Source organism: Phytopseudomonas dryadis (assembly GCF_004327355.1).
Lineage (GTDB): Bacteria > Pseudomonadota > Gammaproteobacteria > Pseudomonadales > Pseudomonadaceae > Aquipseudomonas > Aquipseudomonas dryadis.
Map to the genome: position 1 here is coordinate 1 of NZ_QJUM01000016.1, position 56,527 is coordinate 56,527.

Consider the following 56,527-nt stretch of genomic DNA (forward strand, 5'->3'; position numbering starts at 1 on the left):
GTAGTGGTAATGAGGCGGGGGGCCACTCTACAGGCGAGGTCACGCAAGGTGCCTCCAGGAGCGAACGGCCTCCCCGGTAACTGCTTCCGTCATGGTTGTTGACAGATAAGCTCAACATACAAGGAGCCCCGACCTCGGGGCGATAACGATGGCAGCCATGGCGCTGGGGCTTGCCGCTTCTTTCAAGCTACCATGCCGCCATCGCCATGACCCGAGTCGTGCATGTCCAGCCTGCTGTCGCGTTACCGCATCGTCGCCATCGTGCTGCTGGTCGTCCTCGGCCTGGCGGTCAGCCTCTGGCTGGGCGGCCGCTATGCCGAGCAGCGCGCCTGGGCGGAGCGCAGCCACGAAGCCCATGGCCAGTTGCAGCTTTACGCCCAGTCTATCCAGACCCTGGTCGACCGCTACCGCTCGGTGCCGCAGTTGCTGTCCATGGACGGCGATATCCAGTCCCTGCTGCTGGCGCCGGAGGACCCGCAATTGCGCGACAAGCTCAATCGCCGCCTCGAACAGCTCAATGTCGCCGCCGGTTCCAGCGTGCTCTACCTGATCGACCCCCAGGGCGTGACCCTGGCGGCCAGCAACTGGCAGGAGTGGAGCAGTTTCGTCGGCAGCAACTATGGTTTCCGTCCGTATTTCCAGGATGCCCTGCACCGCACTGCCGGCCGCTATTTCGCCGTGGGCGTGACTACCGGCGTGCCGGGCTATTTTCTTTCCCACGCCGTGTACGACGATGACGGCACGGTGATCGGCGTGCTGGTGGTCAAGCTCGAACTGGAGGAGCTGCAGCGCGAGTGGGTCGGCCAGCCCGGCGTGCTGCTGGTGGCCGACAGCTATGGCGTGGTGATTCTCAGCAGCCGCCCGGCCTGGCGTTTCCGCGCCCTGGAAGAGCTCGACGAGCTCGATCACGCCGAACTGGTGGAGGTGCGCAAGTACGCCGAACGCTCGCTGCAGACCTTGCCCAAACAGCCGGGGCGCCACTTCGACGGCGATGCCGACTGGATGCACATCGACGGCCCCGACGGGCGCCAGGCGTACCTGTGGCAGCGCCTGGAACTGCCCAGCGAGGCCTGGACGCTGCATTTGCTGATCGAGGAAAACAGCCTCGGCAGCACCGCGCGCAGCTATCGCCTGGCGGCCGGCGGGGTCTGGCTGACCCTGGTGTTCCTCGTGCTGTTCCTGTTGCAGCGGCACAAGAATCAGCGTTTGCAGGCCAGCATCCGGGAAAATCTGGAGCGTGAGGTGACGCTGCGCACCGCCGAGCTGCGCGAGGCCCAGGAAGGCCTGGTGCATGCGGCGAAGATGGCGGCGCTGGGGCAGATGTCGGCGGCCATGGCCCACGAGATCAACCAGCCGCTGACCGCCATCCAGATGCACCTGGGCAGCCTTGGCCTGCTGCTCGACAGCGGCCGTGAGGATGCCGTGCGCGAAGGCATGCAGCGCATCGACGGACTGTTGCAGCGCATGGCCGGCTTGACCGGGCACCTGAAGACCTTCGCCCGCAAGAGCCCGGGCGGCCTGTGCGAACGTCTGCTGCTCAGCGATGTGCTGGAGCAGGCCTTGCAACTGCTGGCACCGCGTCTGCGCAGCGAGCAGGTCGAACTGCGCCGCGAGATACGCGGCGAAGCCCGGGTCAGCGGTGACGCGATCCGCCTGGAACAGGTGCTGCTCAACTTGTTGAACAATGCCCTGGACGCCATGCTCGACAGCCCCACGCGGGTGCTCGGCGTGCTGATCGAGGTGCAGGGCGACAGTTGCCTGCTGCGGGTCAGCGACAGTGGCGGCGGTATCCCCGAGGAACACCTGGCCCATGTCTTCGAGCCCTTCTTCACCACCAAGCCGGTGGGCGAGGGGCTGGGCCTCGGCCTGGCGATCTCCTATGGCATCGTGCGTGACCTGGGCGGCAGCCTGGAGGCCGCCAACGGTGCCAATGGCGCCGTGTTCACCCTGCGCCTGCCCAGGCTCTGAAAGAGGGGCCCGAGCCCTGGGGCGGCTATGCCGTGGCCCGTTCCTTGCCGGACAGGTGGCGGGCCTGTGCCACCGACTTACCCCGGGAAAACAACCTGACGTTACACTGCGTCGTCGAATCAGGAGGTGGTATGGACGGTCAGGTCATAGTGGTCGATGACGAAGCGGCGATTCGCGAAGCCGTGCAGCAATGGCTGGAGTTGTCCGGTTTCAGCGTGCAGACCTGCGCCAACGCGGCCCAGGCCCTGGCGCTGGTCGAGCGCGACTTTCCCGGCGTGGTGATCAGCGATGTACGCATGCCCGGTACCGACGGCCTGCAACTGCTCGCCAAGCTGATCGAGCGCGATCGCGATCTGCCGGTGATCATGGTCACCGGCCATGGCGATGTGCCCATGGCCGTGCAGGCGCTGAAGCAGGGCGCCTACGACTTCATCGAGAAGCCCTTCACCCCCGATCGTCTGCTCGACACCGTGCGCCGTGCCCTGGAGAAGCGGCGCCTGGTCTGCGAGAACCGCCGGCTGCGGCAACAGTTCGCCCTCAAGGACGATATCGCCGCGCAGCTGCTCGGCGTATCGCGGCCCATGGAGCGTTTGCGCCGGCAGATCCTGGAGCTGGCCGGCACCTCGGTGAACATCCTCATCCGCGGCGAAACCGGTTGTGGCAAGGAGCGCGTGGCGCGTTGCCTGCACGACTTCAGCGAGCGTGCCGACAAACCCTTCGTGGCGCTCAATTGCGCGGCGATCCCCGAGCACCTGTTCGAGAGCGAGCTGTTCGGTCACGAGACCGGCGCCTTCACCGGCGCCCAGAGCAAGCGTATCGGCCGCATCGAGCATGCCGATGGCGGCACCCTGTTTCTCGACGAAGTGGAAAGCCTGCCCCTGGCCCAGCAGGTCAAGCTGCTGCGCGTGCTGCAGGAGAAGACCCTGGAGCGCCTGGGTTCCAACCGCAGCATCCGCGTCGACCTGCGGGTCATCAGCGCGGTCAAGCCGGACCTGCAGGGCGAGGTCAAGGCCGGGCGGTTCCGCGAGGATCTGCTGTATCGGCTGAATGTCGCCACCCTGCAGATACCGCCGCTGCGCGAGCGGCGCGAAGACATCCCGCTGCTGTTCGAGCACTTCGCCCTGGATGCCGCCAGCCGTCACGGACGCGAGCTGACCCCGCTGAGCCCGGCCGAGCTGGCCGGCCTGCTCGGCCATGACTGGCCGGGCAACGTACGCGAGCTGATCAACGCCGCGGAACGGCATGCCCTGGGCCTCGACACCTCGGCCTGGGAAAGCGGCGGCCAGGCGCTGGCGCAGCAGATGGAGGCCTTCGAGGCGCAGTGCCTGCACAACGCCTTGTTGCGCTGCCAGGGCAGCATCCTGCAGACCATGGAGTTGCTGCAGCTGCCGCGACGTACCCTCAACGAGAAGATGCAGCGCCACGGCCTGCAGCGCAGCCATTATCGGCCGGCGGGCAGTCCTGACGACGACTAGGAGATCGGCTTCGCCAACGGGTGTCATGCCCCTCTGGACGGGAGATGCCGCTTGACCTCCATTGCCTCATGCAGCAGGCGAACGATCTCCACCACCTGATCCGCACCGAGTCGATAGAACACGACGTGCCTTGGTCGAGCGATCCTGCCGCCGGCTGCCTTGCCACGGCAGTAGATAAGATGAAGGCTGCGAATACCCTCGGCGAGTTCGTCTCGAGCCAGGCTGCCAATCCGCTCCGGCTGCTCTGCGAACGATCCGAATGCCGTCAGGATCAGGCTCTGGTAGCGGCGTCTGGCTTGCGGGCCGAACTGGACCTGGGTGTAGCCAAGCGCGTCGACGATGTCGTCACGGGCAGCATGGGTGATTCGGTACTGGGCCATGCTCAGGGCCTGTCATCGGCCTGCTGGCCGAGCGCCTCGAGGTACTGCTCCAGGTTCTCGCTGTTGACGAGGTCGAATTGGCCGCTTTCCAGCTGCATGATTGCGCGAGAGGTGGCATTTCTGAGGGCTTCCACCTTGGCGGCTTCTTCAGCCTCTTGCTGCAACAGAAGGCGAAGACCTGCGCGAATCACTTCGCTGGCGTTCTGGTAGCGACCTGCGGTCACCAGGTTCTCGATACCCTGTTCCAGCGGTTCCGGTAGGACGACGTTTCTGGTGGACATCTGCTGTGCTCCAACTCATAGGGCGATGGCATATTATGCCATCAGGCTCATAAAAGACATGGTCCGGTGCACGCCTCGGCCGCTTCTGGCTGCGCCGTTGTCCGCCCGAACCGAGGTCGTAGCCTGGGTCGAGCGCAGCGATACCCAGGTTGCCCTGTCCCGGGTGTCGCTGCGCTCGACCCGAGCTACACGAAAAGGAGGTTCGGCACGGACCCCGTAGCTTGCCATGCTCCGCCTGTGTCGCGATGGCAGTCGCGACATTGCGAGCGCCGCGGCTGAGGCGTTTTCGGAGCGGCTACCGTCCGACTGGGTACGAATAAGCGGAATCTTGCCGGTCGATGCCCCGCCAATCGGCGGTGTTTCGCTGGTTTCAGACCGCTGGAAATGCCCGGGCCGCCCTGGGCAGGGGGTTTCCCGCGCTGGCACGGCATCTGCTATGGAACCCTTGCAACCGTCGCTCGATGCGCCGGTGACCATAAGAAAGACAAGAGGTCGTCCATGAAGCGCCATGCCCCCGCGGGTTCGTCCCGCGCAGCCCACTGCTGTGGGCGATCCCTGTCTTTCTCCGTCATGCCGGGTGTCCTCCTGTCCGAGCGCCCTCTCTGCATAAGAACAATCACGGAGATATCCCATGCGACTGACCAAGCGCTTCAGCCTCTTCGCCGCCGCCGCGGCCTTCACTGCCAGTACCGCGGTGCTCGCCGCGCCGACCTTCATCAACGTGCTCACCGGTGGCACCAGCGGGGTCTATTACCCGATCGGCGTGGCGCTGTCGCAGCTCTACGGCAACGGCATCCCCGGCGCCAAGACCTCGGTACAGGCGACCAAGGCCTCGGTGGAGAACCTCAACCTGCTGCAGGCCGGCCGCGGTGAACTGGCCTTCGCCCTCGGCGATTCGGTGGACGATGCCTGGAACGGCGTCGAGGATGCCGGCTTCAAGGCGCCGCTGAAGAAACTGCGGGCCATCGCCGCCACCTACCCGAACTACATCCAGATCGTCGCCAGCAAGGAGTCCGGGATCAAGACCCTGGAAGACCTCAAGGGCAAGCGCATCTCGGTCGGTGCGCCGAAGTCCGGCACCGAGCTCAACGCGCGGGCGATCTTCAAGGCCGCCGGCCTGACCTACAAGGACATGGGCCGCGTCGAATTCATGCCTTATGCCGAGTCGGTCGAGCTGATCAAGAACCGCCAGCTGGACGCCACCCTGCAGTCCTCGGGCCTGGGCATGGCGGCGATCCGCGACCTGGCCTCGATGGTGCCGATCACCTTCGTGGCGATCCCCGAAGAGGTGGTGGCCAAGATCGGCAGCAGCGCCTACCAGCCGATGGTCATTCCGGCCAACACCTATGACGGTCAGGTCGAGGACGTGCCGACCGCCGCGATCATCAACATCCTGGTCAGCCATGAAGGCGTCGACGACGAAATCGCCTACCAGATGACCAAGCTGATGTTCGACAACCTGCCGCGCCTGGCCAACTCGCACTCGGCGGCCAAGGACATCCAGCTGGAAAACGCCACCGAAGGCCTGCCGATCCCTCTGCACCCCGGTGCCGAGCGCTTCTACAAGGAAGCCGGCGTTCTGCAGTGAATGCCGAACCGTAGGGCGGGTCGGGCCGCGCAGGCTAGCGACGCCGGACGCAGTCATGGCGCGTCGCGTAACCCACCAAGCGCTAGTCGGCGTGGCATCAGTGGTGGGTTACGGCGCAGTCGTGATCGCAGTGTTCGTGCAGCCGGTTACAGGCGCCTGACCCACCCGACGAAACCGTATCCCTCTTGCCTGAGGCACGACCATCATGAGTGAACATCAAGGGCTCAACAGCAGCCCCAACGAATGGCCGCGGACGTTGTTCTACGTCGCCCTGCTGTTCTCGACCTACCAGATCATCACCGCGGCTTTTCACCCGGTCTCCAGCCAGGTGCTGCGCGCCGGGCATATCGGCTTCCTGCTGCTGATGGTCTATCTGTGCTACCCGCTCGCTGGCAAGTCGCGTCCGTGGCAGCCCCTGGCCTGGCTGCTGGGCCTGGCCGGCATGGCCACCTTCGCCTACCAGTGGATCTTCGAGGCCGATCTGGTCCAGCGCTCGGGGGATCTGAGCACGGCCGACATGGTCGTCGGCATCGTCCTGATGGTGCTGATCTTCGAGGCGGCGCGGCGGGTCATGGGCATCGCCCTGCCGATCGTCTGCGGGGCCTTTCTCGCCTATGGCCTGTTCGGCGAATACATGCCCGGCGACCTGGCCCACCGTGGCTACGGCTTCGACCAGATCATCAACCAGCTGGCCTTCGGCACCGAGGGCTTCTACGGCACGCCGACCTATGTCTCGGCCACCTACATCTTCCTGTTCATCCTGTTCGGCGCCTTCCTCGAGCAGGCCGGGATGATCAGGTTGTTCACCGATTTCGCCATGGGCATGTTCGGCCACCGCACCGGCGGCCCGGCCAAGGTCTCGGTGGTGTCCTCGGTGCTGATGGGCACCATTACCGGCTCCGGCGTGGCCAACGTGGTCACCACCGGCCAGTTCACCATCCCGCTGATGAAACGCTTCGGCTACAAGGCGGCCTTCGCCGGCGGCATCGAGGCCACCGCCAGCATGGGCAGCCAGATCATGCCGCCGGTGATGGGTGCGGTGGCCTTCATCATGGCCGAGACCATCAACGTGCCCTTCGTCGAGGTGGCCAAGGCGGCGCTGATCCCGGCCTGCCTGTACTTCGGCTCGATCTTCTGGATGGTTCACCTGGAGGCCATGAAGCACAACCTCAAGGGCCTGCCGAAAGACCAGTGCCCGAGCGTCTGGGAGGCGGTGAAGAAGCGCTGGTTCCTGCTGATCCCGCTGGTGGTGCTGGTGTACCTGCTGTTCTCCGGCTTCACGCCGATGTTCTCCGGCACCGTGGGCCTGGCGCTGACCGCCATCGTCATTCTCGGCTCGGCGATCATCCTGCGCTTCGATTCGTTCTGGTTGCGCATGGCCTTCTGGGTGGCGCTGGGGGTGCTCTGCGCCGGCTTCTTCCAGCTCGGCATCGGGGTGATCTTCGGCGTCATCGCGGTGCTGGTGGCGACCTGCTGGTTCATCAAGGGCGGTCGCGAAACCCTGCGCGCCTGCGTCTTCGCCCTGGCCGAAGGCGCCCGCCACGCGGTGCCGGTGGGCATCGCCTGCGCCCTGGTCGGGGTGATCATCGGCATCGTCTCGCTGACCGGCATCGCCACCACCTTCGCCGGCTACATCCTCGCCGTGGGCCAGGACAACCTGTTCCTCTCGCTGGTGCTGACGATGATCACCTGCCTGATCCTCGGCATGGGCATCCCGACCATCCCCAACTACATCATCACCAGCGCCATCGCCGCGCCGGCGCTGCTGGACCTGGGCGTGCCGCTGATCGTCTCGCACATGTTCGTCTTCTACTTCGGCCTGATGGCCGACCTGACGCCGCCGGTGGCCCTGGCCTGCTTCGCCGCGGCGCCGATCGCCAAGGAAAACGGCATGAAGATCAGCCTGGTGGCGGTGCGCGTGGCCATCGCCGGTTTCATCGTGCCGTTCATGGCGGTCTACGACCCGGCGCTGATGATGCAGGGCGACAGCTGGACTGCGACGATCTACATGGTGATCAAGGCGATGTTCGCCGTGGGTCTGTGGGGCATCGCCGTGGTCGGCTACTACAGCGCACCAATGGCCTGGTGGGAGCGACTGGTGGCGTTCATCGCCGGTTTCAGCCTGGTGCTGGCAATGCCGTGGACCGATGAGGCGGGCTATGCCATCGGCATCCTGCTGATCGCCCAGCATGTCTGGCGCGTTCGCCGCCGCACGTTGGCCGCCGCGTGATCGGCCTGTGCCTGGGCCTGGCCGGGGCGGTGTGGGCGCAAGTGCCCACAGCGACCTTCACCCTGGCCTGGACGCACAGTATCGAGAAGATCCGCTGGGAAGAGGATTACCGGGTCGACGCCAAAGGGCTGCAGCTCGGCGAGGCGCGGGTTCGCGGCACGGGCGCCGGGATGGAGATCCCCAGCGGCGCCCAGTTGCGCAACGGCGCCTGGTACTACCGGCGCGAACTGCCGCCGCTGCAACCCCTGCGTCTGGGGCGCACGCCCGAGGCCGGGGACTACCAGCTGTGCCTCGAACAGGGCTGCCAACCCCTGAGCAGCTGGCTCGGCCCGCCGAAGGCGAGTCAGCCAGCCGTGGAGTTATGGAGCTGCGAGTTGGCGGGCGACTGAAAGGCGGTAGCGGCCTTCGGCCTTCGATCAAAAACGCTTGAGGCTGGAAAGCTGGACGAAAGAGCCTATGCGGTTTGCTTGTCGTTCAGCCTCCAGCCTCCAGCGCTCCTAATCGGCCGTCCGCTGATCAGGACCTGCGGCGCATCTCCGCCAACTCTGCCCTCAAGGCCCTGAGCTCCTCGAGGATCATCTGCTCGCGCTGTACCCGTGCCTCCGCTTCGGCGTCGGGGCCCTGTGCGTCCTGCATGGCGTTGACGATCACCGCGATGAACAGGTTGAGCATCATGAAGGTGGCGATCAGCACGTATGGGATGAAGAACAGCCAGGCCAGCGGATACACCTCCATGATCGGCCGCACCGTACCGCTGGACCAGCTGTCCAGGGTCATCATCTGGAACAGCGAATACAGGCTGGCGGTCAGCGAGCCGAACCATTCGGGAAAGCGCTCGCCGAACAGCTGGGTGGCCATCACCGCCGAGACGTAGACCACCAGCAGCATGAGCATGACGATGCTGCCCATGCCCGGCAGCGAGGCGAGCAGCGCCTGCACTACCTTGCGCATGCTCGGGTTGATCGACACCAGGCGCAGCACCCGCAGTACGCGCAAGGCGCGCAACACGCTGAAGGGCCCGCTGGCCGGCACCAGAGCGATGCCCACCACGATGCAGTCGAACACCGCCCACGGGTCGCGCAGCAGGCCGGGGCCGCGTGCAACGAAGCGCAGCGCCAGCTCGATCACGAACACGGCGAGAATGAACATGTCCAGCGGCAACAGCAGCCAGCCCCATTCGGCGACGATCTGCGCCGAGGTGAGCAGGCCGAGAATGGCCGCGTTGATCAGGATCAGCACGGTGATCAGGCGCTGAACCGGTTTGCCTTCCATTACCTGTGCCAGGTGCACGCGCCAGGTATTGGGGGCTTTTTGCTGGGGGGTATCGTTCATGGTGATGGCGGTTGCGGAGCCTGTAGGGGTTGCAGAGGGTAAATAAGCACCGTTGTGGATGAAAGGGTTACCGCGCCAAGCGGCAGGATACTTTTGCGCCAAATGTAAATGCTGGATGCCGTTTGCCGGGCGCGTCCAAATGAAAGTTTGCCTTCGTCCAAATGAAAGTTTCAGGCGTCAGATCCGGGTCCATCTCGTGGCTTTCGGAGGTGGGAACACAGTGACAGCGTGCCCACGGGATTGCCGGATAGATGCCGTTTCTTTTAGCCTGCGGGCTTTGCGCGGGCCAGGCGGCCCCTGACGAGCACGGATACGACATGAGCGAGCACGGCGGCACCATCACCTATTACCTCGAGATGCACAGCCCCGAGCAGCTGCGCGGCAAGCCGCTGCCTGGCGACCTGCAGGTCGTCGAGTGCCGGATCAAGCAGTTCCCGCTCAACCGCTTTCTCTACCAACTGGTGGGTGGTCCCTGGGGCTGGACGGACAAGCTGGCGTGGTCGGATGAGCAGTGGTGCGAACTGGTCGAGCAGGACAACCACCGCACCTGGGTGGCCTATCACCAGGGCGCCATCGCCGGTTACTACGAGCTGCAGCGGGATGCTGCAGGCGCTGTGGAAATCCTCTACTTCGGCCTGGTCGAGGCCTTCTTCGGCAAGGGCTTCGGCGGCCCGCTGCTGAGCCACGCGCTGCAGTCCGCCTGGGCCTGGCCGGGCACGCGAAGGGTGTGGGTGCATACCTGCAGCCTCGATCATCCCAGCGCCCTGGGCAACTACCGGGCGCGGGGGTTGCAGCTCTATCGTCAGGAACAGGGCGACTGACAGCGACACTTCGCAGCGACATCTCGGCGGCTTCGCTGTCCAACTTCAGGCGAGTCGAGTCGCGGTCACTGAACGGAGCCTTTGCATGCCTATGTCCAGTTTGAAGTTTCTGCCTTGTTGTCTGCTGCTGTTGCCGCTGCTGGCCAGCGCCCAGCAGCAGATCCAGCCCGGCCTGTGGGAAATCACCTCGAAGAACATGCAACTGGGCGGGCAGGCGCTGCCGAGCATGGAGGTGATGTTGCAGCAGTTCAGGAACCTGCCCCCGGCGCAGCGCGAGATGATGGAGAAGGCGATGGCCGGCCAGGGCATCCAGTTGGGCAGCAAGGGCGTGCAGTACTGCATCAGCCAGGCGCAGATCGATGCCCAGAACATCCCCTTGCAGGACCCCAACTGCCGCCAGCAGATCACCTCGCGCAGCGATGACCGCTGGGTGTTCAATTTCACCTGCCCGCAGGGTCAGGGGCAGGGCGAGGCGCATTTCCTCGACGACAAGTCCTTCACCTCTCAGGTCAGCGGCGAATTCGACAATGGTGCCGGCCGTCAGCACGGCAGCATGGAGTCGGAGGCGCGCTGGGTGTCGGCCGATTGTGGTGCGCTGAAGCCGAACCAGCCCTGAGGTCGCGTCAACGGTCATGTGCCGGTCAGGGTGGTCGATGTGCCCGAGGCGGCGAACGGGGCAATCGTAATGGGGGCTACGGCCATTTGTGGATGAGGCCCTGGATTGTGGGAGGGGCTTCAGCCGCGAACTCTTCGCGCCCTTGACGGCTCAATCGCGGCTAAAGCGGATCGCCGTCCGGCCCCTCTCACGCAAACTGCAATGTCTGCTTGTACCCGCCGCTCAGCGTGGCGGCAATGCTCGAGAGCGTCCGGTGTAGTCGCTGATCAGGTTCACGGCAGGCATTCAGGCACGACCGGCCCTGCCGTACAGGCGGATGGGTTGCTCACTGTGCGGCGGCAAAATTGCATATCCCGCCCGGCTCGGCAGTAGTCGCTGTTCAGCCGGCGTTCGGCACTGGGCGAAGGCGGTATTACGCCGGATTGACAGGTGGGAAGGTCGGGCTGAAGCGTACACTGGCTAGGGTACTGCTTCGGCATCCTGTACCCGGCAGCGATCAGGCAATTTTGGGTCTCGGCCCGCTGGTTGGCCGGGCGCTCGTCATCCTGCGGATGGGGCGCACCGCATTCCAGCAGGGCCTTCTTGACCTGTAGGATCGAGGCGCCCGGCTTTTGCCAAATCTCGAAGTTGAATGGTGGCGGCTGAAAGGGCGGGTTCGCGTAGCAGGCAGACAGGCTGGTTGCCAGCAGCAGGATCAGGGACAGGGTGCGCATGCTTAGGGGCTCGCCTTGATGATGACGGTATTGGGCTTGCCGTAGTTACCGCAGCCATCCTTGCCACCGCCATTGCCATAGCAACTGTGCACGGTTGCCGAACCACTGAACATGTTCAGCCATTCCTTGACCTTGGTGCTGCCGGTGCCGACCTGGTCAAAGGTGGCGGGATTGCCGCCGATGATAGAGCCGACGAAGTCGTCGCGGTGGTTTTCCAGGCTGACGCTGTCTTGCATGCCGCCACTGAGCTGGTAAAGCAGGCCGGCGGCCTTTTCGGCGTTGTAAGCGGGGCCAAAGAACTTCAGGTAGGTTTCGCTCAGGGTGCCAGGCGCGGCATTGTTGCTCGTCAGAACCTCCAAGGCGTTACCGACAGTCATCGAGCCACGGCTATGGGCGTCCAGCTCCAGGCCCTGGGTGCCATAGTGCTTGAGCAGCTCGGTGATTTCCGCCGTGGAATTGCTCAGCCCCCAGAACTCGTTCTCCAGGTGTTTCTGGTAACCCGCCACCATCAGCTCGGCCACTGTGCTGGAGGTTTTTGGGAAGGACACGATGTACAGCGGGCCGCCGCCGCTGCTGTTGTGCTGCGCAGCGTAGATGGCGGCGGCATCGGCGTCGTTGAAGATGCCGTTTACACCGATACGAACCCGTCCGTCCGGACCAGCTTTGAGCGCGAGCTTCTCTTCATCGCTAAGCAGGCGCAGTACGGGCTTTTTATTCTCCATCATGACCTTGCCGTCTTTATCCAGCATCACCTCGTACATCGGGTGTTCCTTGACGAACATGGTGCGGTAGGCGTCGTCGCTGAACTTGAAGGCTTCCACTGCCACGGCATTCTTGATGATGCGTTCGGCCTCGGCCTGTTTTTCCAGCTCCTTGGGATCGAGGCGCTCGACGCCGTTGTGGCTGCCGGCCACGTCGCGGTTGAGCAGGGCGATGGCCTGTTCGGCGCTTTGCCCGGTCTTGTCGAGCTGTTCCTGCTCGTCGCGAATCTCGATGCTGCCCGCGCTGATGGCCGCAAGTGTCCGACCGCTGTCGCCGTCACGGGCATCGCCATTGTTCAGCGCTGTACCGATAACCGCCTTGCTCAAGCCGTACTTGCCCTGGGTGAGCATGCCGCTGCTGAGGTCGATGCCGTTGCTGCGGGCGCTGGCACTGGCGCGGTTCTCCAGGTCGCTGGTGGTCAGGGTGCCGGTCACCAGGCGGTTGGTACCGGCGTCGATGGCCGCCTGGGTGCTGGCGATGACCGCGCCCTTGAGGTCGGTGTTGCCCTGCACCTTGAGGTCGAAGCCGCCGTCGCCGGCACGGATGCCGCTCTGCTCGACCACGCTGGCGTAGTCGCCGTTGGCCCTGGACTTGGCCAGGCTGAGGTTGCCGCTGACCAGGGTGCCGACGCAGAACGGCGGGATGCACAGGCTCAGCCCGGCCCCGGTGTTCTTCTGCTGGCTGGCATAGGTACTGGTGTCCTGCAGGCTCTCGACCAGCAGATCGCCGCCCACCTGGGCCTTGACGCTAGCGCCGGTGACCTGGGCACCGCGGATGCTGGTGTCGCCGCCGCTGATCAGCAGGGCAGTGTCACCGGCACTGACCAGGCTGTTGTGGTGGATCAGGTCCTCGCCATCGGCCTGGCCACGGCCACGGGAGACCGCAGCATTGAAGGTCAGGCCGTTCTGCTGGCCGCCGAAGTTGAGGCCCACGCCGAGGCTGGCCGAGCGGCTGCTTTCGGTGCTGTGCCGGGCGAGCTGGTTCTGCGCGGCGATGAGGTCGATGCGGTTGTCGGCGATCAGCGTGGCATCGCGGCCCGCGGCGATCTCGCTGCCTCGCACCAGGATGTTGCTGTCCTCGCCCGCGCCGGCAGCCACCAGGGTGACGTCGCCACCGGCCTGGATGCTGGAGCCGGCTGCATTGTCGGCGGTGTAGGTGGTGTTGCTCTGGCTGCTGCTGCTGCCGATGGAGATGTTGATGCCGAAGCCACCGGCCTTGCTCGGATCGCCCTCTTTGACCGCTGCCGAAATACCCGAACCGGCGTTGTAGGCCGTGAGCGCCGCCATGGCGCCGCCAAGGGCTTTCATGCGGTCGTCCTCGACTTCGGTGGTGGCCTTGACCAGGCGATGGGTCGATTGCAGCGCGGTGATCACCGGCGCGTTCAGGCCGACCGACAGGCCGCTCTGCCTGAACTTGGTCTCCTGCTCCTGGCGACCGATTTCGCGGGCCTCGGTGATGGCGATCTGCTGAGCCAGGACGTTGACGTCTCCGGTTGGTGTCATGACCTGGCTGCCGGTCTGTCGGTAGGCGTTGCCAGCCTCGATGATGACGTTGCCTGCCGTGCTGCCAAGGGTACTGGCGCGGGCGCTCTGGCCATCGCTGCGGTCGCTGACATTCTGCCGTTGCGTGCCGATGGTCAGCGACAGGCCGCCGCCGCTGAACAGGCCGCTCTTCTTCACAGACTGATCGTGGCGCTCCTGGTTGTACTCGCTGGCGGCCATCAGGTCGACGTCGCGTTCGCCCTGCAACTGGGTCTGCCGGGTGGAAACCAGATCGCTGCCGCGCACGCCGATGTCGCGCCCGGCGTTCAGGTAGAGCTGATCGGCGCTGAAGGTACTGCCCTCGGCCTGGGTGCGCTCGACCGTGTCACGCAGGGTGGTGGTCTTGCTTGAGAACAGGCCGCTGCGTCCCTTGAACTGGTGTGCCTCGTCGGCGAACTGCTGCTGCTCGGCGGCGTCGATGCGAATGTCGCGACCCGCCTCGGCCAGCACCAGGCCCTGCTCGCTGCGCACCGTGGCGCCACGGGCGTTGAGGTCCTGGCCGGCATTTAAGAGCAGATTGCCGGTACCCTGCACCGTGCTGCCCACTTCGCCGAGGCTGGATTCGTTGCGCCAGTTGCTGGCGTTCCAGCTAACTGCCTGCTGGTGGCTCTCGCTGACGGTGCCCAGGTTCAGGTCGCGCCCGGCCTGTAGTTGGGTGAGGCCGTCTTGGCCGGCGTTGAGCAACTGCGCCGCATTCAGGTTGATGTCGTTGCCGGCACTCACCCGCAGGGTGCCGGCGTCGCCGCTGACGAACAGCCCGGCAACGCGTGACAGGCTGGTGCGCGTGCCTTGCTCGCTGGTGCTGTCACGGGTCACTGCACTCAGGTTGACGTCGTTGCCGGCTTCGATCATCAGGTCGTCGCGGGCGCCGATCAGGCCACCGACGTTGTTCAGGTCGTCACGGGCGGTCAGCAGCGCGCGGTCGGCCTGGATACGCCCGCCGAGGTTGTCGATGTTCTGCGCGGTCAGCGCCACGATGCTGCGCCCACCGATGCTGCCGCTGTTGAGCAGATCGCCGGAGAGGTCGAGCTTGAGCTGCTGGCCGGCGATCAGCGCGCCGTTGCCGTTGAGGTCGCCGTCGCGTACCCGCACGTAGACCTGAGGCACCAGCACCTTGCGCGATTCGCCGTTGGCCAGAGTCACCGAGCGCTCCACCAGCCAGACGATGTCGCTGGTCAACTGGGCCATCTGCTCGGCGGTCAGGGCCACGCCCGGCACCAGATCCCATTCGCTGGCCAGGGTCACGGCGTTGTCGAGCAGGGCGCGGTACTGCGCCTCGTCGTCGGCGTAGCCGTCGAGGAAGCGCCGCCCGGTAAGCAGGGCGATCTGCTCGCGGATCAGCTTCTGCTCGTAGAAGCCATCACCCAGGCGCAGCTGTGTCAGCGCCGGATCCAGGCGCAGGCGCTCGAGCATGTAGTCCGACGACAGCCACTGCCGGTAGCTGGCGAAGCGCGGATCGGTTTCGACCAGATAGCCGCGAGTACCCTCCGGGTTGGTCTGATAAAGATTGTTGCTCGGCAGGGCCAGGTTCAGGCCGCCGCTGCGCACCAGATCGGCGACGTCCTGACCATTGGCGAGCAGCACCTCGACGGCCGGATCCACCTGGGTGTCGTGGCGCGTGGCGATCTGTGTATTGCTGCCGTTTACCGCCGTTTGCCCGCGCAATTCGGTGGGGCTGATGTCGATGTCCTGGATCAACGGCGCCGGTGTGTAGGCGGTGACGTTGGTGCCCTGGCGATCACGGCCCTTGCGCTGGATGCGGTAGAAGTTGGTGACCGTGCCGGTATCGTTGGTGACGCGCTGGCCGTCGGCTTCAATGTTGGTCACCTGGGCAGCGCCGACCTGCAGCAGGCCGCCGGCGATGATGCGGCTCTTGTCGTTGAGCAGGCTGTCGCCGCTGAACGACAGGTTGCCGCCGGCCAGGATCTGCCCGGGCGCCGAAGTGAGCACGCGGGTTTCGCTGACGGTGCGCTCGTAGTCGTAGCGGTTGAAGTTGTCGCGCTGGCCATCGGGTGTGGTCAGGTAGTCGACTTCGCTGTTGTGCAGGGATATCTCGTCCGGGCGGTAGCGGTTGGGCGATCCGCTGATCTGATAGTCCCGCAGTTGCTCGCGACTGACCTCGACCTGCGTGGTGCTGAAGTGTTCGTTGGTGTTACGCAATTCGCGCACGACGAGATCCAGGCTACCGAGGGACTCGATGGTGGCGCTGGCGTTGCTCAGCAGGTCGGCACGGCCGCTGGCGCGGTCGTCGCTGTCCAGCGTACCGCCGATGGCCATGTCCCCTGCGCTGAAGATCAGCGCCTGCTCGCGGTTTTCCAGGGTCTGGCTGCCGATGTCCAGCCGCTCGCGGGCGGCGAGGGTGGCGGCACGGCCGGCCTCGTCGCGATTGACCAGCAGGCGGCTGGCGACGGCCAGTCGGTCACCGTATAGCTGGCCGGTACCCAGATTGTGCAGGGCGTCGGCCTGCACGCGCACCTGCTGGCCATCGATCAGGCCGCGGTTGACCAGTTGGCCGTTGACGCGCAGGTCCACCTGGTTGGCGCTCAACTCGGCGCCGCGGGCGTTGTCCAGCGCGGCGCTGCGCAGCAGCAGCGACTGCCCGGCCTGCAACTGGCCAGCGTTGCTCAGGGTACCGCCCACCTCGACGTCCAGCTTGCCGTTGGCCTGTACCTGCCCGGCCAGGCTCATGTCGCCTTGCTGACGCAGGAGCAGGTCGCCCAGGCTCAGGGCGCGACCGTTGCCGCGCAGGTAGGCGGCGTTGAGCGACAGCAGGCGCCCGGCGAGCAGTTCGCCGCCCTGGTTGAACAGCTCCTGGGTCGTCAGCCTGGCCTCGCCGCTGGTGGCGATGGTGCCGCCGCTGTTGTCGAGGCGTTGTGCATCGCGCACTTCCAGCGTGCCGTCGTCGACGGCGAGAAGAGTGCCGTTGCGGTTGTCCAGTTCGCGGCTGTCGATCAGCACCTGGCGCCCCTGGCTGTGGCCTTCGGCGAGTACGGCCCGCTGTGCGCTCAGGCGCAGTTCGCCATTGCTCAGCAGGCTGCCGCCCGTGCTGTCGATACGCTGCGCGCTCAGCGCCAGGCTACCGTCGCCGGCGTGCTCGACCTTGCCGCCCTGGTTGTTCAGGGTCTGCGCCTTGAGGTTGAGCGTCTGTGCGTTGCTGGCGATGCGTCCGGCGCTGTTGTCCAGGCTGTCGACGGCCTCCAGGGTGCTGGCCGTGGTGCCGGTCTGCAACAGTTCGCCGCCGACGTTGGAGAGTCGATTGGCGGCCAGCGCCAGGTGCTCGGCACCGACCTTGGCGGCATCGCTGCGCAGGGTGCCGCTGGCGCTCGCCTGCAGGGCGCCGGTGCTGTCGACCTGGCTGGCGCTGAGGTCGAGGTCGCCGTTGCCGGCGTTCAGGCGCAGGTCGGCGGCCCGGGTGCGGCTGTGGCTGAGGTCGAGGCTGTCGCCCTGCACCACGAGCTTGCCGCTGGCATGGTTCTGCCCATTGGCAGCCACCTGACGGGCGTTGATTTCCAGGTTGGCGCTACCGTTGGAGTTGCCCTGAGCGTCGATGCCGGCGGCGAGCAGCGAGTCACGCCCGCTGCGTACACGTTCGGCCTGCAGGTGGGTGTCGCCCTGGGCGGCGACCACGCCGCTGTTGTCGATGTCGGCCTGGCTGCTCAGGGTCATATCACCCTTGGCGTAGAGGCTGCCAGCGTTGTCGATGGCCTGGGTGCTGGCCAACTGGGTGTCGCCGCTGCTGCTGATGGTGCCCAGGTTCTGCAGCTTGCCGTCTGCGCCGATCACCACGTCGCCGGCCATGGCGCCGATCTGCCCGGCATTGCGTACGCCGACCCCGGCCTCGGTGCCCACCAGCTTGATCTTGCCGGCGTACATGCCGCCCAGTTGGGCGACGTCGATGGCTACCTCGGGTTTGTCGCTGTCGTCATCGGCAAGGGCGGTGGCCTGGGTATTGTCGGCGCTGACCTGGTTGCGTCCGGCGGTGACCTTGAGGTCGTTGGCCCAGATGCCAGCGTTGATCTCCACGCTGCGCGCGATCAGGTCCGTGTAGTCGCTGTCACGGCTGTCCAGACCCCTGCCGGTGATGCTCAGGGTGCCACCCTCGACCTGGTAGCCGGTGATGCGGCCGTCTTCCATCTGCGCACGGCCGGTGGTCAGGGTGGAACGCTCGGCGTTGATGAAGCCGCAGCCATCGCAGGTGATCCCCGCCGGGTTGGCGATGATCACCTCGGCGCGACGCCCGGCCACTTCCACGTAGCCGCGCAGTTGGCTGGGGTTGCTGGCGTTGACCTCGTTGAGGATCACCCGGGCGCTGCCGTTGAGGTTCGGGTTGCCGTCGATCCAGCCGCCGAGCTGGGTCTGGCTGCTGGTCGCCGAGTTGTTGAGGATCGCGCCGCGGCCATCCACGTCGAACTGGTTGTAGGTGTTGCGCGACACGCCTGCGGCGCTGGGCGCGGCGATGTTCACCTGCGGCGTGCCGTTGGCGCTCTCCATCACGTTCGGACGCTGGCCGCCCGGGGCATTGGGGTCGGCGACGATGCCGTTGGCCCAGGCCGGTGTGGCCGCGAGGCTGACCAGACCCAGCGCGCCCATCATGGCAAAGCGCAGGGGCGCGAGGGTGGCGGTGCAGCCCGTGCCGACGCTGCGTGCTTCGCGTGTGCCAGGGGACTTGCCCTGGCTGCTAACGTTCTCCGCCACCACCATGAGCAGGCCGCGTGCCTTGTTGAAGATGACTCGGTGCAGATGCTTGTTCATGTGCAATTCCCTTTGCGGTAGCGGACCGCAGGCAGCGTTGGAGAATCAGGCCTCGGTAGCCAGTGGGTGGGCGGCGAACCAGGCTTTCGCCTGCTCCGGAATCACGCCGATGCCGTGGAAGGTCTTGACCTTCAGGCCACGTGTCTCGCCCCGGTGGTAGAGCGCACGGGCACAGTTGTTGGGGAACACCCGGCTGAGCAGCAGGCGGCTGAGCACGGCGGTGTGGCCGAAAGGAGCGATCCAGTCGTTGACCCACAGGCGATCCCCGCTACGCCAGTCGGCCTCGTCCAGCTCGATGGGCGAATGGGTCAGGTAGCGTCGTTCTCTGGCCTCGTCCAGGGTCAGCCAGGCCAGGTAGAACACCGGCTTGCCGTGCTCACTGCCGAGCACGAACTGGCGATGCTTGAGCGCGGGCAGCAGGAGGCGCGACAGCGTATGCAGGGGCGCGTCGCGGTGGGCCTGCGACTGCATCCACAGCCACGTGGCGGCACCCAGGGCGTTCGCCTCGTTCCAGGGTTCGTCGAATACGCCGGGTGCGGTGATTTCGAAGGTGTCGAAGCGCATGGTGGACCTCAGAACGACAGGACGACGGTGAAGGCACTGGTGAAGTCGGCGGTCTCGAAGCCATCGGGCTTCTTCAGCGACGTGCCCCAGGACCAGTCATAGGACAGATTGCGATACGACCCGCGCAGGCCGACCACGGCACCGGCCAGGCGCCGGCCGATCAGGTAGTCGGCGGAGTTGCCGCCGACCTCGCCGTAGTCGACGCCGGCGTACAGCTCCTGGTCGCTGTTACCCAGGGCCAGCCCCAGTTCGTTGCTCAGGGTCCAGCCGCGGTCGGCGGAGAGGATGTTTTCGCCATCGAAACCGCGCACCGTGTAGCGCCCGCCGATACCGAAGCGATCCTGGGGCACCAGTTCCGTGCGGTTCCACTGCGCGCGCCAGGCGCCGAGGTAGCGCAGGCGCTGGCCGTAGGCATCGAAGGGTATTTGCCACTGGGCGTTGCCCTGGATGATCTGCGAGCGCGACGTCCCGTCGCCGAAGGTTTCCTCGGGTGCCGCCAGCGCGTCGTGCGCGCCGGTGCCCCGGCGGTAGCTCAGGCCCAGGTCGAAGGTGGCCGGGCCAATGAATTCGCGGTGGCCGATGCCGGCCTGCCAGCCGGCCATGCGTCGGCGTTGCAGTTCGATCTCGGTGTCGTCGATGAAGTTCTCCGAGGAGCGCGTCCACAGGCTGCCCCACAGGCTGGTCTTGCGCACCGCATCGCGGTAGACCAGGCGTGACAGGCGCAGCTCGTTGTTGCGGCTTTCGCCGCGGTATACGTAGCTCTCGTTGATACCGGCCACGGTCTGGTGGTAGTCGTACTGGCTACTGGTGAACGCCAGCTGCCAGTAGCCGTACGGCACCGAGTAATGCAGCGTGTGGCCCTTCGAGCCGCGGTCGCCGTCCTCGCCGCCGCCCAGGTCGTGGTTGAAGCTGGCGTAGAACAGGTCGTTGAGCGTCAGCGGGTTATCCAGCGACAGGGCTACGGCGCCCTGGTACTTGCCGGTGCTCTTGCTGCCGCCGTTGTCCACCGACAGGCTCAGGCGCGCGGGGAAACGCTGGCGCCAGGCGATCACCACGTCGCTTTCGCCGGGCCCGGCATTGCGGGCGCTGGCCGGTACGATGCGGATGTCGGCATCGGCGGTGGGCACGTGCTTGAAGTTCTCCAGGGCCTGTTCGATGTCGCGCAGGTTGAGCAGGTCGCCAGGGTTGGCGGGGAGGGCGTTGAAGGCATTGGCGCGGCGGCTGGTGCCTTCGTCGAAACGGATGTCGCTGATACGCCCGGGCAGCAGGGTCAGGGTCAGGGCACCGCTGTTCAGATCCTGTGCGCCGGCCAGCACGCGGGTGGTGACGTAGCCCTTGGCGATGATCGCGTTCTGGATGCGTTTCATCGTCAGGTTGATGCCGCGCGAACCCAGGCAGCGGCCCACGGCCGGATCATCCTTGGGGTTGGCCGCCTGCAGGGCCCACTGGAATTGCTCGGCGGCCTCGCCGACCAGTTCGATCCGGTCGATGCGGAAGCATGGCGCTTCTTCCTGTGGCAGGCGGGCCTCGCCCTCTTCCTGCTGTAGGGCTTCCAGGCGCACGTCCGGGCGGGTTTCCAGTTGTTCGCGCAGCACGCGCTCGCGTTCACGCTGGCGCAGCAGCTCTTCTTCGGGCGAGGCGGCCTGGGTGGCCTGGTTCATCGCCAGGGCGGCGAGCAACAGCGGGAATACGGCATGGCGAGCCGTGGCGGGGTACGTTGACCGAGGCGGAACGCGACTCGGAGTGAGTGACTGCATGGCACATCCTTGTGGGCCGACGATAAGGTTTTGAGGTATACGAACGAGCGGCGCGATGTTTGGCCGCTTCGCTTGCGCTCGACGTCTGGTGAGAGCGGAGACGGGAAGAAAAGTTGCGCGGTGGAGGTACTGTTCGTCGGGGCAAATGGTTGGTCTGTGATGTCGCTCACTTTCCAGCCTGCTGCTCCAGACGGGCGCCCTGGGCTCAGAGTATCGGCGAGATCAGCCGGGCCACGCGCATGCCCAGTTGCTGCAGGCGGTGCACGTGCTTGCGGTCGGCGCCGACCAGCTCGCGCGACTGGCTGAAGTCGGCTTCGAGCATGTCCTCGACCTGGCGGGCGCACTCGGCGTCCACGGTGATCAGGGTGATCTCGAAGTTGAGGCGGAACGAGCGGTTGTCCAGGTTGGCGCTGCCCACCGCGCTGATGTCCTGGTCGATCAGCGCCACCTTCTGGTGCAGGAAGCCCGGCAGATAGCGGAATATGCGCACGCCGGCGCGCAATGCCTCCAGGGCGAACAGGCTGGAAGCGGCGTAGACGATGTGGTGATCCGGGCGTGATGGCAGCAGGATGCGCACGTCGACGCCGCGCAGCACCGCCAGGCGCAGGGCGGCGAACAACGACTCGTCGGGAACGAAGTAGGGGCTGGTCAGCCAGATGCGTTCGCGCGCCGCGTTGATCATCTCGACGAACAGCAGCGAGCAGGTTTCCTGGGGGTCGGCCGGGCCGCTGGCGATCACCTGGCAGAGCATGCCCTCGTCGGGATAGCGCTCGGGCAGCAACAGCGGCGGCAGCTCGCGGGTCGCCCAGAACCAGTCCTCGGCGAACGATTCCTGCAGGCAGGCGACCGCCGGCCCGTGCACCTGCACATGGGTGTCGCGCCAGGGCGACAGCGGCGGTTTTTCCCCGAGGTATTCGTCGCCGACGTTGTGTCCGCCGAGGAAGCCGTGTTCGCCATCCACCACCACGATCTTGCGATGATTGCGGAAGTTCAGCTGGAAGCGGTTGAGCAGGCCGCCGCCGGTGGGGAAGGCATGCACCCGCACGCCGCCGGTGCGCAGGCGCTCGACATAGCGCCGCGGCAGGGCATGGCTGCCGACCCCATCGTAGAGGAAATGCACCTGCACGCCCGCGCTGGCACGTTCCAGCAGCACCTGCTGCAGGCGCCGGCCGAGGCCGTCGTCATGCACGATGAAGAACTGGATCAGGATCACCTGGCGGGCGCTGGCCAGCGCCTGCAGGATCGCCGCGAAGGTCGCCTGGCCATCGATCAGCAGGGTCACCTGGTTGTTGGCCAGGCAGGGCATCCGGCCCAGGCGCGGCAGTGCGCGCAGTTGGCCGTAGGCTGCGGACTCGCCGGCGGCGATGGCTTCCTCGACCCAGGGCCGCCAGTCCAGTTCGGCCATGGCCTGGTGCATCTGCTTGTCGACCTGGCGGCGGGCATCGATGTAGGCGTCGAAGCGGCTGCGGCCGAAGACCAGATAGGGCAACAGGGTCAGGTAGGGCATGAAGAACAGCGACAGCGCCCAGGCGATCGCGCCCTGGGCGGTACGTACGGTGAACACCGCGTGGATCGCCGCCAGCACGCCCAGGCTGTGGATGAGTGCGATGAGGTAGCCGAACAGGTGGGAAATGCCGAATTCCATGGAGTGCCTGGAGATCAAGACCTGCCCCAGCATAGTCCAGCTGCCCTGTTCGCCGACAGCCCGCTCTGTGATCCGTGTGTTTCAGCCGTCCCGGTTGGCGCGGGCAGGCCCCAGAGCGGGAGGACAGGCGGGGCTCAGCGGAAGGCCGGCAGCACGTGCTCGATGAACAGCTCCAGGGACTTCTTCTTCTCGGCGTGTGGCAGGCTGTTGTCGGCCCAGAAGCTGAATTCGTCGACACCCAGCTCCTGGTAGTGGCGCAGGCGCGCGATGATTTCCTGGGGCGTGCCGATCATGGTGTTCCTGCGGATGTTCTCCAGCTCGAACTCCGGGCGCTCCTTGAATTTCTCCTCGGGGCTCGGCGCAAGCAGGCCGTCGACCGGGGTGGTCTTGTTGCCGAACCAGGCATCGAAGGTGCGGTAGAAGCGCGAGATGGCGGCGGCCCCGACCTTCCAGCTCTCGGGGTCGTCGGCCAGGTGCACGTGGGTGTGGCGCAGCACCATCAGTTGCGGGCGGGGCACGTCCGGGTTGTTGGCCAGGGCGGCGTTGAACTTGTTGTTCAGGTCGACCACTTCCTCGTCGCCCTTCATCAAGGGCGTGACCATCACGTTGCAGCCGTTGGCCACGGCGAAGTTGTGCGAATCCGGGTCGCGGGCGGCGATCCACATCGGCGGCGTCGGCTGCTGGATCGGCTTGGGCGAGCAGGTCGTCGAGGGGAATTTCCACAGCTCGCCGTCGTGGGCGTAGTTGCCTTGCCACAGCGCCTTGACCGCCGGCACCATCTCGCGCAGGTACTTGCCGCCGTCACTCGCGGGCATGCCGCCGGCCATGCGGTCGAACTCGTACTGGTAGGCGCCACGGGCCAGGCCGACTTCCATGCGGCCATTGCTGATCACGTCGAGCAGGGCGCATTCGCCGGCGACGCGGATCGGGTGCCAGAACGGCGCAATGATGGTGCCGGCGCCCAGGCGGATGCGGCTGGTGCGCGCGGCGAGATAGGCCAGCAGCGGCATCGGGCTGGGCGAGATGGTGTATTCCATGGCGTGGTGTTCGCCGATCCACACGGTGCTGAAGCCGCCGGCTTCGGCCAGCAGGGTCAGCTCGGTCAACTGCTCGAAGAGTTCACGATGGCCGACCTCCTGGTCGTAACGCTCCATATGGACGAACAAAGAGAATTTCATGCCGCTTTCCTCGGTTTCGTAAAGCCTGGGGCGCCGCCGCGTGGCCGGATGGACCGCCGTTCGGAGCTGATCGGTTGTGGTCTATGGTATACCATAATATAAAATACTTTGGCGAGACCTCCCCATTGATCCAGGTCAGCACAAGCGTCAGTTCGAGGCTTGCCAGGCGTTCCAGCGTTCGGCGATGCGCTCGCCGTTCAGGCTCCAGTACTTGAAGTCCAGGGTGATCTGGCTGTCCTTGTGCGCGCCCGGCTGGTCCTGCGCCGCCGCCACCGGTACCAGCTCCGAGGCGCTCAGGTTGACCGGTGCATAGCCGGTCAGCTCGGCGAACGCCGCCTGCGGTTCGGGGCTGGTGGCGTAGGCCATGAACTGGCGCGCCGCCTCGAGGTTGGGCGTGCCGCGGGGGATGACCAGAAAGTCGCCGGTGACCAGGTTCTGCTGCCAGTTGATGGCCACCGGTGCGCCCTGGCCCTGCAGGGCGTTGACCCGGCCGTTCCAGAACATGCCCAGGCTGGCGTCACCCGAGGCCAGCAACTGCTGCGACTCGTCGCCGCTGCCCCACCAGGCGATGTCGTTCCTGATGCTGTCGAGCTTGCGGAACGCCCGATCCAGGTCCAGCGGATAGAGCGCGTCGGCCGCGACGCCATCGGCGAGCAGGGCGATCTCCAGCACCCCGGGGCTCGGCCATTTGTACAGCGCCCGTTTGCCGGGGTAGGCCTGGGTGTCGAACAGCGCGGCCCAGCCCTGGGGCGCGCTCGACAACACCTGGGTGTTGTAGCCGAGGATGAAGGAGAAGTAGAACGAGCCGACGCCGTAGATGGTGACGAAGCGCGGGTCGATGGTGCGCTTGGCGATCTGCTTGAAGTCCAGCGGCTCGAGCAGCCCTTCACGGCCGGCGCGCAGGGCGAAGTCCGCTTCCACGTCGACCACGTCCCAGGTCACCTTGCCGTTCTCCACCATGGCCTTGAAGGCCGCATAGTCGGTCGGCCCGGCCTGTTCGACGCGGATGCCGGTTTCTGCGCTGAAGGGTTCGGCCCAGGCCTTGCTCTGCGCCGCCTGGGTGCTGCCGCCCCAACTGACGAAGGTGATGGTCTGGTCGGCATGGACCGCCGTGGCGGATAGGATGAGTAGCATGGCCAGCAGTACGCGCATTGAATTCCCTCCCGATTTTTCGAAAACGCCTGGGGCTATGGCGCAACCCCCGGGCACACGGCATGGCTCTCGCACGGGCGGGGCCAATGCGGATTGGCATGTAGTCGATGTATTCAGGTATACCGTAATATGGTAAAGCAAGATGCGCTCCACTTCTCACGGAGCGTCGCGGGCTGCGCATCGAGTGGAGCAGGGGAAAGGTAGCGACGCCGAACGCCGCCTGGTTGGGCACTGCGGTACCACTGCCGCCCGTGGCGGCCGTTACCATCGCCGCCGGCGTTACCGGCTCGCCTGCCTGATTCTGGGTCAGGCCAGGCTGGGCCGTGCACCCATCCTGCCCAGGCAGTGCTCGCCCGCGCTGATCGCCGCGACCTGGGGCGGCAGCGGGGTTACCGGGTTCGCTCGGCGCCCACTCAATGGGCGCCAGCGGCCTTGGTCAGGTCGCTTTCGTTCCAGCTGTCGTACAGGCAGGCATCGCTGGCCGCCCAGCGGACTCGTGCCTGCGCCCCCGGCTGCAGCGGTTGCACGGCGTTGCCCAGGGTCTTGAGGGTCAGCCGGCAGCCGCCGGGGGTGACCACGTGACAGGTCAGGCTCTCGCCGAGGAACACCACTTCGCCGACCTGCACGCCGATCTCGTTCCAGCCGGCCGGCAGCGGCGTTTGCCTGGCGACGTCCAGCGGCAGCACCTGGGCTTTCTCCGGGCGCAGCATCAGCAGCACGTCCTGGTCGTTGCGCAGCTGGGCGGTCGGGGTGATAGCCAGGCTCTGCTGTTCGAACGCCACCGATGCCTGGCCACTGACCCTGGCGCGCAGGAAGTTGGAATTACCGAGGAACGAGGCGACGAAGGCGTTCGGCGGGTTCTGGTACAGGTCATAGCCGCTGCCCAGGCCGACGATCCTGCCGTGGCTGAAGATGGCGATGCGCTGCGACAGGCGCATGGCTTCTTCCTGGTCATGGGTGACGTAGACGATGGTGATGCCCAGGCGCCGGTGCAGGTGGCGCAACTCGTCCTGCAGGTCCTCGCGCAGCTTCTTGTCCAGCGCCCCGAGCGGCTCGTCCATCAGCAGGATGCGCGGTTCGTAGACCAGCGCCCGGGCGATCGCCACGCGCTGCTGCTGGCCGCCGGACAGTTGCGCCGGGCGGCGGTGGGCGAAGGCCTCCAGCTGCACCAGCTTGAGCATGGCCTCGACCCGGCGCTGCTGCTCGGCGGCGCTCAGCTTGCGGATGGCCAGGGGAAAGGCGATGTTCTGGCGTACGTCGAGGTGCGGGAACAGCGAGTAGCGCTGGAACACCATGCCGATATCGCGCTTGTGCGGCGGCACCTTGACCAGAGATTTGCCCCCGACGAGGATTTCCCCGGAGCTGGGCGTCTCGAAGCCGGCGAGCATCGACAGCGTGGTGCTCTTGCCGGAGCCGCTGGAGCCGAGGAAGGTGAGGAACTCGCCGTCCTGGATGTCCAGGGAGATGTTGTCCACGGCGCTGAAGTCGCCGTAGTGCTTGTTCAGGTTGCGCAGGCTGACCAGCGTCTGCGGCGTCCGGTGTTCTTGGATGACAGCACTCATGAAGGCTCCTCGGCGTTCAGGCGTTGACGTCGTTGCGCCGGCGCAGAATGGCGGCGGCGACCATGACCAGCAGGGAAAGACCGATCAGCAGCGTCGAAGCGACGGCGATCACCGGGGTGAGATCCTGGCGCAGGGTCGTCCACATCTTCACCGGCAGCGTCTGCAGGCCGGGGCTGGCCATCATCACGCTGAGCACCACCTCGTCCCAGGACACCAGGAAGGCGAACAGGCCGCCGGCCACCAGCCCCGGGCGAATCGCCGGGAAGGTCACCTTGACGATGGCCTGCAGGCGCGTGGCGCCGCAGATCACCGCGGCATCCTCGATGGCCTGATCGAACAGCTTCAGCGAGTTGATGATCGAGATGATGGTGAACGGCAGCGCGACGATCACGTGGCTGACCACGAAGGCGAACAGGGTGCCGGTGTAGCCGAGCCTGAGAAACAGTGCGTAGACCGCCACGGCGATGATCACCAGCGGCACGATCATCGGCAGGGTGAACAGCGCGTAGAGCAGCTCGCGTCCGGGGAAGCGGCCGCGCACCAGGGCGAAGGCGCTGGGCAGGCCGATGGCCACGGCGCAGACGGTGGTCAGCACGGCCACCTTGAGGCTGACCAGGGCCGCGTCCATCCACTGCGGGTTGGCGAAGAACTGCTCGTACCACTTCAGTGTCCAGCCCGGCGGCGGGAATACCAGCCATTGCGAGGAGCCGAAGGACAGCAACACGATGAACAGGATCGGCAACAGCAGGAACACGGCGATCAGCGCCGTGGTCAGGGCCAGGCCGTAGCGCAGGCCGCGGCCCATGGCATTGGGTGACAGCAGCATGGCGCTTACCTCGCGGTACTGGAAGCCACCGGCGATTCCGGTTGCAGCTTCAGGTAGACGTAGAACAGCACCAGCGTGATCAGGATCAGCAAGGCTGCCGCCGCGCTGGCAATGCCCCAGTTGAGGAACGATTGCACCTGCTGGATGATGAACTCCGGCAGCATCATGTTCTGTGCGCCACCGAGCAGCGCCGGCGTCACGTAGTAGCCCAGGGACATGACGAACACCATCAGGCCGCCGGAGAAGATGCCCGGCCGGCACAGCGGCAGGAACACCTTGAAGAAGTTGCGCCACGGGCTGGCGCCGCAGATCGAGCCGGCCTGCAGCACCATCGGGTCGATGGCGCTCATGGTCGCCTGCAGCGGCAGCACGATGAACGGAATCATGATGTAGCTCATGCCGATCACCACGCCGGTCAGGTTGTGCACCATCTGCAGCGGCTGGTCGATGATGCCCATGGCCATCAGCGCCTTGTTCACCACCCCGGAGGCCTGCAGCAGCACCAGCCAGGAGTAGGTGCGCGCCAGCAGGCTGGTCCACATCGACAACAGCACGATGTTGAGCAGCCAGCGGCCCCAGCCACGCGGTGTCAGGGTGATCGCCCAGGCCAGGGGAAAGCCCAGCAGCAGGCTGATCAGGGTGACCAGCCCGGCCACGGCGAAGGTGTTGAACAGCACCTTCGAATAGGCCGCGTTGGCGAACAGCTGCTCGTAGTTGCCCAGCCCGGGCACCGGTTCCAGCACGCCGCGCAGCAGCAGGCCGATCAGCGGGGCGAGAAAGAACAGGCCGAGAAACAGCAGCGCCGGCAGCAGCCAGGGGGCGCCGCGCCAGCGCGCCGCCCGTTCGGCGCCGGTCGCCTCGCTGGCCCGTCGGCTGGCTGCCGCGGCGGTCATCGAGGTGCGCAGGGCCGTCATCTCACTTCACCAGCCATTCGTTCCAGCGGGTGGCGATCTGCGCCCCGTTCTCCGCCCAGTAGGCGTAGTCCAGGGTGACTTGATCGGCTTCGTGCGCGGTGGGCAGGTTGGGCGCCAGCACCGAGTCCAGGCGTTGCACGCTGTCGACGTTGACCGGGGCGTAGGCGGTGAGGTTGGCGAAATCGGCCTGGCCCTTGGCGGCACTGGCATTGGCCAGGAATTTCATGGCCGCGTCCTTGTTCTTGGCGCCCTTGGGGATGACCAGGAAATCGGCCATGACCAGGTTCTGCTTCCAGCTCAGGCCGACCGGCGCGCCTTCTTCCTGCAAGGCGTAGAGGCGACCGTTCCAGAACTGGCCGAGGCTGACTTCGCCGGAGGCCAGCAACTGCTGCGATTGCGCACCGCCGCCCCACCAGACGATGTCCTTCTTGATGGTGTCGAGTTTCTTGAAGGCGCGATCCAGGTCCAGCGGATAGAGCTTGTCGGCGGCGACGCCGTCGGCCAGCAAGGCCAGCTCGATCACCCCGGGGCTCGGCCATTTGTACAGGGCACGCTTGCCGGGGTAGGTCGCCGTGTCGAACAGCGCGCTCCAGTCCTCCGGCTGCTGGTTGCCGAGGCGGCTCTCGTTGTAGCCGAGCACGAAGGAGAAGAAGAACGAGCCGACGCCGTGATCGGAGACGAAGCGCGGGTCGATCTTGTCGCGCTCGATGACGCCGAAGTCCAGCGGTTCGAGCAGGCCTTCGGCGGCGGCGCGCAGGGCGAAATCGGCCTCCACGTCGACCACGTCCCACTGTACGTTGCCGCTTTCGACCATGGCCTTGAGCTTGCCGTAGTCGGTGGGCCCGTCCTGCACCACGGTGATCCCGTTGGCCTTGCTGAACGGGTCGGCCCAGGCCGCCTTCTGCGCATCCTGGGTGGTGCCGCCCCAACTGACGAAGTTGACGGTTTCGGCCGCCGCCGTGGTGACCACTGCCGCACTCAGGATGCTCGCGGCGAGCACCGAGCTCATACCTTTGATAAACACCATCTTGCTTGCCCTCTTTGTTGTGTTTTTCGCAAGCGGACGTTGTGCCCGCTTAACCGGAGCAGTGGATCAAATGGATCGTCAATGGCGGCCGATATCGGGTGCTGTTGTTTGTGCTCTGTCTTGCGTGGCACTCGATAAACAGGTTGGCCTTAGGAATGTCATATTATGGTATTCCAAACTTTCTGCAAGCGCTTTGGGTCTCATCGCCGCTCGGGCGCAGGTCTTCCGGCGTCAGGCGAACGGCACGCTTTCCACCACCTCCAGCTCGTAGCCGGCAAGGCCGGCGTACTTGAGCGGCGGGCCGAGGTGGCGCAGCTTGCCGATGCCGAGGTCCTGCAGGATCTGTGCCCCGGTGCCGACTTCCGAGTAGACCCGCGACCGACCGCGGTCGAAGGGGCGCTGCGGCTGGGTCAGTTGCGGCACCCGTTCCAGCAGCGCCTGGGACGATTCGTGGTTGGCCAGCACCACCACCACGCCCTGGCCCTCGGCGGCGATGCGTTCCAGGGCGGCCCACAGCGTCCAACTGCGCGGGCCGCTGTATTCGGCGCCGACCAGGTCGCGCAAGGGGTCGATGGCATGCACCCGCACCAGGGTGGGCTGGTCATGCCGGATCTCGCCCATCACCATGGCCATGTGCACGCCACCGGCGAGGCGATCCTCGTAGGTGATCAGGCGGAATTCCCCGTGCACGGTGGGCAACGCACGCTCGCCGATGCGGGTGACCGTGTGCTCGGTGCTCAGGCGGTGCTGGATGAGGTCGGCGATGCTGCCGATGCGGATGCCGTGCCGCTGGGCGAAGGTCTCCAACTGCGGGCGCCGGGCCATGCTGCCGTCCTCGTTCATCACCTCGACGATCACCGCCGCCGGCGTCAGCCCGGCCAGACGCGCCAGGTCGCAGCCGGCCTCGGTATGCCCGGCCCGGGTCAGCACGCCGCCTTCCTTGGCGCGCAGCGGGAAGATATGCCCCGGCTGCACCAGGTCGGCCGGCGTAGCGCCCGGCGCCACGGCGGTGAGCACGGTATGCGCGCGGTCGGCCGCGGAAATGCCGGTGGTGATACCGCTGGCGGCTTCGATGGACACGGTGAAAGCGGTGGAAAACACGCTACCGTTGCTGGGCACCATCTGCTCCAGGCCGAGCCGCTGGCAGTGTTCCTCGGTGAGGGTCAGGCAGATCAGGCCGCGCGCCTCGCGGGCCATGAAATTGATCGCCTGGGGCGTGCAGAACTCGGCGGCGAGCAGCAGGTCGCCTTCGTTCTCGCGGTCCTCGTCATCGACCAGCAGCACCATCTTGCCCTGGCGCAGGTCATCGACGAGTTCGCTGATGGGATGAAAGGGCATGGCGGTTCTCGTCGGCTGAGTTAATGTGAATAATGGTATACCGTAATACGAAAGCAAATTAAAGGAGGTCAACCGATGAAGGGTTACTGGATCGCGCACGTGGACGTCACCGACCCCGAGCGCTACGTGGAATACACCCGGCGCGCCCCGGCGGCCTTCGCCGCCTTTGGTGGCAGGTTTCTCGCCCGCGGCGGCCGTTCCGAGGCGCAGGAAGGCCGCGCCACGCCGCAGCGCAGCGTGGTGATCGAATTCCCTTCCTACGACCAGGCCGTGGCCTGCTACCGCTCCGAGGCCTACCAGCAAGCCAGCAGTTACCGGACTGGCGCGGCGCGTTCGGAAGTGATCATCGTCGAGGGTATGGGGGGCTAGGCGTTTTTGACGATGGAGGGGCGGCTGCAAAGCGGAAGCGGACGTTCGTAGGATGGGTGAAACCCATCAATTGCCGACGGGTTGCACCCATCCTACAACCGTTCGCTCCCGCCTTTAATCGGCCCATGCCTGGCTGTTGACCATTTAGCGAATGAAATGAATCTTGCCGTTGTCGTCGCTGCCCATGTAGATCCCGTAGATGCCCGCTTCGCGCTCGGCGATGTAGCGCTCGAGGATCTGGCGGATGGCCGGGTAGTAGATCTGCTCCCAGGGGATGTCTTCGGGGGCGAAGAAGCGCCGGGCCAGGGTTTCGCTGCCGAAATGCCCGGTGTCGCGCAGCAGGCGGGCGCGGAAGATCAGGTACACCTCGCTGATCGCCGGCACGCTGAAGATCGAGTAGGGGCAGAGAATCTCGGCGATCACCCCGGCTTCCTCGCGCACTTCGCGCAGGGCCGCCTGCTCGGTGGTTTCGCCGTTCTCCATGAACCCCGCCGGTAGCGTCCAGGTGCCGATGCGCGGGGCGATGGCGCGCTGGCACAGCAGGTAGCGCCCGTCCTGCTCGATGATGCAGCCGGTGATGAGCTTGGGATTCTCGTAGTGAACGTGCCCGCAACCGGCGCAGACCAGGCGCGGGTGGTCGTCACCCGCCGGCTGGCGCCGCTCCAGCGAGGCGCTGGCGCACTGGCTACAGAAGCGCGGGCCGGGCATGGGCGTCAGCGACCGATACGCGGCTCTTGCAGGGCGATGGGGGCGACGATGTCACGGGCCTTGGCGCCTTCCTGCTTGGCTTCCAGGTACTCCAGGGCGACCCTGGCGGCGGAACGCACATGATCCACCGAGGCCTGGTGCGCGGCCAGCGGATCGCCGCTCTTGATCGCCTCGACGATGCGCTCCATTTCCTCGTTGCTGGTGCTGCGGCGGTTGGTCTGCGAGACCGAGGTGGCGCGCAGGTAGCTGATGCGCGCCTGCAGCTGGCGCAACTGGGTGGCGGCGATATCGTTGCCCGAGCCCTCCATCAGCACGTTGTAGAAGTTCTGCACCGACTCCAGCACCTGCTGCAGCTCGCCTTCCTCGAGGGTCTTGCGGTTGTTCTCCAGGGCGCGTTCCAGGGCGCGGATGTCCTTGGCCCGGGCGCGCAGGGTGAACAGCTGGACGATCATGCCTTCCAGCACGCAGCGCAGCTCGTAGAGATCGCAGGCGTCTTCCAGGGTGATGATGGCCACTCGCGGGCCCTTGGCGTCGGCGAACTCCACCAGGCCTTCGGACTCCAGGTGGCGCAGCGCCTCGCGCACCGAGGTGCGGCTGACGCCGAGCCGGTCGCAGAGGTCGCGCTCGACCAGGCGGTCGCCGGGCAGCAGCTGGAAGTTCATGATGGCGTTGCGCAGCTTGTCCAGAACGATTTCCCGCAGCGTCACGGGGTTGCGGTTGACCTTGAAGCTGTCGTCGATCGGCTGGCGTTTCATGGTTAGGGCTCGAGTTATAGGTATGGGATCACTCACAACCAGGCCTCGGCATCCGCTTCGGCAAAGGCCTCGCGGCAGATCCCGAGCTGAAGCGGTATGCCGCGGATCTGCTCATGGCCGGGGCCGTTGCGCAGGGCGCGGCGAATGCGCGGGGGCGGTTGAGCGCGGAAATCATGGCCAAGTTTATCATGCCGCGTTCCTGCATCGATAAGCCTTCCCGGCCCCGGACATGGCCCCCGGCCGGACTCGCCGACCAGCCCCTTGGCAGTAGAAAACGCTCACGCGCGCCAAGGGCTTCAGGCGATGGCCGGCAGGGCGCCGAGCTTGCCGCGGTGGTAGATCATCGGCACCGGCTGCTCGTCGGGCAGGATCAGGTTGCGCACGGCGCCGACCATGATCGCGTGGTCGCCGCCGTCGTACTCGCGCCACAGTTCGCACTCGATGATCGCCGAGGCCTTGCTCAGCAGCGGGTTGCCGCGCTCGCTCAGGTGCCACTCGATACCGGCGGCCTTGTCCTTGCCCTTGCCGGCGAAGGCATAGGCCTCGGCCTGCTGGTCGGCGGACAGCAGGTGGATGGCGAAGCGCTTGCTGTCGCGCAGCACCGGGTAGGAATCGGAGGCGTAGTTGGGGCAGAACAGCACCAGCGCCGGGTCGATCGACAGCGCGCTGAAGGCGCTGGCGGTGATGCCGACGATGCCGCCGTCGGGGCCCAGGGTGGTGACGATGGTGACGCCGGAAGGAAAGGCGGCCATCACGGCTTTGTACAGTCCGGGTTCGATCATGGTGGTACTTACCTCGATGCGCTCAGCGCATCACGAACGGGTCGGGCATCGGTGCCTGGGACAGGTTGATCCACACGGTTTTCAGCTCGGTATAGGCCAGCAGCGAATCGATGCCGCTCTCGCGGCCATAGCCGCTGTTGCCGAAACCGCCGATGGGTGCCATGGCCGAGACGGCGCGGTAGGTGTTGACCCAGACGATCCCCGAGCGCACGCCTTTGGCCAGGCGGTGGGCGCGGCCCAGGTCGCGGGTCCAGATACCGGCGGCCAGGCCGAACTGCGAGTCGTTGGCCATGGCCAGCGCCTCGGCCTCGTCCTTGAAGCGGATCACCGAGGCCACCGGGCCGAACACCTCCTCCTGCATGATGGTCATCGCCTGGCTGTCGCACTCGAACAGGGTCGGCTCGTAGTACCAGCCCTCGCTGTCCAGCGGCGGGCGCTTGCCGCCCAGGCGCAGGATGGCGCCCTCGGCGACGGCGGTGGCGACCAGGCGCTCGACCACGGCCAGTTGCTGGGCGGTGGCCATGGGGCCCATCTCGCTGGCGTCGTCCTGCGGATTGCCGATGCGGATGCGCCTGGCGCGCTCGATCAGGCGCTCGACGAAGGTGTCGTAGATGCTGTCCTGCACCAGCAGCCGCGACCCGGCCACGCAGCTCTGCCCGGAGGCGGCATAGATGCCGGCGACCACGCCGTTGATGGCGCTGTCGAGATCGGCATCGGCGAAGATGATGTTGGGCGATTTGCCGCCCAGCTCCAGGGACAGTTTGGCGAAGTTCTCGGCACTGGCGCGCACCACATGGCGGGCGGTGGCGGCGCCGCCGGTGAAGGCGATCTTGCGCACCAGCGGGTGGCTGCTCAGGGCGGCGCCGGCGGTCGGGCCATAGCCGGTGACCACGTTGACCACGCCTGGCGGAAAGCCCGCTTCGAGGGCCAGGCGCGCCAGTTCGAGGATGGTCGCCGAGGCATGCTCGGAGGGCTTGAGCACGATGGTGTTGCCGGCGGCCAGGGCCGGCGCGAGCTTGATCGCGGTCAGGTACAGCGGGCTGTTCCAGGGAATGATCCCGGCCACCACGCCAAGCGGCTCGTGGCTGGTGTAGGCGAACATGTCCGGCTTGTCGAGGGGCAGGGTGCCGCCTTCGAGCTTGTCGGCCAGGCCGGCGGTGTAGTGGAAGAACTCCGGCAGGTAGCCGACCTGGCCGCGGGTCTCGCGGATCAGTTTGCCGTTGTCGCGGCTTTCCAGCTGGGCCAGGGCTTCCCTGTGGTCGGCGATCAGGTCGCCGAGGCGGCGCAGCAGCTTGCCCCGTGCGGTGGCGCTGAGGGTGCGCCAGGCCGGGTCGTCGAAGGCGGCCTGGGCGGCCTGCACCGCGTGCTCGACATCCTCGGCGCCAGCGTCGGGCAGTTCGGCCCAGGGCTTGGCCAGGGCCGGGTCGAAGCTCTGGAAGGTGTTGCCGGACCGGGCATCGAGCCACTGGCCGTCGATACACATCTGGTAGCGTGCGAGCGTCATGCGACGATCCCCTTGGCGATGTTCTGAAGGCGGGCGACCTGTTCGAGGAATTCCAGCAGCAGCTGGTTGACCAGCCGCGGCGATTCCACCGGCATCATATGCCGTTGTTCCGCGAGCACGGCGGTTCTGGCGCCCGGGATGCAGCGCGCCAGTTGCCGGGCCATCTCCGGGGTCGAACCCGGGTCCAGCTCGCCGGTGGCGATCAGCGTCGGCACGCGGATGCTGGCCAGGTCGTCGACACGGTACATGTCCTGGGTGGCGAACAGGGTATAGGTGGTCAGGTAGCCCTGGGCGTCGTTGCCGGCCAGGGTCTGGCGGATGGCGGCGATCTGCGCCGGGTTGGCCGCCTGGTACTCGCGGCTGAACCAGCGCGACAGCGCCGCCTCGGCATTGGCATCGGGGCCGTGTTCGGCGGCCTGGGCGGTGCGCGCGATGACCCCGGCGCGCTGCTCGGGGCTGCGGTTGAACACGCTGTTGAGCACCACCAGCGCGGCGATCTGCTGCGGATGGTGCAGGGCGAAGGCCCGCGCCACCAGCCCGCCCATGGAGAAGCCGACGACCATGGCCTGGGGCAGCTGCAGGTGCTCGAGCAGTTCGCGCAACTGATCGGCATAGCCGGCCAGGCCGATGTCCGGGGCCGGTCGCGGGCTGTCGCCGTGGCCGAGCATGTCGTAGGCGATGACCTGGAAGTGCGGCGCCAGGCCGACGATCTGCCCGCCCCACATTTCCTTGTTCAGGCCGACGCCGTGGATCAGCACCACGGCTTGGCCCTGGCCGGTCACCAGGTAGCTGGTGCCGGCCGGCGTGCGTTCGGCAGTGAGCCCAATCATGCGATGCTCCTGCTCAGCGGCCCTGCTCGGCGGCCAGCTCTTCCAGATCGATGTAGCGATTGCCGATGCGCGGGTGCAGGCGGCCGCCATCGGCCGCGCCGAGCACCACGACGATCTCGTCGGCGCGCGGTGCATCCTCGATGCGCATTTCCAGGGTGACGTAATGCGAGCGCAGGCCTTCGTCGTCCTTGTGCATCATCGGGATCTGGATCGAGGTGCCCGGGCCGCCGCGCTTGTTGGTGAAGCTCAGGTAGCTCTTGGCCTTGACCGCCTCGCGGTAGTGGTTGCCGAAGCGCAGGGTGTGGATGACCGCCGAGGCATGCTCGATCTCGCCATCGGCGCCGACCACCGCGGCCTTGCCGTAGGCCTCGATGCGCGCGGCGCCACCGATGGCCGCGCTCAGACGCTCGACCATCAGCGCGCCGAGGGCAGAGCAATTGGCCTTGATCTCGGGCTTGAGGTCTTCGACGAAACCCTTGCCGGCCCAGGGATTGCGGATCACCACGGCCAGGCCGACCATGGTCACCGGCTTGTCGGTGGCCTTGCCGCCCTCGCTGAGGGTCTCTTCTACATAACTGACGATCTTGCGGATTTCGAAACTCATGACGGGCCCTTAGCAGGTTGGGATTGAGTATTATGGTATACCAGAATACGCAATATGCAAGCAGGCCCGATGGCAGGCACGGTGGTGCCTCGCGCATACTGACGAGGCGCCCTGGCTGTGTGTCATGAGAGTGAAAACCGCTGCACCAGCCCAATGCCGATCAGACAAGGTTTTTGCAGGAGCAGAAGAGCGGCAAACCGCCGCCCGTGCAGGAGCGTCGACCTCGGCGCGATGCGAGGCTGGCCATCCAGTGGAATCCGAGGCGTGGGCACCATTCGCCGCGGGGTCGCGGCTCCTACAGGACCAGGGCAAGCCGCCGCAAACGCTTGACTGACTGGCATTATGCACCAGCCGCCTTGGCGGGCGGCTGGTGGGTCGGTCACGGGGTCGACGGAGCCAGGTTCCAGGCGTGGCTGGCGCTGGCCACGGCGTCGTGGGCGTGCAGGCTTTCGGCGTGCACCACGCGCAGATGGAAGCCATCGATGCCGGGGAAGTCGACAAGCATGCCGTGCAGGCGCCGGGCGGCATCTTCGCAGAACATCGGGTTCTGCCCATTGGCCAGGGCGAATGCCTGCTCGTCGGCACGCTTGACCGCCGTCTGTAGCGCCGTCGCCAGAACCGCCTCGGCCCCGTCGAGTAGTCTCCTGATCGGCAAGTCGCCGGCATCCTCGGGCAGGCGTACGTGCAGTTCGGCAGTGCTGCGCTGACTGTGCGGGGTGGCGACGATGCCCTCGCTGCTGCCGAGCCAGGCGAGCACCTGCCGATGGCTCGGTGACTGGCCGTCGAAGTCCTCGCTGAAGCGCTGCTGGATCAACTGCCGCGCCAGCGCGGCCGAGCAGGGGCAGGTGGAGGAGTAGCCCAATTGCAACCGCAGTTCCACGTGAAACCCCTGGGGCCCCAGGCGTGCCTGGACCTGCAGCGGGTACGCCTTCCAGCCGGACAGCGGGCTGACCAGTGCCGGTCGCTCGAGCAGCAGTTCAGCGTCCAGGCGCAGCGAGGCACGCCGCGAAAGCCCGCGATGACTGTCGAGAAAGGTCTGCAGCACCCGGCGCAGGAGCCCGGGCGACAGCGCCTGGTGTTCCAGTTCGGCGAGCGCCAGGTACAGCCGTGACATGTGAATGCCCCGGGCGGCGCCATCGTCGAGGCTGACCCCGGCATCGGCCCGGGCGCCCAGGCGCTGCCCTTCGACCCGTATCGGCAGGGCGATACCACACATGCCCACCCAGTCCAGGGCGGCCTGGTCGGCAGCTTTGCTGCCCGGCGATATCGGGCAGCTTGCTCATGACGCTCATCGTTTTCACCGTTGCCAAATGAATTTAAATGTTATGTTATAACAAATATATCCATTTGAACGAGGCCACCATGACGGTCGATGAACTGCTCGCCCAGCCTGCGGCGGCCTATATGAACGATGAGCAACAGGCGTTCTTCCAGCAGTTGCTGAAGACCCAGCGCAGCGAGCTGCAGCAGCGTATCGACGACGAGTTCGGTGCGCTGCGCGAGCAGGACCGGCCCGCCGACGAGGCCGACCAGGCCAGCCGCGAGGAACAGCGGCAGTGGCAACTGCGCCTGCTCGAACGGGAGAAGAAGCTGCTGGACAAGATCGACGAAGCCCTCGAGCGGCTGGCCCGGGGCGAATACGGCTGGTGCCGCGAAACCGGCGAGCCCATCGGCCTGCAGCGCCTGCTGCTGCGGCCCACCGCGACCCTGTGCATCGAGGCGAAAGAGCGCGAAGAACAGCGCGAACGCCACCGCCGCTCCGTGTAACCCCCGCTGATGAGGAAACCGCCATGCCCAACCGCCTACCCGTTACCGTACTGTCCGGCTTTCTCGGCGCCGGCAAGAGCACCCTGCTCAATCATGTGCTGAAGAACCGCGAGGGCCTGCGTGTCGCGGTGATCGTCAACGACATGAGCGAGATCAACATCGACGGCAGCGAGGTGCAGCGCGATGTCAGCCTCAACCGCGCCGAAGAAAAACTGGTGGAGATGAGCAACGGCTGCATCTGCTGCACCCTGCGCGAGGACCTGCTGGACGAGGTTGGCCGGTTGGCCCGCGATGGCCGCTTCGACTACCTGCTGATCGAGTCCACCGGCATTTCCGAGCCGCTGCCGGTGGCGGAGACCTTCACCTTCCGCGACGAACAGGGGCAGAGCCTGGCCGACCTGGCGCGCCTGGATACCCTGGTCACGGTGGTCGACGGGGTGAATTTCCTGCCGGACCTGCAGGCCGCCCAGAGCCTGGCCAGCCGTGGCGAAAGCCTCGGCGAGGAGGATGAGCGTTCGATCGCCGACCTGCTGATCGAGCAGGTGGAGTTCGCCGATGTCCTGCTGATCAGCAAGATCGACCTGATCAGCCAGGCCGAGCGCGAGGAGTTGCAGGCCATCCTCAGGGGCCTCAATCGCCGCGCCGAGATCCTGCCGATGAGCATGGGCGCCGTGCCCCTGGCGCAGATTCTCGACACCGGCCGCTTCGATTTCGAGCGCGCCGCCGAGGCGCCGGGCTGGCTCAAGGAACTGCGCGGCGAACACCAGCCGGAGACCGAGGCGTACGGCATCGCCTCGCTGGCCTATCGCGCCCGGCGGCCGTTCCACCCGCAGCGCTTCCACGACTTCCTCAACCGCGAGTGGCGCAATGGCCGGCTGCTGCGCTCCAAGGGCTTCTTCTGGCTGGCCAGCAAGTACCAGGAGGCCGGCAGCTGGTCGCAGGCCGGCGGGCTGATGCGCCATGGCCTGGCGGGGCGCTGGTGGCGTTTCGTGCCCAAGAGCCAGTGGCCGCAGGACGAGGAAGGCCTGCAGGCGATCATCCGTCACTGGGACAAGGTCTGTGGCGACTGCCGCCAGGAACTGGTGTTCATCGGCCAGCACATCGACTTCGCCCGGCTCGCGGCCGAGCTGGATGCCTGCCTGCTGAGCGATGCGGAAATGGCCGCCGGCGTCGAAGCCTGGCGGCGGTTGCCCGACCCCTTCGGGCCCTGGCACGAGGTGGCCGCCTGATGCTGGCGGCCGTATTCGCCGCCGCGCCGCGCCAGGTCAGCGGCGCCGATGTGCAGGTGCTCGGTGAGGCGTTGCGCGACCCGGTCAACCTGGCCATCTGGCAGCGCCGCTTGGCGCCCCACGTGGCGACCTTCGCCGAGCAGTTGCTGGCCCAGGGCGAGCCACTGGCGCAGTCGTTGAGCCTGCGGTTGCCCAGCGCCGAGGCCGAGCCGGATCTGTCCGGCCTGCTCGCGGGCTATAGCGACATGCCCGGCCAGGCGGCGTTTCTCGCCGATGTGGCCTGGCTGGTAAGGGCCTACGCCTGCCTGCTCGATGCCCGCAGCATCGGCTTGCGCCTGCGCGCCCTGGACAACGCCATGTGCCCGCGCTTTCACGTCGACCAGGTACCGCTGCGGCTGATCACCAGCTATGCCGGCAGCGGCAGCCAGTGGCTGCCCGGCTCCCTGGCCACGGCCCGCGCCGATGCCGTGCCCGAGCAGATCGCGTGCGGCCATGTGGCCTTGCTCAAGGGCGAGCGCTGGACGGGCAACGAAGGGCGTGGCCTGGTACACCGCTCTCCGCCCCTGGCGGCGGGTGAGCGGCGCTTGCTGCTGACGCTGGACTGGCTGGCGTAAGGGGTAGCCGGCCACGAAAAATCGCCGGGTGTTTTTGACGTCGCTTGCGACGAGCGTAGATAGCGTCTTGCTCCTTGGCCTGCAAGCGCCCGTTCGCAGTCCGGGTCCGGCGCGATGCGCTGGCGGCCATGCCGCAGAAATCGCGCTATGGCCACGCTCGCCGCGAGGTCGCGGCGCCTACACGAATCTGGCAATTCTGCGCTTATCGTTGAATCCCGCAGGATGGATCGGGCCGAGCAGGTTAGGCGCCGTAAGCCATCGAGCGATAGCGCGGGGTAGCCAAAAGCAGCGCCCGGGCGCCGGATCAAGGGCGAAAAGCCGATGGCCTCAATAGGCCATCCACACGCCCTGGCTCTGCCGCTCGCAGAATGGCTTGAGGTAGGCGGCGTCGTTGGCCATGCCGTAGTAATGGATATCCTGCTGATACGGGGTGCCGGCGACCCTGGCGTTGCGGCAGGCGCCGAAGGCGCCCATCGGGCACTGTTCGACGAAGGTCACCTCGACCTTCTGGCCCTTGAGCTGCGGCTGGCAGAAGCCGCTGCGGAACAGGTTCGGCGGGATGCTGCGATTCTGCTGGCACACCTTGACGTCCAGGCGCTGCGCCTGGCTGTGCACGATGCACGCCTCGCCCCAGGCCAGGCCGGACAGGCTGCAGAGCGCGAGCAGCAGAAAACGACGCATCGAACCATCTCCAGGGATCATTGCCTGGGACTTTAGGGTTTCTTGCCGCTTTATCGCAAGTCGCGGCTAATAATGTTTGGCCCGTAAAACGATGGTTTGCCCCGGCCCTGTGGGAGCCGCGCCCCCGCGGCGATTGCGGGTCGCACCACTGGTTTTGTGGGATGGCCGCCACCGCATCGCGCCGAGGTCGACGCTCCTACACGGGCGGCGGGTTGCCGCTCTTCTGTAGGCGCCCCTGCTCCTGCGAAAACCTTATCCATGGCCGGGCTTGCATCGTTTATCTGCGTGCGCGCCCTTTTCCCGCACCCGCTAAAACCGCACCATGGGCGCATGTTGAAACAGATCCCCACCCACCTGATCGCCGGCCCCCTGGGCGCCGGCAAGACCAGCCTGATCCGTCGGTTGCTGGCGCAGCGGCCTGCGCACGAGCGCTGGGCGGTGCTGATCAACGAATTCGGCCAGATCGGCCTGGACGCGGCGTTGCTGGCCCGCGACGAAGAGGGCGTCAGTTTCAGCGAGGTGGCCGGTGGCTGCCTGTGTTGCGTCAATGGCCTGCCGTTTCAGGTCGGCCTGGGACGCTTGCTGCGCCAGGCCAGGCCGGACCGCCTGCTGATCGAACCCTCCGGCCTCGGTCATCCCCTGCGCTTGCTGGAGCAGCTCGCCGAGGCACCCTGGGATGGCGTGCTGGCCGTGCAACCGCTGGTGATGGTGCTCGACGCCGCCGCCCTGGCCGTCGCCGCGCCCTTGCCGGACAGCCAGCGCGAAGCCCTGAGTCGGGGCGCTCTGCTGCTGCTGACCAAGGGCGAAGGGCTGGACGCCCTGGCCCGTGCCCGTGTCGAGGCCGCCTTGCCGCGACAGGCGTTGCTATGGGCGGACCAGGAGGGACTGCCCCTGGCGCGATTGCCGATGGTCCATCCGGTGCAGGGCGCGGCAGGCGACTGGTCGTCCCTGCCGGACGGCCCTAGGGCGCCGGCGACCCTCTGGCGTACGCCGCAGGAGCCGATCTGCCTGATTCAGGCGCAGCCCGAAGGCTGGAGCATCGGCTGGCGCTGGCATCCCAGCCAGCGCTTCGAGTTGCTGCGGGTGCAGCAATGGCTGGCGTCGTTGCCCTGGCGCCGCGCCAAGCTGGTGCTGCAGACCAACGCCGGCTGGCTCTCGGCCAATGCCCTGGACGGCCAGGCGCCGCACTGGCAGGCCAGCGAGTGGCGCAAGGATTCGCGGCTGGAGCTGATCTTCGCCGCGGCTGAGGAGAAAGAACCCCTGCTCCACGGCATGGCGGCCTGCCGGGTGTAGCGCGTTATCGATCCGCCCGCGGAGGGCGGGGTGGTCGCAGCCAGGGTTGCGAGAGCGGCTCCACGTGCGTCAGGTTGTAGCGCTCCAGCGCCGAACCGCAGGGCGCGGGCACTGGCAAGGCCTCGGGCACGCCGCTGTTGACCACGCCGATCCGGTCGTTATCCAGTTCGATTTCCTGGAAGCGCTCGGCCAGCACCTGGCCGTCCGGGGCGAAGTACAGCAGTACCCTGGGCAGGCGGGCAGTGCGCCGCTGGGCGTCGTCGAGGGGCTGGGGCGGCAGCGTGACATCGGCCTCGCGCCAGGCGTAGGGCGCCCGGGCTTCCTGCCAGCGCACCCGCCAGGGCGCATCCAGCGGCAGCAATGCCGGCCCCAGGTCGGGGTAGCCATTCCAGCAGCTGTCGACCGGCAGCAGCGCCCGCTCGCGGATGTCCATGGCCAGTGGCTGGCCGTTGATCTCGATGCGCACGATGGCCCGCTCGCCGAGGTTGGCCGCCGCGACCAGTACCGGGGCGTGCGCCAGGCGTCTGGCTCGAGAACTTTCCAGCCGCGCATCGCGGTGCAGGGCGGCAGTCACCTGCACATGGTCGGCATAGTGGTAGTACTGGTGAACCAGCGCCAGCTCGGGGGCATCGGGGTAGGCGGCGGTCAGGCGCAGGGGGGCGGGCGTCATCGGGCCTTCCCCGCTGCCGCCCAGTTGCCGGGGGAAGGTGCGGTAGTCCGCCCTCAGGCGCGTGCCGTCGTAGGGAAAGCGGCCTTGGTCGATTTCCTCGGTATACGGCCAGCGGGTCAGCACGCTGAAGCGCTCCGGCGCGTCGGCCGCCAGCGGCAGATCCGGGCCGCTGCCCGAGCGGGTGCTGGTATGCCGGGGATCGATCCACAGATCCTGGCCGCTGAGGTTGACGTGGATTTCGGCGATGGCCGGGTGGCGTTCGGAGAAGAGATGCTGCCGCGCCTCGGCGAGCAGGCTGCCCAGCGGCAGGATGGAGGCGGCCGCCAGGCTGGGCAGCAGCATCAGCGCATGCATGCTGCCGGGCATGCCGCCCCGGTTGCGCACGGCGTAGCAGCCCCAGGCGATCAGCAGCGTGGCCAGCGCTGGCAGGGCCAGGTACAGCGCCAGGTAGATTGCCAGCAGCGCACCCGCGTCGGTCAGCGCGAGGATGGACGAGGTGGCGATCAACAGCGTCGACAGGGCGCTGAGCAGCAGGCCGAAGCTATATTTCATGGTTGCGCGACTGCCAGTACGGGGACGCTCTGGCGCGCCCAATAATGAGCCCAGCACTGCTGTTCGGCGGGCAGCCAGCGCTGCTTGCCGGCGGCGCCGAGCGGTTGAGCCGGCGCTTGCAGCAGGTGTTCCAGCCGGTACACCGAGCGCCGGCGTGGGCCTTGGGCGTCCCCGTCCTCGTCGCGCAGGCTGCTGAATTGCAGATCATGCTCGAAGGACTCGAACAGCGGTTGCTGCCCCAGCGATTCGCTGAACCGGCGCAGTGTCCGTGCCTGGCAATCGAGCAGCAGCAGGCGCCAGGCATCGTGCTTGAGATCCGTTTCGGCGCCACGGGGCAGGTAGCGGCACAGCGCCAGATAGCGTCCGTCGGCCGACCAGATGGCCGGCGGAGCCAGGTCGCCGATCCCGCAGCCGGAGGCCGTGAGCAACCAGCCCCCGCCATGTGGTGCGTGCGCCGCTTCACGGCGATAGCGAGTGGTGAAGCCGAACAGATAGGCGCTGTCGCCACCTGCCGGGGCGGGCAACAGGTAGTCGCTGGCGGCTTGCGCGTGCTGCGTGACAGTGGCGATCCGCGTCGAGGGCCGCGCTTGCCAGCGGCCGTCCAGCCACTCGAGGGTCACCTGTTGGTAATACGGACGGGTCTCCTCGGCTCGCTCGGTCAGGCCCAGCGCGACCTCCTCGGCCTGCAGGGGGAAGTCGCATCCTTGCAGGCGGCCCGGTGGCGCCGCTCGACCGGGCCGATGCTCATGCACAAGGCTGCGGCCACGCAGGCACAACAGGTGGATGCGTCCCTCGCGGAAGCCTTGCAGGTGCAAGCCCGGCAGCGCCTCGTCGCAGTAGTGCAGGCGACGCGCGCGGACATCGACGACGGCCAGGCGCTGAGCCAGCGCCGGGCTGTCGGCGAAGGCCACCAGGGCAATGCGTTCGCCCTGTTCGTCGAGACGATGATCGAGCAGCCATTCGCCGGGCAGCGTCCAGTCGCCGATGCGGCATCGATAGGCCGCGTAGCGTCCGTCCGTGGCCATCCGCTGTCGCTGCCAGTGCAGATGGCTGCCGTCGTACAGTTCAGCACTGCGAAACGCTGCGCACGCCCCGTGCCCTGCATCCAGGGCCAGCAGCGGTTGCAGGGTCGCCAGAGGGATCTCGATCCAGCGCTCGAGCCCCTGCGCGTCGGTGGCCGCGACGACCGCCAGGGGCGCGAAGCTGAAGCTGTGCAATGCGCCGTAGCGGCCTTCGCTCAAGGATGGATGACCCAGGCTGGTACTGAACACCAATTGATCGGCATCCAGAGCGAGCAGTTCACAGCCGCCGGTGTGGACCTCGTCGGCTAATGGCCGTGGCGGTTCGCCCAGGCGACGCCAGCCGGCGTCGGCCTGCCACAGCCAGTAGCCGGGCGTCTGGCTGCTGCGCTCGCGGGCGGCGCAGGCGAACGCCAGGCCGTCCGCCCGCCACAGCGGCGCGTCCTGGCCATTCAGCAGCAGCCCGCTGGGCTGGCCGTCGAGGTGCAGCTCTCCGGCCGGGCTGCGGAGTGGCTGCAGCGGGTCGGGCAACTCGCGCAGGCTGTGGGGCAGCCAGGGCTGGCTCGTCACCCTGGGCGCCTGCGGCGGTGCGGGCAATTGCACCTCGGCCCGCTCCGGGTCGAACCCGTCCAGCTCGTCCTGGGCCACACGGATATCGGCGATGCTGACCATCGGCACCGCCTCGGCGCCGTTCTTGAGCGTCTCCAGGGACTCACTGGCAGGCGCGTTGGAGGTCAGCGGGCTGTGGCGGCCGTAGACCCTGTCGTCGACACGGTCCAGCTCCCAGAAGCGCTGTTCGTCCCGGCATCGATAGAGCCGCTGTTCCTGCCGGTCGTACAGCAGCAGGCCCCAGCGATCACGGCTGGGCACGGGCGAAACGAAATAGCGGCCATCCTCGGAGAATGTCGCCGAAGGGCTGGCATTGCTGATGATGGCGCCGTCGGGTAGCAGGTAGTCGCAGAGCTGCGGGCCGCCCATGGCGATCTCGCTGGCACCGAGCACTCTCACCGGTTCTCCCTGCGGGGTGGTCTCCGGAGCCGGGCCGTTCCAGGCGCTGCGCCCCCGGCTCGGCATCACCTCGGGCGGCAAGGGTTCAGCGGCGGGCCTGGCGCGTGTCAGGCGCAGGCCGGCATAGCGCTCGAACAGGCTGAGGCCATAGAGCCCCGCCAGGATACTGAACAAGCCGAGCAGGTAACCGGGCAGGCCATCGACCGCCAGGCATAGGGCGAAGCCCAGTCCGATGGTCCAGCCGGTCGCCAACTGGGTGGTACGCAAGCCGACCCGGCCCCGGTACCGATCCTGCCACCATTGCAGCGGGAACAGCAGCAGCCAGATCGCCGCCGCCAGTGGCAACGGCAGCCAGATCGGCAGCGCCAGGGTGGAGGCGAGCCAGAGGACCTCGATGCCCAGCCCGGCGAACAGCGTTGCCAGGGACTTCCGCTCGTTGATCGCATCCATACTCTGTCCTTGGCCTGGGTTGCCGCTCGATCGATTTCGTCCGGGGCATCCGCTGTCGAGGCCGCCGGGCCGGGTTAACGGTATGCGATCCGGGGGCCGCGGGAAATACCCGTTGGCGCGTTCACTCCCGCGACGTGGGGTGATCGCGGCGCCATTGCTGCAGTTCGATCACCTGGCCAGACTGGCTGGGTGTCGGTGTCGGTGTCGGTGTCGGTGTCGCTATTGCCGCGGGCGGCTCACGGAACGGGTGGGGGTCCAGTTCGATTGCGCCCAGGCGTGCGCCGAACATGACGATGCGCCCGGCATGCCGTTGCTCGCCGGTGACCGTGAATTCGAAACCGTAGATCCGCGCCAGGCGCCGGTTGCCCCGGGCATCGCGGACGATGGCCAGGCGCTGGAACGCGACGTTGCCGTCGAGCAGTTCGATATCGGCCTTGCGGCAGTGCTGCTTGACCAGCGTCAGCGCGCGCTCGCGCAGGCCATGGCCGTGCCACAGCCAGGCTGCGGCGGCGGCCAGCAGCATCAGGATGAACAGATTGCCGAGCGTCAGCATGCCGAACGGACTCGTTGACCGGGGAGCGCCCAGCTTACCCGATCCGGGCCGGCAAAGCGCCGGCCCGGATCGATGGCCGCGGCATCCCGCTCATTGCGCGCGGGTAGCCGGCGGCTGGATGCCCAGGCGCTCGAACATCACCCGGGCGATTTCCCGCTCGCCCATCACCACCAGATCGGCGTCGTGCTCGCGCAGGTAGTCGACTTCGTCGTCGAAGTGAGCGCGGGCGATGATGTCCAGAGCGGCATTGGCCTGGCGGCCATGGATGGCGATCTGGCCGGCTTCCAGGCTGTTGGGGATGGCGATCATCAGCCAGCGCGCCTGGGCGACGTTGGCCAGATCCAGCACGTGGGTGCTGGCGGCGTTGCCGAGCACCACGCTGAAGCCTTCCTCGCGCAGTTCCTGGGCGCGGGTGCGGTTGTCGTCGATGATCACCAGCGGCACCCCTTCCTCGCGCAGGCGCTTGCTGATGCGGCTGCCGACGCGGCCGTGGCCGATGAGAATGGCGTGGCCGACTTCGCTGATCGGGTGCAGGTCGTTGTCTTCGCTTTCCGCCTCGCTGACCTGATCGGCCGGCGTGGTGTGCTCGCGGCGATCGAGCCAGGGTTGCAGGCGGTCGATCAGCAGGAACAGCAGCGGGTTGAACAGGATCGACAGGATCGCCCCGGCCAGCACCAGGTCGCGCCCGGCCTCCGGCACCAGGTCGAGGCCGATGCCCAGGCCGATGAGGATGAAGGAGAATTCGCCGATCTGCGCCAGGCTCACGGAAATGGTCAGCGCCGTGCTCAGCGGTTTGCCGAAGGCCATGACGATGACCATGGCCGCCAGCGATTTACCCAGCACGATGACCAGGAAGGTCCCCAGCACCAGCAGCGGCTGCTCGAGCAGGATGCTCGGGTTGAACAGCATGCCCACCGAGACGAAGAACAGCACGGCGAAGGCGTCGCGCAGCGGCAGCGAGTCTTCCGCGGCCTTGTGGCTGTATTCCGATTCGTTGAGGATCATCCCGGCGAAGAACGCGCCGAGGGCGAAGGACACGCCGAACAGCTGGGCCGAGCCATAGGCGATGCCCATGGCGATGGCCAGCACGGCCAGGGTGAACAGTTCACGGGAACCGGTGCCGGCACTGCGTTCCAGCAGCCAGGGGATGACCCGGCGGCCGACCACCACCATCAGCGCGACGAAGGCGGTGACCTTGCCCAGGGTGAGCAGCAGCTGCATGCCGATGCTGCTGTCGCCGTCGCCCTGGGGGATGCCGCCGAGCACGCCGGAAAGGGCGGGCAGCAGCACCAGGGCCAGGACCATCACCAGGTCTTCGACGATCAGCCAGCCGACGGCGATCTTGCCGCGCCGGCTGTCGATCAGCTGACGCTCTTCCAGGGCGCGCAGCAGCACCACGGTACTGGCCACCGACAGCGCCAGGCCGAACACCAGGCCGGCGCCCCAGCCCCAGCCCATGGCCCAGGCCAGGGCCATGCCCATCAGCGTGGCGGCGGCGATCTGCACCACCGCGCCGGGAATGGCGATGTGCTTGACCGACATCAGATCCTTGAGCGAGAAGTGCAGGCCCACGCCGAACATCAGCAGGATCACGCCGATCTCGGAGATTTCGTGGGACAGTTCCTTGTCGGCGACGAAGCCGGGGGTGAACGGGCCGACCACCACGCCGGCGAGCAGGTAGCCTACCAGTGGCGACAGGCGCAGGCGGTTGGCCAGGCTGCCGAACAGGTAGGCCAGCACGAAGCCGGCGGCGATGGTCGCAATCAGGGGGGTGTGATGAGGCATGCGCTCTCCCGGTGAACATGAGGGCCTGACATGCCTGCGCTGCACGGGAGACAGCGCAGAACTGCGTGGCGATGAAGCGGCCGGATTGCCCGACCAAAAGACCGATATTTTATATTAAATTATTATTTATAACTAAATGGTCTTTATACAAGATGTTTCAAGGGCTGGCGCGAGGCGCGCCAGCCCGCGTCGCTACTCGCCTCTGAGGGCGCGATAGCGGTTTTCCAGCTCCTGGCGAATCTCCCGGCGCTGGCGGCCCTGCTCGAAACGCCGCCGTTCTTCCGCGGTCTGCGGTTGACGGGGCGGCACCTCGATCGATTTACCCTGCTCGTCGACCGCCACCATGGTGAAGAAGCAGCTGTTGGTGTGGCGCACCGAACGCTCGCGGATGTTTTCCGTGATCACCTTGATGCCCACTTCCATGGAGGTTCGTCCGGTGTAGTTGACCGAGGCGAGGAAGGTCACCAGTTCGCCGACATGCACCGGTTCGCGAAAGGTCACCTGGTCCACCGACAGGGTCACCACGTAGCGTCCGGCATAGCGGCTGGAACAGGCATAGGCGACTTCGTCGAGGTACTTGAGCAGCGTGCCGCCGTGCACGTTGCCGGAAAAGTTGGCCATGTCCGGGGTCATCAGGACAGTCATCGTCAATTGCGCGTTTCCGGGTTCCATAGTGTGCTCGGGTCTTGATCGGGTGGGGGGAGAGGCGTTTCAGCGTGCTGAACCCTAGCGTTTATAACAGGCGCAGGCCCTTGGATTGTGTCTATTCCCTCGATTGGTGCAACGTATGCAGCGGCTCGAGGGGCATTTCACTCACCGGGCCATGGCCCATTTGCCTGACAAGGACGAGATCCATGATGCGCACCTTTGTGTTTTCTGCCCTGCTGTCCCTGGTGGCCGGCGTCGCCCAGGCCGCGCCCATACCCTGCGCGAGCGTCAGCCAGTGCAATGAAGAGGGGACGGCGGCCTACCAGGCCGGACGCTTCGAGGAGGCTGTCGAGGCATTCGAGCGGCAATTGCGGCGGGTCGCACAGGATGACAGCGCCGCCCGCGAGCTGGCCCTGAACAACCTGGTGGTGGCCAACCTGCGCCTGGGGCGGCCCGGCATGGCGCGGGCCTGGCTGAACCTGGCCGTCGCCGATGGCCTGCAAGGCCCGGCTACCCGGCACAACCTGCGTTCGCTGGCCGAGGCGGTGGACTATCCGGCCCTGGAGGCCGGTATCGAGGGTCACTACCTGCGTTATGCCGGCTCGGCGGCGTGGAGCAGCCTGGATATCAGCCGCGCCGCGGACGGTGGCTACCGGGTGCATTTTTCGCCGATACGCGCCGGGGCCAAGGTCGAGGAATACGGCCCGGCGGCGATTGGCGATCTGCAGGGCCGCCTGCAGGGCGAGCGCACCTACTTCCTGCTGCAGGACGCCGGGCTGGCTTCCGGCTGCGCCGTCGAGCTGTTCAACGAGGGACTGGACATCCGCGTTCTGGAAGTCTTCGATCCACAGTGCCAGCGCTATGGCGGCGCCGGTATCAGCGTGGCCGGCAACTATCTGAAAGTGAGCGCCGAACCGCAGGGGGACGAACGCTGATCCGGATGGCGTGCCGCCGGCGGCTGAGAAAGGCGTCATCTACCCGGCGGCTATCGCGTCGAACAGCCTTTCCGGTCGCTCGGGCCGAGCGCAGCGGCATCCGGTAAATGGTGCCCTGGGTATCGCTGCGCTCGACCCAGGCTACGGCCTTTCCCAGGATGATGTTCGAGCGGGGTGGATGGCGCCTTATCCATCCATCGGGGGTGGGTCGGTCATCGGTGTCGGGAGCGTCGTCAGCTGTTCCAGATGGGCGCGCATGCAGTGCATGGCCAGGGCGACAGCATCCATGCCGCCGTGGCCGCTGCCGATCGATCGCAACCAGGCTCCGTGGAGCTCGGGCGCTGTCGAACCGGGTCGTGCGGGTGACCCGCGCAATGCCGTGAACGTCTTCGTTGCGTCGCGGCGCGGCGGGCCGAGCGAGGCGCGCCCCCCGGCGGTTTCCGGGCAAATGTTTCTTGATATTGCGGGGTCGCGGCGGCCATGGATCGGATGTTAACCTGCGGTCGACGTTGCCTTGCAACGGGCCGATAACCCCCATTTCCAACAGGCTCACGAGAGCCATCGAGCAGCCGCCCGTGCGCGCTCGTGCCTGTCCGGGAACTGTTGCGGTGTGCCGCCCGGCCTGCGCCGAACCTCAGCAGACCTATTGAACAAGGAGCAGCTCTCATGCATGCCATCAGCTTCATCCAGGATCTAGCGGTGATCATGCTGGTGGCCGGCGTGGTCACCGTGCTGTTCCACCGCTTCAAGCAGCCGGTGGTGCTCGGTTACATCCTCGCCGGCTTCCTCATCGGCCCGCACACCCCGCCGTTCGGCCTGATCCACGATGAAGAGACCATCCGCACCCTGGCCGAGCTGGGGGTGATCTTCCTGATGTTCTGCCTGGGGCTGGAATTCAGCCTGCGCAAGCTGTTCAACGTCGGCGCCACCGCCTTCATCGCGGCGTTCCTGGAAATCATCCTGATGATCTGGATCGGTTTCGAGATCGGCCGCTACTTCGGCTGGAGCACCATGGATTCGCTGTTCCTCGGCGCGATCCTGGCGATTTCCTCGACCACCATCATCATCAAGGCGCTCAGCGACCTGAAGATGAAGAACGAGCGCTTCGCCCAGCTGATCTTCGGCGTGCTGATCGTCGAGGACATCCTCGGTATCGGCATCATCGCCCTGCTCTCCGGTATCGCCCTGAGCGGCAGCGTGGAAACCGGCGAGGTGTTCGCCACCGTCGGCAAGCTGTCGCTGTTCATGATCGTCGCCCTGGTCATCGGCATCATCCTGGTGCCGCGCATCCTCGCCTACGTGGCCAAGTTCGAAAGCAACGAGATGCTGCTGGTCGCGGTGCTGGGCATGTGCTTCGGCTTCTGCCTGCTGGTGGTCAAGCTGGAGTACAGCATGGTGCTGGGCGCCTTCCTGATCGGCGCGATCATGGCCGAGTCGCGCCAACTGGTGCAGATCGAGCGTCTGGTCGAGCCGGTGCGCGACATGTTCAGCGCCATCTTCTTCGTCGCCATCGGCCTGCTGCTCGACCCTCATGTGCTGGTCGAATACGCCTGGCCGATCGCGGTGATCACCGTGGCCGTGATCGTCGGCAAGGTATTCTCGTGCAGCATCGGCTCGTTCATCGCCGGCAACGACGGGCGCACCTCGCTGCGCGTCGGCATGGGCCTGTCGCAGATCGGCGAGTTCTCCTTCATCATCGCCACCCTGGGCATGACCCTGCAGGTGACCAGCGACTTCCTCTACCCGGTGGCGGTGGCCGTTTCGGTGATCACCACCCTGACCACGCCGTACCTGATCCGCGCCGCCGACCCCCTGGCCCTGAGCCTGGGCAAGGCCATGCCGCAGCGGGTCTCGCGGGTCTTCTCGTTGTACGGCGAATGGCTGCGCAGCATCCAGCCGCAAGGCCAGGGCGCGATACTCGCCGGGATGATCCGCAAGATCGTCCTGCAGGTGCTGGTCAACCTGGCGTTCGTGGTGGCGATCTTCCTCGGCATCGCCTTCTTCGCCACGCAGATCGGTGCCTGGCTGGCCCAGTGGCTGGATCAGGAGAATCTGCGCAAGGCGCTGATCTGGGGCGCGGCCCTGCTGTTGTCGCTGCCGTGCCTGATCGCCGCGTACCGCAAGATCAAGGCGCTGTCCATGCTGCTCGCCGAGATGGGCGTGCGCCAGGAGAAGGCCGGCCGCCACACGGCGCGGGTACGCAAGGTGATTTCCGAGGTGATTCCACTGCTGTCGCTGGTCGGCATCATGGTGCTGCTGACGGCGCTGTCGTCGAGCATCCTGCCGTCCAACGACATGCTGCTGCTGGTCGGCGTGGTCGCCGCCGGGGTGGTGGCCGTGCTGTGGCGCTGGTTCATCCGCGTGCACACACGCCTGCAGATCGCCTTGTTCGAAACGCTGGACAAGCCCGAGACACCCGGGCATCACTGAGGCAGCGGCAAGCTTGAAGCCACAAGCTGCAAGAAAAAGCCCCGTGTTCGCGAAAGCGAGCACGGGGCTTTGCGTTTGCGCTCCTGCAACGGGTCACTGAGTGAAGTGCTTGCAGTTCCCTGGGTATCGCTGCGCTCAACGCCAGGCTACCCGAGCTCTGACCATCGCTGGATACTTGTTTTGCAGCTTGCAGCTGTTATTCCTCCAGCCAGACCTCGCGCACCCAGTGCCAGACCGAGTCCCAGCTTTCGTCGGTGAGGTCTTCCTCTTCGCCGTCCCAGAGCAGCACGGTGCCGTCCTGCTCCACGCAGTAGTAGTTGCCGTGATCCTCGCAGATCGGCACCAGTTCGCGCGGTACGCCCAGCGACCAGGCCACCGAGGCGACCTCGGGCAGGTAGGTGTGCGATTGCGGGTCGGTGACCGTGACCGGTTCCAGGCGGCCGTAGACCACATCGCTGACCTTGAGCAGGAACTCGCGCAGTTCGAACGGCAGGTTGATGAGGATCTGCTCCTCGATTTCCACCAGCAGTTCCTCATCCGGCAACTCCAATGGCACCGGCACGGGTTCGTTCAGTTCACGCAGCTGTTCGATGACTTCTTCCATGGGGGCTCCAGCTTGAAGGTTGGCACGTTCGGGTTGGGCGGCAGGAAGGAGCGGGCTTCGCTCAGCCTCTGACTCACTACTGTCCTCGATAGCGCAGCTTTTTACGCTGAATGGAAAATAGCCACAAGTCGGAAAAAATTCCCGGGGGGAGCGTGTCACGTCGCCCGCGGCGCTCTCCAAGCCATAAAAAACCCGGGCAAAGCCCGGGTTTTGTGTGCTGCGTCAGCGATCAGCCGTTCTGGCGGATACCGGCGACCAGCCAGGGCTGGTTCTCGCCCGTGGCGCGTTCCAGGCGCCAGCTTTCGCTGAAGGCTTCGCCCTGGTCGAAGCGCGAGGTCTTCGACAGGCCTCTGAAGGTCAGGGTGGCGATGGTCTTGTCGGCCTGATCGTCGACGCCGTCGAGCTGCACCTCGAGGTTGTCGATGTAGGTGGACTGGAAGCCGTCACCCAGATCGGCGCGCTCGCGCTTGAGGAATTCCAGCAGTTGCGGGGTGACGAACTCGGCGATCTTGTCCATTTCGTCGGCGTCCCAGTGCTGCTGCAGGCTGAGGAAGTGCTCGCGCCCGGCATTGACGAAGCTCTGCTCGTTGAACCAGGCCGGGGCGTTGATCACCGGCTTGATCACGGCATTGCCGCTACCACCGAAGATCGATGGCCGGGCCGGCTGGTCATGGGCTTCGCGCTGGAACGGCGCGCCGTGGGCGGCGGCGGGCTGAGCCTGCTGGCGACGGGCGGCGAGGAAGCGGAACAGGAGGAAGGCGATCAGGCCGAAGATCAGGATGTCCATGATCTGCAGGCCTTCGAAGCCGTCGCCCATGAACATCGAGGCCAGCAGGCCACCGGCGGCAAGGCCGGCCAGCGGGCCGAGCCAGCGCGAAGCGCCGCTGGCGGCAGCCGGGGTACGGCCCGGCGCGGCGGCATTGGCGTTGGCCTGCGCAGGTGGGGTGGCCTGGCGCGACTGGTGGCTCGGCGCGGCGCCGAACGACTTGCCGCCGCCAAAACGTTTGGCATCGGCGTGGAAACTGAAGGACAGGCCCAGGCAGAGCACCAGGGCGATACTGAGGAAACGCTGCATTATCGGTTTTCTCTTGGTTGTCGGAATTCTGCGGGGCATCTTGCCCGTGCTCGACGGCCATGACCAGCGCCAGAGTGTTTCGGGCTTTTGCTCTTTGTGCGCAGCGCCGGGATCAGGGCATCCCGGCGCTGGCGCGACCCGGGCAGGCGCCGCGACCCCGCGGCGATCGGTGGCCGTGACCCCGATCGCATCGCGCCGCGGTCGAGGCTCCCGGGCGCCGCTCAGCGCCAGTTGTACAGTTCCTGCTCGGACAGGGCATGCATCGGCGTGACCTGTTCCTGGAAGGCTTTCAGCGAGGCCCAGATGCGGCCGTTGAGTTCGCTCTGTGCCGCCAGTTCGTCCAGCACCACCTGGGACTCGCGCTGCATGGCGGCGAGCACGTCGTCCGGGAAGCGCTTGATCTGCACGCCCTGCTGCTTCAGTTGTTCGAGCGAGCCGGCGTTGTGGTAGACGTAGTCGTCCATCATGTCCAGGGTCGCGGCCTTGGCGGCTTCGACGACGATGGCCTGCAGGTCGGCGGGCAGGCTGTCGAAGGCCTTCTGGTTGACCATGGACTCGACCACCGCGTTGGGCTCCTGCCAGCCCGGGTAGTAGTAGTACTTGGCGGCCTTGTGCAGGCCGAAGGTCAGGTCGTTGTACGGGCTGACCCAGTCGGTGGCATCGATGGCGTGGGTCTGCAGGGCGGTGAAGATTTCGCCGCCGGGCAGGTTGACGGTGATCGCGCCGAGCTTGCTCCAGACTTCGCCGCCCAGGCCGGGCATGCGGATCTTCAGGCCCTTGACGTCGTTCAGCGAGTTGATTTCCTTGTTGTACCAGCCGCCCATCTGCATGGTGGTGTTACCCGCCGCCAGCGGTTTCACGCCGAACGGGGCGTAGGTCTCGTCCCACAGCGCCTGGCCGCCGCCCTTGCTCAGCCAGGCGTTCATTTCCAGGGTGGACAGGCCGAAGGGCACCGAGGTGAAGAACTGCGCGGCCGGCACCTTGCCTTTCCAGTAGTAGGGCGTGCCGTGGCCGATCTCGGCGGTGCCGCGCGAGACCGCGTCGAACACTTCCAGGGCGGGCACCAGCTCACCGGCGGCGTACACCTTGATGGTCAGGCGCCCGGCGCTCATGGCGTTGATGCGTTCGGCCAGGCGCTCGGCGGCAGTGCCCAGGCCCGGGTAGTTCTTCGGCCAGGAGGTGACCATCTTCCAGTGGAAGGTCTCGGCGGCTTTGCCAGCGGCGGCGTCCTGCTGGGCAGCGGGGGCGTCTTCCTTGCAGCCGGCCAGGCCGAGGGCGGCCAGCAGCGCCACGGCGGCGCCGAACAGATTGCGGCGGTTCATCGGGTGGATCTCCAGTTGGGGTGGATCTTGTCATTCGATGAAAGGCGCTGGAGGCTGGAAGCTGGACGAAGAGGCCTGCTCCGACATGCTCGTCGTTCTGCCTCCAGCCTTTCAGCGCCGTTTTCGGCTCTTACAGCGCTTCCAGCTTGGCGTAGGCCAGCATCAGCCACTTGCTGCCCTCGCTTTCGAAATTCACCTGCACCCGTGCCTGGGCGCCGGCACCCTCGAAATTGAGGATGGTGCCTTCGCCGAACAATGAATGGCGGACGCGCTGGCCGAGGCTGAACGGGGTGTCCGGTACGGCGCTGCCGGCGAACAGGTTGCTGCCGCTCATGCCTCGATTGCCGGCGCCGAAGGGGCGGCTGACGCTGTTGGACAGGCGCACTTCCTGGATCAGCTGCGGCGGGATCTCGCGCACGAAGCGCGAGACCTTGTTGTAGGTCTCGCTGCCGTACAGGCGCCGGGTCTCGGCGTAGCTGATCACCAGTTTCTGCATGGCCCGGGTGATGCCGACATAGGCCAGGCGCCGTTCTTCTTCCAGGCGGCCGGGCTCTTCCAGGCTCATCTTGTGCGGGAACAGGCCTTCTTCCATGCCGACCAGGAACACCTGGGGGAACTCCAGGCCCTTGGCGCTGTGCAGGGTCATCAGCTGGATGCTGTCCTCGTGCTCGCCGGCCTGGCTGTCGCCGGCCTCCAGCGAGGCGTGGTCGAGAAAGGCGGCGAGCGGGCTCTGCGCCTCGTCGCCCTCGGCGCCTTCGTAGGAGTCGAAGGCTCGCGCGGCGGACACCAGTTCCTCGAGGTTTTCCACCCGCGCCTGGGCCTTCTCGCCCTTTTCGTCGCGGTGGTAGGCGAGCAGCCCGGACTGTTCGATGACCAGTTGCGCCATGCTGTGCAGCGGCAGGCCTTCGACCTTCAGCGCCAGGCTGTCGACCAGTTCGACGAAGGCGTTCAGCGCGCTGGCGGCGCGGCCGCCGATGACCTTGGTGCCCACCGCCTCGTGCAGCGCCGCCCACAGCGACAGCTCGTTGCCGCGGGCGAACTGGCGCAGGGTTTCCACGGTCTTCTCGCCGATGCCACGGGCCGGCACGTTGATCACCCGTTCCAGGGCCGCGTCGTTGCCGCGCTGGTGGATCAGGCGCAGGTAGGCCATGGCGTTCTTGATCTCGGCGCGCTCGAAGAAGCGCTGGCCGCCGTAGATTCGGTAGGGGATGCGTTCGCGCAGCAGCGCCTCTTCGAGCACCCGCGACTGGGCGTTGGAGCGGTAGAGGATGGCGATCTCGCTGCGCTTGAGGCCGTCCTTGCGCAGGGCGTCCTCGATCGATTCGACCACGTAGCGGGCTTCGTCGTGTTCGTTGAAGGCGGCATACAGGCTCAGCGGCTCGCCGTCGGCGTCTTCCGTCCACAGCTCCTTGCCCAGGCGCCCCTGGTTGTTGGCGATCAGGGCGTTGGCGGCCTTGAGGATGCCGGCGGTGGAGCGGTAGTTCTGCTCCAGGCGGATCGTCTCGGCATTCGGGAAGTCATCGCAGAACTGCTGGATGTTCTCGATCTTCGCCCCGCGCCAGCCGTAGATCGACTGGTCGTCGTCGCCGACCACCATGAGGCTGTCGCCGCCCCTGGCCAGCAGGCGCAGCCAGGCGTACTGCACGGCGTTGGTGTCCTGGAACTCGTCCACCAGGATATGGCGGAAGCGTTTCTGATAATGCTTGAGCAATCCATCGTTATTGCGCCACAGGTCGAGGGCGCGCAGCAGCAACTCGGAGAAATCGATGACCCCGGCGCGGGCACAGGCGGCCTCGTAGGCCTCGTAGATGCCGCGCATGGTGGCCAGGAACAGGTCGCCGCTGGCCTGGATGCCCTGCGGGCGGATGCCTTCGTCCTTCTGCCCGTTGATGAACCACTGCGCCTGGCGCGGCGGCCA

45 protein-coding genes and 2 pseudogenes (1 of these 47 cut by a window edge) are annotated in these 56,527 nt (G+C 66.5%); 14 read left to right on the forward strand and 33 right to left on the reverse strand.

Features of this window, described 5'->3' with window-relative positions; all coding sequences use genetic code 11:
• Positions 1 to 222: 222 nt before the first annotated feature.
• Both DNK34_RS14430 and DNK34_RS14435 read left to right on the forward strand, forming a co-directional pair.
• Positions 223 to 1,968: a sensor histidine kinase gene (locus DNK34_RS14430; protein WP_131175725.1), complete on the forward strand. Its 1,746-nt coding sequence runs from the start codon at positions 223 to 225 to the stop codon at positions 1,966 to 1,968.
• Positions 1,969 to 2,099: 131 nt separating this feature from the next.
• Positions 2,100 to 3,443 carry a sigma-54-dependent transcriptional regulator gene (locus tag DNK34_RS14435; RefSeq protein WP_131175726.1) on the forward strand — a complete coding sequence of 448 codons (1,344 nt, stop codon included), beginning with the start codon at positions 2,100 to 2,102 and terminating at the stop codon, positions 3,441 to 3,443.
• A gap of 23 nt (positions 3,444 to 3,466) precedes the next feature.
• On the opposite strand, the gene DNK34_RS14440 is transcribed toward DNK34_RS14435, so the two are convergent.
• Both DNK34_RS14440 and DNK34_RS14445 read right to left on the reverse strand, forming a co-directional pair.
• A complete protein-coding gene (locus tag DNK34_RS14440; RefSeq protein ID WP_131175727.1) occupies positions 3,467 to 3,823 on the reverse strand; it encodes a type II toxin-antitoxin system RelE/ParE family toxin in 357 nt (118 codons plus the stop codon).
• 2 nt (positions 3,824 to 3,825) lie between these two features.
• Entirely contained in the window at positions 3,826 to 4,104 is a 279-nt protein-coding gene (locus DNK34_RS14445) for a type II toxin-antitoxin system ParD family antitoxin (protein ID WP_131175728.1), read from the reverse strand.
• 631 nt (positions 4,105 to 4,735) lie between these two features.
• On the opposite strand from DNK34_RS14445, the gene DNK34_RS14450 reads away from it, so the two are divergent.
• From DNK34_RS14450 to DNK34_RS14460, 3 genes are all read left to right on the forward strand, one after another.
• Complete coding sequence (locus DNK34_RS14450; RefSeq protein ID WP_131175729.1) at positions 4,736 to 5,692, forward strand: TAXI family TRAP transporter solute-binding subunit; 957 nt, start codon at positions 4,736 to 4,738, stop codon at positions 5,690 to 5,692.
• A 205-nt stretch (positions 5,693 to 5,897) separates the two neighbouring features.
• The gene (locus tag DNK34_RS14455) at positions 5,898 to 7,922 is read left to right on the forward strand and encodes a TRAP transporter permease (protein WP_131175730.1); all 2,025 of its coding nucleotides are present in this window, start codon (positions 5,898 to 5,900) and stop codon (positions 7,920 to 7,922) included.
• Entirely contained in the window at positions 7,919 to 8,311 is a 393-nt protein-coding gene (locus DNK34_RS14460) for a DUF1850 domain-containing protein (protein WP_131175731.1), read from the forward strand. The genes DNK34_RS14455 and DNK34_RS14460 overlap by 4 nt, the downstream gene beginning before the upstream one ends.
• A gap of 127 nt (positions 8,312 to 8,438) precedes the next feature.
• Here the strand turns inward: DNK34_RS14460 and DNK34_RS14465 are convergent, their stop codons facing one another.
• On the reverse strand, positions 8,439 to 9,254 hold the full coding sequence (locus tag DNK34_RS14465; RefSeq protein ID WP_131175732.1) for an ion transporter: 816 nt from the start codon (positions 9,252 to 9,254) through the stop codon (positions 8,439 to 8,441).
• A gap of 317 nt (positions 9,255 to 9,571) precedes the next feature.
• On the opposite strand from DNK34_RS14465, the gene DNK34_RS14470 reads away from it, so the two are divergent.
• Complete coding sequence (locus DNK34_RS14470; protein WP_131175733.1) at positions 9,572 to 10,075, forward strand: GNAT family N-acetyltransferase; 504 nt, start codon at positions 9,572 to 9,574, stop codon at positions 10,073 to 10,075.
• Between the two features lie 85 nt (positions 10,076 to 10,160).
• On the forward strand, positions 10,161 to 10,691 hold the full coding sequence (locus tag DNK34_RS14475) for a DUF3617 domain-containing protein (RefSeq protein ID WP_131175734.1): 531 nt from the start codon (positions 10,161 to 10,163) through the stop codon (positions 10,689 to 10,691).
• A 272-nt stretch (positions 10,692 to 10,963) separates the two neighbouring features.
• Here DNK34_RS14475 and DNK34_RS14480 read toward each other — a convergent pair whose 3' ends face one another.
• The 12 genes from DNK34_RS14480 to ribBA form a co-directional block, all read right to left on the reverse strand.
• Complete coding sequence (locus tag DNK34_RS14480; protein ID WP_131175735.1) at positions 10,964 to 11,404, reverse strand: hypothetical protein; 441 nt, start codon at positions 11,402 to 11,404, stop codon at positions 10,964 to 10,966.
• A gap of 2 nt (positions 11,405 to 11,406) precedes the next feature.
• Positions 11,407 to 18,459 (reverse strand): two-partner secretion domain-containing protein, encoded by a 7,053-nt coding sequence (locus DNK34_RS14485; RefSeq protein ID WP_131175736.1) that lies wholly within the window; start codon positions 18,457 to 18,459, stop codon positions 11,407 to 11,409.
• A 45-nt stretch (positions 18,460 to 18,504) separates the two neighbouring features.
• On the reverse strand, positions 18,505 to 19,023 hold the full coding sequence (locus DNK34_RS14490; RefSeq protein WP_131175737.1) for a toxin-activating lysine-acyltransferase: 519 nt from the start codon (positions 19,021 to 19,023) through the stop codon (positions 18,505 to 18,507).
• 8 nt (positions 19,024 to 19,031) lie between these two features.
• The gene (locus DNK34_RS14495; protein WP_242675332.1) at positions 19,032 to 20,780 is read right to left on the reverse strand and encodes a ShlB/FhaC/HecB family hemolysin secretion/activation protein; all 1,749 of its coding nucleotides are present in this window, start codon (positions 20,778 to 20,780) and stop codon (positions 19,032 to 19,034) included.
• Between the two features lie 205 nt (positions 20,781 to 20,985).
• Positions 20,986 to 22,425, reverse strand: coding sequence for a cardiolipin synthase (cls, locus tag DNK34_RS14500; protein WP_131175738.1), 1,440 nt, complete (start codon positions 22,423 to 22,425; stop codon positions 20,986 to 20,988).
• A 134-nt stretch (positions 22,426 to 22,559) separates the two neighbouring features.
• Positions 22,560 to 23,603: an LLM class flavin-dependent oxidoreductase gene (locus DNK34_RS14505; RefSeq protein WP_131175739.1), complete on the reverse strand. Its 1,044-nt coding sequence runs from the start codon at positions 23,601 to 23,603 to the stop codon at positions 22,560 to 22,562.
• 147 nt (positions 23,604 to 23,750) lie between these two features.
• On the reverse strand, positions 23,751 to 24,755 hold the full coding sequence (locus DNK34_RS14510; protein WP_131175740.1) for an ABC transporter substrate-binding protein: 1,005 nt from the start codon (positions 24,753 to 24,755) through the stop codon (positions 23,751 to 23,753).
• A gap of 413 nt (positions 24,756 to 25,168) precedes the next feature.
• Positions 25,169 to 26,317 carry an ABC transporter ATP-binding protein gene (locus DNK34_RS14515; protein WP_131175741.1) on the reverse strand — a complete coding sequence of 383 codons (1,149 nt, stop codon included), beginning with the start codon at positions 26,315 to 26,317 and terminating at the stop codon, positions 25,169 to 25,171.
• 16 nt (positions 26,318 to 26,333) lie between these two features.
• Complete coding sequence (locus tag DNK34_RS14520; RefSeq protein ID WP_131175742.1) at positions 26,334 to 27,143, reverse strand: ABC transporter permease; 810 nt, start codon at positions 27,141 to 27,143, stop codon at positions 26,334 to 26,336.
• Positions 27,144 to 27,148: 5 nt separating this feature from the next.
• Positions 27,149 to 28,057, reverse strand: coding sequence for an ABC transporter permease (locus tag DNK34_RS14525; RefSeq protein ID WP_411269312.1), 909 nt, complete (start codon positions 28,055 to 28,057; stop codon positions 27,149 to 27,151).
• Position 28,058: 1 nt separating this feature from the next.
• Positions 28,059 to 29,084 (reverse strand): polyamine ABC transporter substrate-binding protein, encoded by a 1,026-nt coding sequence (locus tag DNK34_RS14530; protein WP_131175743.1) that lies wholly within the window; start codon positions 29,082 to 29,084, stop codon positions 28,059 to 28,061.
• A 231-nt stretch (positions 29,085 to 29,315) separates the two neighbouring features.
• Complete coding sequence (gene ribBA, locus DNK34_RS14535; RefSeq protein ID WP_131175744.1) at positions 29,316 to 30,422, reverse strand: bifunctional 3,4-dihydroxy-2-butanone-4-phosphate synthase/GTP cyclohydrolase II; 1,107 nt, start codon at positions 30,420 to 30,422, stop codon at positions 29,316 to 29,318.
• 75 nt (positions 30,423 to 30,497) lie between these two features.
• Between ribBA and DNK34_RS14540 the strand changes: the two genes are divergently transcribed.
• Positions 30,498 to 30,791, forward strand: coding sequence for a DUF1330 domain-containing protein (locus DNK34_RS14540; protein ID WP_131175745.1), 294 nt, complete (start codon positions 30,498 to 30,500; stop codon positions 30,789 to 30,791).
• A 144-nt stretch (positions 30,792 to 30,935) separates the two neighbouring features.
• Here the strand turns inward: DNK34_RS14540 and DNK34_RS14545 are convergent, their stop codons facing one another.
• From DNK34_RS14545 to folE2, 8 genes and pseudogenes are all read right to left on the reverse strand, one after another.
• On the reverse strand, positions 30,936 to 31,499 hold the full coding sequence (locus tag DNK34_RS14545) for an NUDIX hydrolase (protein WP_131175746.1): 564 nt from the start codon (positions 31,497 to 31,499) through the stop codon (positions 30,936 to 30,938).
• 5 nt (positions 31,500 to 31,504) lie between these two features.
• Positions 31,505 to 32,254 (reverse strand): GntR family transcriptional regulator, encoded by a 750-nt coding sequence (locus tag DNK34_RS14550; RefSeq protein WP_131175747.1) that lies wholly within the window; start codon positions 32,252 to 32,254, stop codon positions 31,505 to 31,507.
• 32 nt (positions 32,255 to 32,286) lie between these two features.
• A pseudogene (locus DNK34_RS14555) lies at positions 32,287 to 32,489 on the reverse strand (carboxymuconolactone decarboxylase family protein); the annotation flags it as partial.
• A 61-nt stretch (positions 32,490 to 32,550) separates the two neighbouring features.
• Positions 32,551 to 33,036, reverse strand: a complete 486-nt coding sequence (locus DNK34_RS14560; RefSeq protein WP_131175748.1) for a flavin reductase family protein — start codon at positions 33,034 to 33,036, stop codon at positions 32,551 to 32,553.
• A 22-nt stretch (positions 33,037 to 33,058) separates the two neighbouring features.
• Entirely contained in the window at positions 33,059 to 34,540 is a 1,482-nt protein-coding gene (locus DNK34_RS14565; protein ID WP_131175749.1) for an aldehyde dehydrogenase, read from the reverse strand.
• Positions 34,537 to 35,370 (reverse strand): alpha/beta fold hydrolase, encoded by an 834-nt coding sequence (locus tag DNK34_RS14570; RefSeq protein ID WP_131175750.1) that lies wholly within the window; start codon positions 35,368 to 35,370, stop codon positions 34,537 to 34,539. Before DNK34_RS14570 ends, DNK34_RS14565 begins: the two co-directional genes overlap by 4 nt.
• A gap of 13 nt (positions 35,371 to 35,383) precedes the next feature.
• Positions 35,384 to 35,974 carry an amino acid synthesis family protein gene (locus DNK34_RS14575; RefSeq protein ID WP_131175751.1) on the reverse strand — a complete coding sequence of 197 codons (591 nt, stop codon included), beginning with the start codon at positions 35,972 to 35,974 and terminating at the stop codon, positions 35,384 to 35,386.
• 379 nt (positions 35,975 to 36,353) lie between these two features.
• Positions 36,354 to 37,257: pseudogene (gene folE2, locus DNK34_RS14580) on the reverse strand (GTP cyclohydrolase FolE2).
• Positions 37,258 to 37,336: 79 nt separating this feature from the next.
• On the opposite strand from folE2, the gene dksA reads away from it, so the two are divergent.
• The 3 genes from dksA to DNK34_RS14595 are packed head-to-tail and all read left to right on the forward strand — an operon-like array spanning position 37,337 to position 39,584.
• A complete protein-coding gene (gene dksA / locus DNK34_RS14585) occupies positions 37,337 to 37,741 on the forward strand; it encodes an RNA polymerase-binding protein DksA (protein WP_131175753.1) in 405 nt (134 codons plus the stop codon).
• 23 nt (positions 37,742 to 37,764) lie between these two features.
• Positions 37,765 to 38,970, forward strand: coding sequence for a zinc metallochaperone GTPase ZigA (gene zigA / locus DNK34_RS14590; RefSeq protein ID WP_131175754.1), 1,206 nt, complete (start codon positions 37,765 to 37,767; stop codon positions 38,968 to 38,970).
• The gene (locus tag DNK34_RS14595) at positions 38,970 to 39,584 is read left to right on the forward strand and encodes a DUF1826 domain-containing protein (protein ID WP_131175755.1); all 615 of its coding nucleotides are present in this window, start codon (positions 38,970 to 38,972) and stop codon (positions 39,582 to 39,584) included. The genes zigA and DNK34_RS14595 overlap by 1 nt, the downstream gene beginning before the upstream one ends.
• Before the next feature lie 327 nt (positions 39,585 to 39,911).
• Here the strand turns inward: DNK34_RS14595 and DNK34_RS14600 are convergent, their stop codons facing one another.
• A complete protein-coding gene (locus DNK34_RS14600; RefSeq protein ID WP_131175756.1) occupies positions 39,912 to 40,265 on the reverse strand; it encodes an NADH:ubiquinone oxidoreductase in 354 nt (117 codons plus the stop codon).
• A 330-nt stretch (positions 40,266 to 40,595) separates the two neighbouring features.
• On the opposite strand from DNK34_RS14600, the gene DNK34_RS14605 reads away from it, so the two are divergent.
• Positions 40,596 to 41,558 carry a CobW family GTP-binding protein gene (locus tag DNK34_RS14605; protein WP_131175757.1) on the forward strand — a complete coding sequence of 321 codons (963 nt, stop codon included), beginning with the start codon at positions 40,596 to 40,598 and terminating at the stop codon, positions 41,556 to 41,558.
• 4 nt (positions 41,559 to 41,562) lie between these two features.
• Here DNK34_RS14605 and DNK34_RS14610 read toward each other — a convergent pair whose 3' ends face one another.
• From DNK34_RS14610 to DNK34_RS14630, 5 genes are all read right to left on the reverse strand, one after another.
• Positions 41,563 to 42,780 carry a hypothetical protein gene (locus tag DNK34_RS14610; protein ID WP_131175758.1) on the reverse strand — a complete coding sequence of 406 codons (1,218 nt, stop codon included), beginning with the start codon at positions 42,778 to 42,780 and terminating at the stop codon, positions 41,563 to 41,565.
• A complete protein-coding gene (locus tag DNK34_RS14615; RefSeq protein WP_131175759.1) occupies positions 42,777 to 45,257 on the reverse strand; it encodes a ferredoxin in 2,481 nt (826 codons plus the stop codon). The genes DNK34_RS14610 and DNK34_RS14615 overlap by 4 nt, the downstream gene beginning before the upstream one ends.
• Before the next feature lie 121 nt (positions 45,258 to 45,378).
• Positions 45,379 to 45,810, reverse strand: coding sequence for a DUF3301 domain-containing protein (locus tag DNK34_RS14620; RefSeq protein WP_131175760.1), 432 nt, complete (start codon positions 45,808 to 45,810; stop codon positions 45,379 to 45,381).
• A 90-nt stretch (positions 45,811 to 45,900) separates the two neighbouring features.
• Positions 45,901 to 47,595 carry a YbaL family putative K(+) efflux transporter gene (ybaL, locus tag DNK34_RS14625; protein WP_131175761.1) on the reverse strand — a complete coding sequence of 565 codons (1,695 nt, stop codon included), beginning with the start codon at positions 47,593 to 47,595 and terminating at the stop codon, positions 45,901 to 45,903.
• 192 nt (positions 47,596 to 47,787) lie between these two features.
• Positions 47,788 to 48,267, reverse strand: a complete 480-nt coding sequence (locus tag DNK34_RS14630) for an acyl-CoA thioesterase (RefSeq protein WP_131175762.1) — start codon at positions 48,265 to 48,267, stop codon at positions 47,788 to 47,790.
• Between the two features lie 182 nt (positions 48,268 to 48,449).
• Between DNK34_RS14630 and DNK34_RS14635 the strand changes: the two genes are divergently transcribed.
• Together DNK34_RS14635 and DNK34_RS14640 are read left to right on the forward strand one after the other, a co-directional pair.
• A complete protein-coding gene (locus DNK34_RS14635) occupies positions 48,450 to 49,178 on the forward strand; it encodes a tetratricopeptide repeat protein (protein WP_131175763.1) in 729 nt (242 codons plus the stop codon).
• 666 nt (positions 49,179 to 49,844) lie between these two features.
• On the forward strand, positions 49,845 to 51,608 hold the full coding sequence (locus DNK34_RS14640) for a cation:proton antiporter (protein WP_131175764.1): 1,764 nt from the start codon (positions 49,845 to 49,847) through the stop codon (positions 51,606 to 51,608).
• A gap of 196 nt (positions 51,609 to 51,804) precedes the next feature.
• On the opposite strand, the gene DNK34_RS14645 is transcribed toward DNK34_RS14640, so the two are convergent.
• The 4 genes from DNK34_RS14645 to uvrD all read right to left on the reverse strand — a co-directional run.
• Positions 51,805 to 52,212, reverse strand: a complete 408-nt coding sequence (locus tag DNK34_RS14645) for an SMI1/KNR4 family protein (protein ID WP_131175765.1) — start codon at positions 52,210 to 52,212, stop codon at positions 51,805 to 51,807.
• A 229-nt stretch (positions 52,213 to 52,441) separates the two neighbouring features.
• Positions 52,442 to 53,287, reverse strand: coding sequence for a Tim44 domain-containing protein (locus DNK34_RS14650; protein ID WP_131175766.1), 846 nt, complete (start codon positions 53,285 to 53,287; stop codon positions 52,442 to 52,444).
• Positions 53,288 to 53,508: 221 nt separating this feature from the next.
• On the reverse strand, positions 53,509 to 54,609 hold the full coding sequence (locus tag DNK34_RS14655) for a TRAP transporter substrate-binding protein (RefSeq protein WP_131175767.1): 1,101 nt from the start codon (positions 54,607 to 54,609) through the stop codon (positions 53,509 to 53,511).
• Between the two features lie 130 nt (positions 54,610 to 54,739).
• Positions 54,740 to 56,527: the 3' portion of a DNA helicase II gene (uvrD, locus tag DNK34_RS14660; RefSeq protein ID WP_131175768.1), read on the reverse strand. 414 nt of this gene lie beyond the right edge of the window; only the last 1,788 of its 2,202 coding nucleotides appear in the window; the start codon falls outside the window, past its right edge — the gene reads right to left on this strand; its stop codon occupies positions 54,740 to 54,742.

What these genes read in the sequence shown, in the direction of transcription:
- DNK34_RS14430 (WP_131175725.1), top strand. Translation starts at nt 223, where the DNA reads ATGTCCAGCCTGCTGTCGCGTTACCGCATCGTCGCCATCGTGCTGCTG.
- DNK34_RS14435 (WP_131175726.1), top strand. Translation starts at nt 2,100, where the DNA reads ATGGACGGTCAGGTCATAGTGGTCGATGACGAAGCGGCGATTCGCGAA.
- DNK34_RS14440 (WP_131175727.1), bottom strand. Translation starts at nt 3,823, where the DNA reads ATGGCCCAGTACCGAATCACCCATGCTGCCCGTGACGACATCGTCGAC.
- DNK34_RS14445 (WP_131175728.1), bottom strand. Translation starts at nt 4,104, where the DNA reads ATGTCCACCAGAAACGTCGTCCTACCGGAACCGCTGGAACAGGGTATC.
- DNK34_RS14450 (WP_131175729.1), top strand. Translation starts at nt 4,736, where the DNA reads ATGCGACTGACCAAGCGCTTCAGCCTCTTCGCCGCCGCCGCGGCCTTC.
- DNK34_RS14455 (WP_131175730.1), top strand. Translation starts at nt 5,898, where the DNA reads ATGAGTGAACATCAAGGGCTCAACAGCAGCCCCAACGAATGGCCGCGG.
- DNK34_RS14465 (WP_131175732.1), bottom strand. Translation starts at nt 9,254, where the DNA reads ATGAACGATACCCCCCAGCAAAAAGCCCCCAATACCTGGCGCGTGCAC.
- DNK34_RS14470 (WP_131175733.1), top strand. Translation starts at nt 9,572, where the DNA reads ATGAGCGAGCACGGCGGCACCATCACCTATTACCTCGAGATGCACAGC.
- DNK34_RS14475 (WP_131175734.1), top strand. Translation starts at nt 10,161, where the DNA reads ATGCCTATGTCCAGTTTGAAGTTTCTGCCTTGTTGTCTGCTGCTGTTG.
- DNK34_RS14480 (WP_131175735.1), bottom strand. Translation starts at nt 11,404, where the DNA reads ATGCGCACCCTGTCCCTGATCCTGCTGCTGGCAACCAGCCTGTCTGCC.
- DNK34_RS14485 (WP_131175736.1), bottom strand. Translation starts at nt 18,459, where the DNA reads ATGAACAAGCATCTGCACCGAGTCATCTTCAACAAGGCACGCGGCCTG.
- DNK34_RS14490 (WP_131175737.1), bottom strand. Translation starts at nt 19,023, where the DNA reads ATGCGCTTCGACACCTTCGAAATCACCGCACCCGGCGTATTCGACGAA.
- DNK34_RS14495 (WP_242675332.1), bottom strand. Translation starts at nt 20,780, where the DNA reads ATGCAGTCACTCACTCCGAGTCGCGTTCCGCCTCGGTCAACGTACCCC.
- cls (WP_131175738.1), bottom strand. Translation starts at nt 22,425, where the DNA reads ATGGAATTCGGCATTTCCCACCTGTTCGGCTACCTCATCGCACTCATC.
- DNK34_RS14505 (WP_131175739.1), bottom strand. Translation starts at nt 23,603, where the DNA reads ATGAAATTCTCTTTGTTCGTCCATATGGAGCGTTACGACCAGGAGGTC.
- DNK34_RS14510 (WP_131175740.1), bottom strand. Translation starts at nt 24,755, where the DNA reads ATGCGCGTACTGCTGGCCATGCTACTCATCCTATCCGCCACGGCGGTC.
- DNK34_RS14515 (WP_131175741.1), bottom strand. Translation starts at nt 26,317, where the DNA reads ATGAGTGCTGTCATCCAAGAACACCGGACGCCGCAGACGCTGGTCAGC.
- DNK34_RS14520 (WP_131175742.1), bottom strand. Translation starts at nt 27,143, where the DNA reads ATGCTGCTGTCACCCAATGCCATGGGCCGCGGCCTGCGCTACGGCCTG.
- DNK34_RS14525 (WP_411269312.1), bottom strand. Translation starts at nt 28,057, where the DNA reads ATGACGGCCCTGCGCACCTCGATGACCGCCGCGGCAGCCAGCCGACGG.
- DNK34_RS14530 (WP_131175743.1), bottom strand. Translation starts at nt 29,084, where the DNA reads ATGGTGTTTATCAAAGGTATGAGCTCGGTGCTCGCCGCGAGCATCCTG.
- ribBA (WP_131175744.1), bottom strand. Translation starts at nt 30,422, where the DNA reads ATGCCCTTTCATCCCATCAGCGAACTCGTCGATGACCTGCGCCAGGGC.
- DNK34_RS14540 (WP_131175745.1), top strand. Translation starts at nt 30,498, where the DNA reads ATGAAGGGTTACTGGATCGCGCACGTGGACGTCACCGACCCCGAGCGC.
- DNK34_RS14545 (WP_131175746.1), bottom strand. Translation starts at nt 31,499, where the DNA reads ATGCCCGGCCCGCGCTTCTGTAGCCAGTGCGCCAGCGCCTCGCTGGAG.
- DNK34_RS14550 (WP_131175747.1), bottom strand. Translation starts at nt 32,254, where the DNA reads ATGAAACGCCAGCCGATCGACGACAGCTTCAAGGTCAACCGCAACCCC.
- DNK34_RS14560 (WP_131175748.1), bottom strand. Translation starts at nt 33,036, where the DNA reads ATGATCGAACCCGGACTGTACAAAGCCGTGATGGCCGCCTTTCCTTCC.
- DNK34_RS14565 (WP_131175749.1), bottom strand. Translation starts at nt 34,540, where the DNA reads ATGACGCTCGCACGCTACCAGATGTGTATCGACGGCCAGTGGCTCGAT.
- DNK34_RS14570 (WP_131175750.1), bottom strand. Translation starts at nt 35,370, where the DNA reads ATGATTGGGCTCACTGCCGAACGCACGCCGGCCGGCACCAGCTACCTG.
- DNK34_RS14575 (WP_131175751.1), bottom strand. Translation starts at nt 35,974, where the DNA reads ATGAGTTTCGAAATCCGCAAGATCGTCAGTTATGTAGAAGAGACCCTC.
- dksA (WP_131175753.1), top strand. Translation starts at nt 37,337, where the DNA reads ATGACGGTCGATGAACTGCTCGCCCAGCCTGCGGCGGCCTATATGAAC.
- zigA (WP_131175754.1), top strand. Translation starts at nt 37,765, where the DNA reads ATGCCCAACCGCCTACCCGTTACCGTACTGTCCGGCTTTCTCGGCGCC.
- DNK34_RS14595 (WP_131175755.1), top strand. Translation starts at nt 38,970, where the DNA reads ATGCTGGCGGCCGTATTCGCCGCCGCGCCGCGCCAGGTCAGCGGCGCC.
- DNK34_RS14600 (WP_131175756.1), bottom strand. Translation starts at nt 40,265, where the DNA reads ATGCGTCGTTTTCTGCTGCTCGCGCTCTGCAGCCTGTCCGGCCTGGCC.
- DNK34_RS14605 (WP_131175757.1), top strand. Translation starts at nt 40,596, where the DNA reads ATGTTGAAACAGATCCCCACCCACCTGATCGCCGGCCCCCTGGGCGCC.
- DNK34_RS14610 (WP_131175758.1), bottom strand. Translation starts at nt 42,780, where the DNA reads ATGAAATATAGCTTCGGCCTGCTGCTCAGCGCCCTGTCGACGCTGTTG.
- DNK34_RS14615 (WP_131175759.1), bottom strand. Translation starts at nt 45,257, where the DNA reads ATGGATGCGATCAACGAGCGGAAGTCCCTGGCAACGCTGTTCGCCGGG.
- DNK34_RS14620 (WP_131175760.1), bottom strand. Translation starts at nt 45,810, where the DNA reads ATGCTGACGCTCGGCAATCTGTTCATCCTGATGCTGCTGGCCGCCGCC.
- ybaL (WP_131175761.1), bottom strand. Translation starts at nt 47,595, where the DNA reads ATGCCTCATCACACCCCCCTGATTGCGACCATCGCCGCCGGCTTCGTG.
- DNK34_RS14630 (WP_131175762.1), bottom strand. Translation starts at nt 48,267, where the DNA reads ATGGAACCCGGAAACGCGCAATTGACGATGACTGTCCTGATGACCCCG.
- DNK34_RS14635 (WP_131175763.1), top strand. Translation starts at nt 48,450, where the DNA reads ATGATGCGCACCTTTGTGTTTTCTGCCCTGCTGTCCCTGGTGGCCGGC.
- DNK34_RS14640 (WP_131175764.1), top strand. Translation starts at nt 49,845, where the DNA reads ATGCATGCCATCAGCTTCATCCAGGATCTAGCGGTGATCATGCTGGTG.
- DNK34_RS14645 (WP_131175765.1), bottom strand. Translation starts at nt 52,212, where the DNA reads ATGGAAGAAGTCATCGAACAGCTGCGTGAACTGAACGAACCCGTGCCG.
- DNK34_RS14650 (WP_131175766.1), bottom strand. Translation starts at nt 53,287, where the DNA reads ATGCAGCGTTTCCTCAGTATCGCCCTGGTGCTCTGCCTGGGCCTGTCC.
- DNK34_RS14655 (WP_131175767.1), bottom strand. Translation starts at nt 54,609, where the DNA reads ATGAACCGCCGCAATCTGTTCGGCGCCGCCGTGGCGCTGCTGGCCGCC.